General features: G+C 37.5%; 46 protein-coding genes (1 of these 46 running past the window's edge). 23 read left to right on the top strand and 23 right to left on the bottom strand.

Annotated elements, in window-relative coordinates; all coding sequences use genetic code 11:
* From AC07UM_RS11425 to AC07UM_RS11395, 7 genes are all read right to left on the bottom strand, one after another.
* A complete protein-coding gene (locus AC07UM_RS11425; protein WP_494683387.1) occupies positions 1 to 1,125 on the bottom strand; it encodes a TlpA family protein disulfide reductase in 1,125 nt (374 codons plus the stop codon).
* Positions 1,126 to 1,222: 97 nt separating this feature from the next.
* Positions 1,223 to 2,464 (bottom strand): beta-ketoacyl-ACP synthase II, encoded by a 1,242-nt coding sequence (gene fabF / locus AC07UM_RS11420; protein ID WP_494683388.1) that lies wholly within the window; start codon positions 2,462 to 2,464, stop codon positions 1,223 to 1,225.
* Between the two features lie 2 nt (positions 2,465 to 2,466).
* A complete protein-coding gene (locus tag AC07UM_RS11415) occupies positions 2,467 to 2,892 on the bottom strand; it encodes a PaaI family thioesterase (RefSeq protein ID WP_494683389.1) in 426 nt (141 codons plus the stop codon).
* A gap of 11 nt (positions 2,893 to 2,903) precedes the next feature.
* On the bottom strand, positions 2,904 to 4,172 hold the full coding sequence (locus tag AC07UM_RS11410) for an acetyl-CoA C-acetyltransferase (protein ID WP_494683390.1): 1,269 nt from the start codon (positions 4,170 to 4,172) through the stop codon (positions 2,904 to 2,906).
* A 10-nt stretch (positions 4,173 to 4,182) separates the two neighbouring features.
* Complete coding sequence (locus AC07UM_RS11405; protein WP_494683391.1) at positions 4,183 to 4,788, bottom strand: TetR/AcrR family transcriptional regulator; 606 nt, start codon at positions 4,786 to 4,788, stop codon at positions 4,183 to 4,185.
* Between the two features lie 174 nt (positions 4,789 to 4,962).
* A complete protein-coding gene (locus AC07UM_RS11400) occupies positions 4,963 to 5,382 on the bottom strand; it encodes an OsmC family protein (protein WP_103231137.1) in 420 nt (139 codons plus the stop codon).
* Between the two features lie 89 nt (positions 5,383 to 5,471).
* Positions 5,472 to 6,338, bottom strand: a complete 867-nt coding sequence (locus AC07UM_RS11395) for a helix-turn-helix domain-containing protein (RefSeq protein WP_494683392.1) — start codon at positions 6,336 to 6,338, stop codon at positions 5,472 to 5,474.
* 200 nt (positions 6,339 to 6,538) lie between these two features.
* Here AC07UM_RS11395 and AC07UM_RS11390 point away from each other — a divergent pair, with 200 nt between their 5' ends.
* From AC07UM_RS11390 to AC07UM_RS11335, 12 genes are all read left to right on the top strand, one after another.
* Positions 6,539 to 7,417, top strand: coding sequence for an AraC family transcriptional regulator (locus AC07UM_RS11390; RefSeq protein WP_494683393.1), 879 nt, complete (start codon positions 6,539 to 6,541; stop codon positions 7,415 to 7,417).
* 386 nt (positions 7,418 to 7,803) lie between these two features.
* Positions 7,804 to 10,761: a SusC/RagA family TonB-linked outer membrane protein gene (locus AC07UM_RS11385; RefSeq protein ID WP_494683394.1), complete on the top strand. Its 2,958-nt coding sequence runs from the start codon at positions 7,804 to 7,806 to the stop codon at positions 10,759 to 10,761.
* A gap of 10 nt (positions 10,762 to 10,771) precedes the next feature.
* The gene (locus AC07UM_RS11380; RefSeq protein WP_494683395.1) at positions 10,772 to 12,394 is read left to right on the top strand and encodes a SusD/RagB family nutrient-binding outer membrane lipoprotein; all 1,623 of its coding nucleotides are present in this window, start codon (positions 10,772 to 10,774) and stop codon (positions 12,392 to 12,394) included.
* 166 nt (positions 12,395 to 12,560) lie between these two features.
* Positions 12,561 to 13,859: an MFS transporter gene (locus AC07UM_RS11375; protein ID WP_494683396.1), complete on the top strand. Its 1,299-nt coding sequence runs from the start codon at positions 12,561 to 12,563 to the stop codon at positions 13,857 to 13,859.
* A gap of 33 nt (positions 13,860 to 13,892) precedes the next feature.
* On the top strand, positions 13,893 to 14,864 hold the full coding sequence (locus AC07UM_RS11370; RefSeq protein ID WP_047376309.1) for a glycoside hydrolase family 130 protein: 972 nt from the start codon (positions 13,893 to 13,895) through the stop codon (positions 14,862 to 14,864).
* A gap of 130 nt (positions 14,865 to 14,994) precedes the next feature.
* Entirely contained in the window at positions 14,995 to 17,226 is a 2,232-nt protein-coding gene (locus AC07UM_RS11365) for a GH92 family glycosyl hydrolase (RefSeq protein ID WP_494683397.1), read from the top strand.
* A gap of 32 nt (positions 17,227 to 17,258) precedes the next feature.
* Positions 17,259 to 18,686: a glycoside hydrolase family 125 protein gene (locus AC07UM_RS11360; RefSeq protein ID WP_494683398.1), complete on the top strand. Its 1,428-nt coding sequence runs from the start codon at positions 17,259 to 17,261 to the stop codon at positions 18,684 to 18,686.
* 109 nt (positions 18,687 to 18,795) lie between these two features.
* Positions 18,796 to 20,946: an endo-beta-N-acetylglucosaminidase H gene (locus AC07UM_RS11355; RefSeq protein ID WP_494683399.1), complete on the top strand. Its 2,151-nt coding sequence runs from the start codon at positions 18,796 to 18,798 to the stop codon at positions 20,944 to 20,946.
* A gap of 57 nt (positions 20,947 to 21,003) precedes the next feature.
* On the top strand, positions 21,004 to 23,412 hold the full coding sequence (locus AC07UM_RS11350) for an endo-beta-N-acetylglucosaminidase H (RefSeq protein ID WP_494683400.1): 2,409 nt from the start codon (positions 21,004 to 21,006) through the stop codon (positions 23,410 to 23,412).
* Between the two features lie 132 nt (positions 23,413 to 23,544).
* Positions 23,545 to 24,405, top strand: a complete 861-nt coding sequence (locus AC07UM_RS11345) for an ROK family protein (protein WP_494683401.1) — start codon at positions 23,545 to 23,547, stop codon at positions 24,403 to 24,405.
* Between the two features lie 21 nt (positions 24,406 to 24,426).
* Positions 24,427 to 26,709, top strand: a complete 2,283-nt coding sequence (locus AC07UM_RS11340) for a GH92 family glycosyl hydrolase (RefSeq protein WP_494683402.1) — start codon at positions 24,427 to 24,429, stop codon at positions 26,707 to 26,709.
* Positions 26,710 to 26,734: 25 nt separating this feature from the next.
* Positions 26,735 to 27,232: a cupin domain-containing protein gene (locus AC07UM_RS11335; protein ID WP_494683403.1), complete on the top strand. Its 498-nt coding sequence runs from the start codon at positions 26,735 to 26,737 to the stop codon at positions 27,230 to 27,232.
* 78 nt (positions 27,233 to 27,310) lie between these two features.
* Here the strand turns inward: AC07UM_RS11335 and AC07UM_RS11330 are convergent, their stop codons facing one another.
* From AC07UM_RS11330 to AC07UM_RS11285, 10 genes are all read right to left on the bottom strand, one after another.
* Positions 27,311 to 28,666 (bottom strand): sugar porter family MFS transporter, encoded by a 1,356-nt coding sequence (locus tag AC07UM_RS11330; RefSeq protein WP_494683404.1) that lies wholly within the window; start codon positions 28,664 to 28,666, stop codon positions 27,311 to 27,313.
* 5 nt (positions 28,667 to 28,671) lie between these two features.
* Entirely contained in the window at positions 28,672 to 30,426 is a 1,755-nt protein-coding gene (locus tag AC07UM_RS11325) for a class I mannose-6-phosphate isomerase (protein ID WP_494683405.1), read from the bottom strand.
* Between the two features lie 92 nt (positions 30,427 to 30,518).
* Entirely contained in the window at positions 30,519 to 31,457 is a 939-nt protein-coding gene (locus tag AC07UM_RS11320) for an ROK family protein (protein ID WP_494683406.1), read from the bottom strand.
* A 50-nt stretch (positions 31,458 to 31,507) separates the two neighbouring features.
* On the bottom strand, positions 31,508 to 34,834 hold the full coding sequence (locus AC07UM_RS11315) for a glycoside hydrolase family 38 C-terminal domain-containing protein (RefSeq protein ID WP_494683407.1): 3,327 nt from the start codon (positions 34,832 to 34,834) through the stop codon (positions 31,508 to 31,510).
* A gap of 61 nt (positions 34,835 to 34,895) precedes the next feature.
* Positions 34,896 to 35,657 (bottom strand): GntR family transcriptional regulator, encoded by a 762-nt coding sequence (locus tag AC07UM_RS11310; RefSeq protein WP_494683408.1) that lies wholly within the window; start codon positions 35,655 to 35,657, stop codon positions 34,896 to 34,898.
* Positions 35,658 to 35,824: 167 nt separating this feature from the next.
* Entirely contained in the window at positions 35,825 to 38,530 is a 2,706-nt protein-coding gene (locus AC07UM_RS11305; RefSeq protein WP_494683409.1) for a TonB-dependent receptor domain-containing protein, read from the bottom strand.
* Positions 38,531 to 38,598: 68 nt separating this feature from the next.
* The gene (locus tag AC07UM_RS11300; RefSeq protein ID WP_228447821.1) at positions 38,599 to 38,934 is read right to left on the bottom strand and encodes a hypothetical protein; all 336 of its coding nucleotides are present in this window, start codon (positions 38,932 to 38,934) and stop codon (positions 38,599 to 38,601) included.
* 46 nt (positions 38,935 to 38,980) lie between these two features.
* The gene (locus AC07UM_RS11295; protein ID WP_494683410.1) at positions 38,981 to 39,622 is read right to left on the bottom strand and encodes a hypothetical protein; all 642 of its coding nucleotides are present in this window, start codon (positions 39,620 to 39,622) and stop codon (positions 38,981 to 38,983) included.
* Between the two features lie 72 nt (positions 39,623 to 39,694).
* Entirely contained in the window at positions 39,695 to 40,381 is a 687-nt protein-coding gene (locus tag AC07UM_RS11290) for a response regulator transcription factor (RefSeq protein WP_103231104.1), read from the bottom strand.
* Positions 40,382 to 40,556: 175 nt separating this feature from the next.
* On the bottom strand, positions 40,557 to 42,101 hold the full coding sequence (locus AC07UM_RS11285) for a sensor histidine kinase (RefSeq protein ID WP_494683411.1): 1,545 nt from the start codon (positions 42,099 to 42,101) through the stop codon (positions 40,557 to 40,559).
* 201 nt (positions 42,102 to 42,302) lie between these two features.
* On the opposite strand from AC07UM_RS11285, the gene AC07UM_RS11280 reads away from it, so the two are divergent.
* On the top strand, positions 42,303 to 42,797 hold the full coding sequence (locus AC07UM_RS11280) for an SRPBCC family protein (RefSeq protein ID WP_494683412.1): 495 nt from the start codon (positions 42,303 to 42,305) through the stop codon (positions 42,795 to 42,797).
* 78 nt (positions 42,798 to 42,875) lie between these two features.
* Here the strand turns inward: AC07UM_RS11280 and AC07UM_RS11275 are convergent, their stop codons facing one another.
* The 5 genes from AC07UM_RS11275 to AC07UM_RS11255 form a co-directional block, all read right to left on the bottom strand.
* Positions 42,876 to 43,214: a hypothetical protein gene (locus AC07UM_RS11275; RefSeq protein WP_494683413.1), complete on the bottom strand. Its 339-nt coding sequence runs from the start codon at positions 43,212 to 43,214 to the stop codon at positions 42,876 to 42,878.
* Between the two features lie 104 nt (positions 43,215 to 43,318).
* Positions 43,319 to 43,624, bottom strand: coding sequence for a four helix bundle protein (locus AC07UM_RS11270; protein ID WP_494683414.1), 306 nt, complete (start codon positions 43,622 to 43,624; stop codon positions 43,319 to 43,321).
* 12 nt (positions 43,625 to 43,636) lie between these two features.
* Positions 43,637 to 45,682: a S9 family peptidase gene (locus AC07UM_RS11265; protein ID WP_494683415.1), complete on the bottom strand. Its 2,046-nt coding sequence runs from the start codon at positions 45,680 to 45,682 to the stop codon at positions 43,637 to 43,639.
* 171 nt (positions 45,683 to 45,853) lie between these two features.
* Complete coding sequence (locus AC07UM_RS11260) at positions 45,854 to 46,594, bottom strand: uroporphyrinogen-III synthase (protein ID WP_109737905.1); 741 nt, start codon at positions 46,592 to 46,594, stop codon at positions 45,854 to 45,856.
* A 12-nt stretch (positions 46,595 to 46,606) separates the two neighbouring features.
* Entirely contained in the window at positions 46,607 to 47,275 is a 669-nt protein-coding gene (locus tag AC07UM_RS11255) for a DUF4271 domain-containing protein (RefSeq protein WP_494683416.1), read from the bottom strand.
* 241 nt (positions 47,276 to 47,516) lie between these two features.
* Here AC07UM_RS11255 and AC07UM_RS11250 point away from each other — a divergent pair, with 241 nt between their 5' ends.
* The 4 genes from AC07UM_RS11250 to AC07UM_RS11235 all read left to right on the top strand — a co-directional run bounded on the left by AC07UM_RS11250 (position 47,517) and on the right by AC07UM_RS11235 (position 50,915).
* Complete coding sequence (locus tag AC07UM_RS11250; RefSeq protein WP_236852080.1) at positions 47,517 to 48,233, top strand: polyprenol monophosphomannose synthase; 717 nt, start codon at positions 47,517 to 47,519, stop codon at positions 48,231 to 48,233.
* Positions 48,230 to 48,598, top strand: a complete 369-nt coding sequence (locus AC07UM_RS11245) for a DUF4296 domain-containing protein (protein ID WP_494683417.1) — start codon at positions 48,230 to 48,232, stop codon at positions 48,596 to 48,598. The genes AC07UM_RS11250 and AC07UM_RS11245 overlap by 4 nt, the downstream gene beginning before the upstream one ends.
* A 67-nt stretch (positions 48,599 to 48,665) precedes the next feature.
* Positions 48,666 to 49,796, top strand: coding sequence for a tRNA guanosine(34) transglycosylase Tgt (gene tgt, locus AC07UM_RS11240; RefSeq protein ID WP_494683418.1), 1,131 nt, complete (start codon positions 48,666 to 48,668; stop codon positions 49,794 to 49,796).
* A gap of 6 nt (positions 49,797 to 49,802) precedes the next feature.
* Positions 49,803 to 50,915 carry an LptF/LptG family permease gene (locus tag AC07UM_RS11235; protein WP_236852077.1) on the top strand — a complete coding sequence of 371 codons (1,113 nt, stop codon included), beginning with the start codon at positions 49,803 to 49,805 and terminating at the stop codon, positions 50,913 to 50,915.
* A gap of 2 nt (positions 50,916 to 50,917) precedes the next feature.
* On the opposite strand, the gene AC07UM_RS11230 is transcribed toward AC07UM_RS11235, so the two are convergent.
* The gene (locus AC07UM_RS11230) at positions 50,918 to 51,631 is read right to left on the bottom strand and encodes a biotin--[acetyl-CoA-carboxylase] ligase (protein WP_494683419.1); all 714 of its coding nucleotides are present in this window, start codon (positions 51,629 to 51,631) and stop codon (positions 50,918 to 50,920) included.
* 87 nt (positions 51,632 to 51,718) lie between these two features.
* On the opposite strand from AC07UM_RS11230, the gene rsfS reads away from it, so the two are divergent.
* The 6 genes from rsfS to AC07UM_RS11200 all read left to right on the top strand — a co-directional run.
* Entirely contained in the window at positions 51,719 to 52,084 is a 366-nt protein-coding gene (gene rsfS / locus AC07UM_RS11225; protein WP_124532485.1) for a ribosome silencing factor, read from the top strand.
* Between the two features lie 20 nt (positions 52,085 to 52,104).
* On the top strand, positions 52,105 to 54,126 hold the full coding sequence (ftsH, locus tag AC07UM_RS11220; protein WP_494683420.1) for an ATP-dependent zinc metalloprotease FtsH: 2,022 nt from the start codon (positions 52,105 to 52,107) through the stop codon (positions 54,124 to 54,126).
* 136 nt (positions 54,127 to 54,262) lie between these two features.
* Positions 54,263 to 54,844: an LUD domain-containing protein gene (locus AC07UM_RS11215; protein ID WP_236852074.1), complete on the top strand. Its 582-nt coding sequence runs from the start codon at positions 54,263 to 54,265 to the stop codon at positions 54,842 to 54,844.
* 24 nt (positions 54,845 to 54,868) lie between these two features.
* The gene (locus tag AC07UM_RS11210) at positions 54,869 to 55,741 is read left to right on the top strand and encodes a phosphatidate cytidylyltransferase (RefSeq protein ID WP_494683421.1); all 873 of its coding nucleotides are present in this window, start codon (positions 54,869 to 54,871) and stop codon (positions 55,739 to 55,741) included.
* A gap of 4 nt (positions 55,742 to 55,745) precedes the next feature.
* Positions 55,746 to 56,402, top strand: coding sequence for a phosphatidylserine decarboxylase family protein (locus AC07UM_RS11205; RefSeq protein ID WP_494683422.1), 657 nt, complete (start codon positions 55,746 to 55,748; stop codon positions 56,400 to 56,402).
* 439 nt (positions 56,403 to 56,841) lie between these two features.
* On the top strand, positions 56,842 to 57,671 hold the 5' portion of the coding sequence (locus AC07UM_RS11200; RefSeq protein ID WP_494683423.1) for a helix-turn-helix transcriptional regulator. 163 nt of this gene lie beyond the right edge of the window; 830 of the gene's 993 nt are visible here — the first part of the coding sequence; the start codon lies at positions 56,842 to 56,844; the stop codon falls past the right edge of the window.

Below are 57,671 nucleotides of genomic sequence, written 5' to 3'. Positions count from 1 at the left end.
TTATTCTAAATACTTTTTAATAACAGTTCTGGCTTCCTCAATACTATTGCTGATTCGGGCAATTATTTTTCCGTTTTCATCGATGATAAAGTGAAGGGGATAGCTTGTAGCATTCACTTTCTTTTGGAAGTCTTTGTTGGCATCAAAGAAATTCATCCAGTTGGCATTGTTTTTCTTTAAAATATTCTTTGCAATCTCCATTCTATTGGGTTTTTGCTCGTCTGTGATCGTGATGAAATTTACATTTTGATCTTTATATTCATGATACAGCTTCACAATTTCAGGCATACTTTTTATACAGGGAGCGCATGTGGTTGACCAATAGTCAATAAAGGTTAATTTATATTTCTTAAAGTCTTCCGAAGTCAATTTATTCTGCTTGTCAAAATAAATATCAGGTATTTTTTGTCCGATGGATGTAGATTGTTCTGCTTTTAAACGAGCTTCAACACCTTTGTATAATTTGTTTTGTTTAAATTTTGCTGAAAATAAATTTAAGTTTTTCAAATAAGCAGGGTGATAATCCTCAAGAGTATAATCATTCACAATCTCCCATAATGCGACATATGAATTTGGTTTTTTCCTGATATATTCTCCTAAAAATTCCTGTTTCTTGTTCATGTTGATCAAACTGTCACGATGGTGAGGACTTTTTGATTTTATATAAAACTGTTCCAATGATCTTTGTAAAGCCTTATATTCTTTATTGGCCGGTGAATCTATATTAAGTTCTAGATTGTTAATGTGTTGAGGTAAATCAATTTTATATTTTCCTTTTTCTAAGAAAAATATTTTTGTATTATAAATGGGCTCTCCTTTCTTTCCTATATAGCCAAACGCTACAGGTTGAGGATATTCTATAAAACCATTGACAATATTTTTCTTTTGAATTTTAAAATAATAAATTGAATGAGCTATCTTGATCTTTTTACCAAAATCAGAAATATTATCATTCGTTTGTATTTTGAATGTATAAAGATCTCCAAATCCGTTTCTCGTCATTGGAGCACCCAACATGAGGCTGTCACTAATGTATGAATCTGAACTGAGATCAATTTCAAAATTATTCTGAGAATAAATAAAATTTGAAATGAGAATCAATAATGCATAGAGAAGTTTCTTCATAAAATATTTTGTAATGGAACTAACTTACAAAAAGTTTTATACATAAAAAATCCTTGTGCAAAAAACACAAGGATTACAATTTATTTTGATTTCAGGATTAGCTGAACTTCTTGAAAATTAAAGTCGCGTTATGACCTCCAAAACCAAAGGCATTACTTAAAGCATACGTAATATCTTTTTCCTTCGCCTCTCCAAATACAATATTGATATCCTGTGGAATATTCTCATCAATAGAATGAAGATTAATCGTTGGTGGAATAATCCCGTTTTGAATGGCTTTGATAGAAAGAATTGCTTCAACAGCACCTGCTGCTCCTAGTAAATGACCTGTCATGGATTTTGTGGCACTGATGTCAAGGTTTTTACTTCCTTTAAATAATTTATTGATACCATTCAGTTCAACCAGATCTCCAAGTGGAGTAGAGGTAGCATGTGGATTAATATAATCAATATCATCTACGTTAATTCCTGCCTCATTAAGGGCTAATTGCATTGCTTTGATAGCTCCAACGCCATCAGGATGAGGTGCTGTCATGTGATAAGCATCGGCTGTCATTGCAGCGCCTACTAATTCTGCGTAGATTTTTGCTCCTCTTGCTTTAGCATGTTCATATTCTTCCAGAATCAAAGTTCCGGAACCTTCACCCATTACAAAACCGTCTCTTTCTGCATCGTAAGGACGACTGGCTGTAGCAAAATCGTCATTTCTTGTAGACATCGCTTTCATAATGGAAAAGCCACCGATAGAAGCTGGAGAGATTGCTGCTTCAGAACCTCCGCTGACAATCACCTTTGCTTTTCCCAGACGAATATAATTGAATGCATCCATCAATGCCGTATTTCCGGTTGCACATGCAGAAACTGTTGTATAGTTGATACCCTGAAGACCATATTTCATAGAGATCATTCCCGATGCCATGTTCGCAATGAATTTCGGTACAAAGAAAGGATTGAATCTTGGAGTTCCGTCACCGGCTGCAAAATTCATGACCTCACTTTCGAAAGTCCACATTCCACCTTGTCCTGTTCCCCAGATAACACCTACATCAAATGGATCCATATTTTCCAGCTCTAGCCCGGAATCTTTTAATGCCTCCGCGGTGGAGTACATTGCATATTGTGAAAATAAATCACTTCTTTTGATTTCGTTGTGTGTTAAATGGAGTTTTGGATCAAAATTTTTAACCTCACAAGCGAAATGTACTTTAAATTTTTCTGTGTCGAAATGGGTGATTATATTAGCACCACTCACTCCATTGATACTATTTTGCCAAAATTCTTCGACATTATTTCCCAAAGGCGTCAAAGCGCCAAGACCTGTAATGACAACTCTTTTCATACTTAGTTATTGATTTTGAATAAATTAGAGGTTCCTCTTGCGATTAAGCGTGTTTTGTCTGCATTCCATATTTCGCATTGTGCATTTACAAATTGCTTACCTCTTTTAATGATTTTAGTTTCAGCTACAATATTATCATTTTCTTTTGCAGTTGAAAAATAATCAATGACATTATTTATAGTAGTGATGAAAGAATTTTCATTTAAAGAAAACATCGTGGCTCCAATGATATCATCTACAATAGCCGCTGTAACTCCACCGTGAAGATTTCCTATAGGATTCAGCCATTCCGGTCTTACTATATATTGAAATGCCAATTGTCCTTCTTCTACAGAAATAACGATGGGATTGAGCCATTTCATAAAAGGAGATGGTGACTGGTCAAATTCTTTTCCGATGAATTGTTTTAATTGTGCTAATCTATCCATACTTTCAATTTTTATTTTTCTAAAATCATGGTTATTCCCTGTCCACGGGCTGCGCAGATGGATATAAAACCTTTTCCGCTGCCTTTTTCATGAAGTAATTTGGCTAAGGTTGCAATAATTCTTCCCCCTGTTGCAGCAAAAGGATGAGCAGCAGCAAGGCTTCCTCCCCTTACATTCAATTTGCTCCTGTCAATCGTTCCAAGGGCTTTTTCCAATCCGAACTTTTTAGCAAGTTCATCATTTTCCCAGATTTTTATGGTGGCTAAAACCTGTGCTGCAAATGCCTCATGAATTTCATAGTAATCAAATTCTGACAGACTCATGTCTGCTTTTTTCAGCATTCTTTCTGCCGCAAATACCGGAGCAAGAAGTAAATCTTGTTTATTTTCAACATATTCTATTCCTGCCAATTCTGAAAAAGTGATATACGCTAAAATAGGTAAATTATTAGCTTTTGCCCATTCTTCACTGGCCAATAAAACGGCTGAAGCTCCATCTGTAAATGGTGTTGAGTTACCTGCTGTTAAAGTTCCATTTTGTTTATCAAAAGCTGGTTTCAGCTGTGAAAGCTTTTCAATGCTGCTGTCACGTCTTAGATTATTATCTTTATCTAAGCCAAAAGCAGGAGTGATCATATCATCAAAGAATCCTTCATCATACGCTTTTGCCATATTCTGATGACTTTTTAAAGCCAGTTCATCCTGTTCCTGTCTGGGAATATTGTAATATTTTGCGGTAATTTCTGTGTGTTCACCCATTACAAGGCCCGTTTTGGGCTCCTGTCCTTTATAAGGAATGGGCATCCAGTCTTTTAGTTTTGGGCTTAACAGCTGTTTTAATTTTCCAAATGCTGATTTTTCTTTATTGGCCTTTAAAAGGGCTTTTCTTAATCTTGGAGAAGACTCAAACGGAATGTTGCTCATGGCTTCTACCCCGCATGCGATACCACTTTCAATTTGCCCTAAAGCTATTTTATTCCCAATGTAAATAGCGGCTTCAATTCCTGTATCGCAGGCCTGTTGAAGATCACAGGCAGGAGTAGCAGGGTCTAGTGTCGTATTCATCACGGTTTCCCTGATGAGGTTACTTTCGGAAATGTGTTTGATAACTGCTCCGCCGGCCACTTCTCCAAGTCTTTTTCCTTTGAGATGATAACGGTCTATCAGCCCATTCAGAGAAGCAAGTAAAAGATCCTGGTTTCCCTGCTCTGAATAAGCGGTATTCATTCTGGCAAAAGGAATTCTGTTGTATCCTACAATAGCCACTTTTTTTGTTTCCATATTATATAATTTATGATGGAAGAATATTGAGTTCATGATCAATCATGCTGGTGATTTTATCTAAAGCGTGGTTTAGAAAACTTTGGTCACCCATCGTTTTTGAAAGTAGAATTCCGCCTTCAATAAGCATGATGAATAGGGATGCGAATTGCTCAGCATTTACCTTTTTATTAATTTCACCTTTCTTTTGTCCTTCAATAATAGCGGCCGATATCTTTGACATCCATTGTTCAAAAGACTTTTTAACCTGGTTTTTTAAAGCTGGGAAAGAGTCGTCAGCTTCCGTTGCTGCATTCATTATAGGGCAGCCTCCGTTTGAGAACACAAACTTCCAGTTTTTCCGGTAAAAATCTACAAAAGCACGCAGCTTATCCAGGGAAGTAGGGAACTCATCACTAAAAGAGCGACTGAGTGTTTTACCCAATAATCCGGCATTGTATTTATAAACCTCGATAGCGACTTCATCTTTGTTTTCAAAATTTCCATAGATACTGCCTTTCGTCAGTCCTGTTGCCTGAGTAATGTCAGATAATGAAGTAGAAATATAGCCCTTCGTATTAAAAAGAGTGGCTGTTTTCTCAATGATGTGCTGTTTTGTTTTTTCTGCCTTCGACATTTAAATGCTTAATTATATGCAAATATACAAAAATATACCATTCGGTATATTTGTTTGAGGATTTACTTGATGCATCTATTTTGTGGCTTTAAGTTTTGGCTAAAGCCAATCGAATTTTTTTTAAAATAAAAAACGGGCTAAAGCCCGTTCCTATTGATATTGAAATTAAGATTTTTAATTTTCTAAAGTAGCATTCAATGTAATTTCAAAATTGAATGCTGCACTTACAGGACATCCTTCTTCAGCGATTTTGGCAAATTTCTGGAATTCTTCTTCTGATATTCCCGGAACTTTAGCGGTTAAAGTCAGTTCAGATTTTGTAATCTTTCCAATATTAGGATCAAGAGTGATTACAGAAGTTGTTTTTAACTCTTCAGGATTGTATCCGGCTTGTGAAAGTTCTGCGTCCAGTTTCATGGTGAAACATCCAGCGTGAGCTGCTGCCAGTAATTCTTCAGGGTTTGTCCCAACACCATCCGCAAAACGGCTGTTGAAAGAATATTGAGTTTCATTTAAAGTTGTACTTTGAGTAGTTAGGTGCCCTTTTCCTTCTTTGATAGTTCCGTTCCAAACGGCTGTTGCGTTACGTCTCATAATGTTTTGTTTTTTTGTTTTTAATATTGTTTGATTTTGATGATACAAAGATAGAGTGGTAGTTAGTCTGATTCAATAGATAAAAAGACTTAAATATTGTACTTTTTTCCCGAGGAGTAATTTTTTTTAAAATTTGAAGGAGTGCTTCCTGTTTTATTGGTAAAAAGTCTGTTAAAATAAGCCGGATCTTCATACCCCAGATCATAGGAAATTTCTTTCACAGGCTTATCTGTATAGAACAATAATCTTTTAGCTTCTAATAAAATTCTGTTGATGATAAGCTGATTGGGTGAATCGATATTTAGATTTTTAAATTTATGCGTTAAAGTTTTTGGAGCGATATGAAGAAGTTCTGCATAATCTGCAACATTGTGTTTTTCTCTGAAATGAATTTCCAGGTATCTGCTGAAATCTCTGAAAATATCCAGCTCACTACCCGGTATTTTGAGCGTGTCATTGTCTAAATTCTGCTTTTTCCATTTCCGGGTAGCACGTATGATGATCTGTTTTACATACGTTCTGATCATTTCCTCCGCAGACGAATCTTTCCATTCAAGTTCATCCTGAATGTTCAGGAATAATCCTTTTATAAGAGCAGTTTCAGAATCATCAAGCTCCACGAAAGGAATTTCAAATACATTATGAAAGAGAAGCCCGTCACAAGCCACTTCTTTATCATGGATCTGGATGCAATAGAAATCCCTGTTGTAGAAAAGGAGGATAAATTCTTCTTTTCCTTTTTCTATATTCAGATGTTGATTGGTCAAAAAAAACAGAGAAGGTTTCTTTGTTTTATATTCATGAAAATCAACAGTAAGTTCATACCCTGCAGGAATGAAAAATACTTTGATATCTGTTCTGAACCGATTTCCGTTGAAGCTACTCAGAGTTTCTTCCGAAAAAATTTCCAGTCCAAGTCTTTTATAGTGATCTTCAAAAATAAGCGGTTGCGACATATTTTAACTTTAGTTTAAAGATACAAAAAAGCAGGGTTTGAGCCGTATTAAATTATCCGAAACCCCAGTTTCTGATGCCGGCATACAGAATGGTAATAAAATAAATCGTAATTATGTTTTTACATTGATTTTATTTTATCATTTTTACAAATATTTGTACTGCAACCCCATATTATTAACCTTTTTCCAAAACAGCCTGTATGAGCGAACTAGAAAATATTCTTAGAGAAATAACTCCACTATCTCCTGAGGACAGTTTTCTGGTGTTTGACAGGATCAAAGCATCATTTGATTTTCCATACCATTATCATCCGGAAATAGAAATCAATTTTGTGTACAAAGGAAAAGGCTATCGCAGGATGATAGGTGATCACACGGGAGAGATAGGGAATATAGAACTGGTATTGGTAGGTCCCAATCTGCCGCATTGCTGGGCCAATTACAGATGTAAAAACAGGAAAACCCACGAAATTACCATACAGTTCAATCAGGATTTCTTTCACCAGTCACTGATGGAAAAAAACATTCTGAAGCCCATTAATAACCTGATGAAAGATTCCATCAGAGGAATTCTATTCTCAACGGAGACGGCCGAAAAACTAAAAGATTCGTTTCTAAATCTGTCAAAAATGAACAGTTTTGAGTCTTTTATAGAAATTATGAAAATTTTGAATGAACTTGCCGTTGCGGAAAATAAGACCCTTTTGTCATCGTATAGCATAGAGCTTGAATCTTTTGCAGATAATGATAAAATGAAGATCATCCATGATTTTGTCCATAAAAATTTTGAGAATAAAATTACGCTGGATAATGTGGCTTCAATGGTGAATATGAGCAATGTGACATTCAATCGATTTATTAAAAAAAGAACAGGGAAAACATTCATCAATTATCTTAACGAAATACGGATCAGCTATGCTGCACGCTGGCTGATGGAAAAGAATCTTACTGTTTTTGAAATTGCTTTTGAGGCCGGCTTCAATAATATTGCCAACTTCAATAAGGTATTTAAGTCAATCAAAAAGACAACTCCCACAGAATTTAAAGAACAGTTTAAAGGAGTTAAAAAGATAGAATAATACCTTTCTGAAATTCACTTTTTACTCTTTTTTACGATAAATCTTAAGTCGATTTCTAAGTAAAAAAATTCATTTTTTCTGTCAAAATATCTGAATAAATCCCCTTTTTTCAATTGTTTGGAAAGTGTTGTATTTTGTTGATATTTAGTGCTTTAATGGCTTTTAAATTTAAAGACTGAAAAAATAATATCGTTTTATGATAAAATAGTATTATATCAGACTGGTTACAAAATTTAGATTTGTGAATGTGAATTAAATCTTAACAAAACTTTAAATAATTTAATACATAAACGTTAAAATTTTGCTGAAAAAACAATAATTTTTTTTGTATTGAAAAATAAAGTGATGTGATTGATTCTCAATTAAATCTAACGAATCTAAACCTTATGAGAAAAGCAGTTATACCTGTTCTGTTCGTTTTTTCAATTTCTGCGAATGCACAGGAGAAAAAATCGGCCGACACTACGAAGACAAACAGTATTGAGGAGGTCGTAGTCACCTCTTTGGGGATAAAAAGGCAGGCCCGCTCTTTGACGTATTCCAGTCAGCAGATTGGTGGAGATGAGCTTACTGAAGTGAAAACTCCCAATCTATTAAATTCGATCAATGGAAAAGTTTCCAATGTACAGATCAACAGAACCAATGGTGTAGGAAGCTCCGTAAGGGTTATTATGAGAGGGAATAAGTCTGTATCAAACAGCCAGCCCTTGTATGTAGTCGATGGAATTCCTATCATCAATGGAACAGGAAAATCTGCAGATATAAGCCAATATTCCAATATGCCGGATCCGGGAGATGTACTGAGTTCCATCAATCCTGATGATATTGAGAGTATCAACTTCCTTAAGGGAGCGTCGGCATCAGCATTATATGGTTCTGCAGGTGGAAACGGAGCTATTTTGATTACCACAAGAAAAGGGAAAATAGGTAAGAGTTCTATCTCTTATAGCTCGAGCTTAACAGTAGAAAGAGCTTATAGTCTACCCAAACTGCAACATAGTTATTTATCTTATGATCCATCCGATCCTACTCAATCTCCTGGAAATAATATTGAGAGCTGGGGAGCAAAAGGAAGCTCGAAGGACTACCTTAAAGATTTTCTGCAAACCGGAACAACATGGGTAAACAGTCTTTCTTTCCAGTCAGGAAATGAAAAATCAACCAACTATTTTTCCGTTGGAAATACAACCAATAAAGGGGTTATTCCTATGTCTTATTTTGATCAGTATAATGTATCATTCAGAAATTCAAGCAAGTTTCTTGATGATAAACTGACATTGGATGCAAACTTCATTGGTTCCTTACAAGATAGTAAAAACAGACAGACTCCGGGGGCATCTTTCTCTCCTTTAGCAAGTTTATACTGGCTGCCGAGAGGGGTAGATTTCGATCAATATGGACCGGATAACTATTCTTTCATAGATAAAAAAAGACTTTTACCTGCACAAAACTGGTGGGAAGTAAAGCCTGACGGAGGTTTCAAAGGAAACCCGGAAACGCAAAACCCATATTGGATTTTAAACAGAAACGCAGTAACGGTTAAAAATAAAAATGCATACAGCGCTGTTTCATTGTCTTATGAGATTAATCCATGGTTAACTGCACGAGTAAGGGGTAATTATAGCTGGAACAGTTCAGACAGTCAGCGTGATATTTCAGCTTATTCAGCACCAAGTTTATTAGCAGGAGGACAAAATGGAAGAATCCTTAAAAACGTATATGAAAATTCGTCTACTTATGGGGATGTTTTATTAATTGGTAGCCCAAAATTAAGCGAATCGATTTCTTTAGACTTTACCGTTGGAGGAAGTGTGAATACCACAAGTAATAAAGTAACACAGATTGATAATGCTTATTTGTCCAATCCTAATTTGTTTGCAATAAACAACCTTCAATGGAATGTTGACCGAAGCCCGGGAGATGGATATCATAATATCTACTGGAACCTGAAAAAGCAGGTGCGTTCGGTCTTTGCAAGTGCTTCAGTAGGCTATAAGAATATGTTTTATGTAGATATGACCTTTAGAAATGACTGGGATTCTACTTTGGCATTAACAGGAAGAAGCGGGTTTGATTATGAGTCTGTAGGAGCAAATGCAATCTTATCTTCTATTTTTAAACTTCCGGAAGTGATTAATTTCTGGAAAGTAAGAGGTTCTTATGCAACTGTAGGGTTAGGATTGCCAGCCAATATTTCTAATGCAATGGTTGCCTATTATAACGCGTATTCTTATGGAGTAGATGCAGGAACTATTGTATATCCGAAAAGTTCATTTGTAACCAGCCGACCAGACCTTATTCCTCGTCCGGAACTGAATAAAACTTTTGAAGCAGGAACTGAGTTGAGAATGTTTAGCAACAGATTAAATTTTGATCTTACCTATTATAATTCTAATGCCAGCAATCAGCTGTTGGAGACTACTATAGGCTCTAATTTTGGAGGAATTCCATCAGGTTCATACTATATTAATGCGGGTAAAATACGCAATACAGGTTTTGAAGCGTCTTTATCATACAAAGTTTTCGGTACAGAAAAATTTGGCTGGACAACTACAGTAAATGCTTCAGCAAACAAAAATACAATTGTTGAATTATTTCCATCAAGCCTGCCAATATCAGAAAACCAGCTTTTCTCATTAACTGGTGGTGGAGATTTTACAAAACTGAGATTGGGAGGATCTTTTGGAGATCTTTATGGAGTTAAATTCAAAAGAGATGATCAGGGACGTGTTTTGGTAGATGAAAATGGAGTTCCATTAGGTACTACAGGTGATCCTCAATATTTGGGTAATCCAAACCCTAAGTTTATTATAGGCTTTAATAACTCTTTTAATATTGGGAAACTGGGAATATCTTTCCTTATCGATGGTAAATTTGGAGGAAAAGTATTGTCTCTTACCGAAAAAGCAAACGATTTATATGGAGTAAGCCAGGCGACTGCTGATGCAAGGGATGCTGGCGGAGTATCCATTCCAAACGCAGTATATGCTCCGGGGACACCTTTGGCAGGACAGGCTTATAATGGAGTTACTGATGCAAAAGCATATTATAAAAGAACAGGTGGTGCCGGTGGTATCGGGACAGGAATTGATGAGGCTTATTTGTACAGTGCAACAACTGTACGCTTACGTCAGGCATCCATTTCATACAGCTTTGATATCCAATCAAAATATATGAGAAATGCAACGGTAAGCTTAGTGGGAACCAATTTGTTTTTCTTCTATAAAAAAGCACCATTTGATCCGGAGCAAGTATCAGGAAATACACCCGGTGGGGTTGGGGTAGATTCATTCGGATTACCGGTTACCCGATCAATCGGACTATCATTAAAGGCTAACTTCTAATTTTAAGAAAATGAAATTCAATAATATTAAAACACTGGTATTCGGCGCAGTAGTCTTGATGACTGCTTCTGGATGCGGTGATCTAGATCAGTATAATCAGGAAAAGCTAGGGAATCCTGAAAACATGTATGCGGATTACAACGCGGTTGTTAATCCTTTAAAATCCCTGCAAAGAGGTCTTCAGTCAGATTACCAGCTGTATCCCAATCTAAGTGCGGATATGTTCAGTGGGATGTTCAGTACTGCAAGCCAGTTTAATGGTGGCAAGAACAATATGACCTATTTTATGATGGATGGGTGGAATAACAGGATTATCGCAAGACAGCAGGATATTTTCAATTATTCTATCATCATCGATAATGCTGCTAAAAACTTCTATCCGGGAATAGACTTTACAGGAACATTTGCCGTTAAAAAGATCTTAAAGATAATCACAGCAGCAAGAGTATCAGACAATCACGGTCCGGTAGTATACAGTAAATATGAAACCCCCAATGCAAACGGGGTAACCGATTTTGATTCTCAGCAACAAGCCTATCAAAACTTTATCAATGACCTTACTGTGGCTATTACGGATTTGCAAAAAGTGCAGAGTATGCCTGCTACCGGAAATGAAGGTGATAAAGCAGCATTGAAAAGAGCTGACTTGGTGTACGGCGGAAATATGGCACAATGGGCAAAATTGGCTAATTCACTAAAGTTGAGATTAGCCATGAGAATGAGCTATGCTGATCCTGTAAAATCAAAACAATATGCAGAAGAAGCATTAGCTTCATCTGCAGGATTGATTACTGATAATGCAGATAATGCTTTAATCAGCGTAGGGCAGTCAGAATTAAGCTTTATCATTTATTCATGGGGAGACTGTTTAATTGGAGCACCTTTGATGGCTTATATGAACGGATATAACGACCCGAGACTTCCGGCATATGCTATTCCGGCATCTGATCCAGGTCTTCAGGGGAAATATATAGGAATACGTCAGGGAATTGATTTGTTAAATGGTAAAACAACGTACGGAGGATTCTCACAGCCGCAGGCAAAATCTGCAACCGGAGATTATTTCTCTGGTACTGATGGTAAAATGAAATTATTCACCGCGGCAGAAACCTGGTTCCTGAAAGCGGAAGCTGCTTTGAGAGGGTACGCAGGAGCAGGAGATATTCAAGCCAACTATACTACCGGAGTTCAACAGTCTTTCGGGGAATGGGGGAAAAGTGCTAATGTCACTGCTTATCTTGCTGATACTACTTCTACAGAAGCTCCTTATGTGGATCCGAAAAATGCAGATAATAACGTCGCTTTAGGAAATCCTGAGCTTAGTACCATTACTATTGCATGGAATAATGGAGATACCAACGAAAGAAAATTAGAAAGAATTATTACCCAAAAATGGCTTTCCCTGTATCCAAACGGACCGGAAGCATGGGCTGAGCAGAGAAGAACAGGATATCCTATTCTTTTCAAAGTAAGAAAAAATGATAGTGGCGGGGCAATCAGTACAGAAGGAATGATCAGAAGAATTCCTTTTACTGTTGATACCAAAACTTCATTGTACAATTATCAGCAAGCTTCCCAAATGCTTAACGGACCGGATACCGGAGGCACTAAGCTATGGTGGGATAAGAAATAAAAAATATTCAGAATCACTCATTAATAAAGAGGCATCTCAAAATCAGATTTTTATTTGATCTGTTCATTAAGGCAGGAGAGTAAAATCTCCAAAAAATTTATAGTTTCGTTTTTAGCCTGGATGAACTTTTGAGATGCTCTCTTTTATTTAGAATTTTATTTTCAATATGGGAAAAAACAACTCCGGAACCCGTCGGATTCAGCCAATTCTCTGGATTTCCACACTATACTTTGCAATGGGTGTTCCCTTTGTAACCATTAATGCGGTTTCAGGAATTATGTATAAAGATATGGGAGTTTCGGATTCGAAGATCACATTCTGGACAGCGCTTATCCTATTCTCCTGGACATTAAAGCCTCTTTGGAGTCCTTTTTTAGAAATCTATAAAACAAAAAAATTCTTTGTCGTTTTTACCCAGTTTGCCATTGGAATTCTGTTTGCTCTGATTGCACTAAGTCTGCCATTGAATGACTTTTTCAAATACAGTATCGCTCTTTTTGCAGTCGTTGCATTTTGTGGTGCAACGCATGACGTAGTAGCAGACGGAACCTATATTGGTTTTCTTACCAATAAAGAACAGGCGCAATATATTGGCTGGCAGGGTGCTTTTTACAACCTGGCCAAGATTATCAGCAGTGGAGCATTGGTTTATTTTGCGGGATTTTTAGAAAAAACAAAAGGCGTTACTCATGCCTGGATGATCATTATGGTGATCTATGCATTATTATTTTTTGTGCTGGGCATTTATCATTATCTGATTCTGCCTAAAGAAAACAAAGAAGAACATAAAGGTGAGAAAACTGCTGGAAATGTTCGTAAGGAATTGTTAGAAGTGATTACCTCTTTCTTTACCAAAAAGAAGATTTTATGGTGTATCCTCTTCATTATTCTGTACCGTTTTGCAGAAGGATTTGCAATCAAAATAGCTCCATTATTTTTTAAAGCTCCAAGGACATTAGGAGGATTAGGACTATCCACTTCAGATATCGGACTTATTTACGGAACATACGGTTCTGCAGCATTTATTTTAGGATCCGTACTGGCAGGGTATTTTATCTCAGCCCGTGGATTGAAAAAATCTTTGATATGGCTGTGCTGTGCATTCAATATTCCGTTTGTGGTTTATGCATTGTTGGCTCACTATCAGCCAGCTGACCTTTTACCGGTAGGAATTGCCGTGGTAGTAGAATATTTCGGCTATGGATTTGGCTTTGTAGGATTAATGTTATACATGATGCAGCAGATTGCTCCCGGAAAACACAAAACGGCCCATTACGCATTTGCCACAGGCATTATGAACCTTGGAGTGATGATTCCCGGAATGTTCAGTGGAATGATCAGTGACTGGATTGGATATAAAATGTTCTTTATCTGGGTCCTGGTTGCTACAATTCCTGCATTTTTGGTGACTTTATTCGTCCCTTTCCCTTATTTAGAAAATCAAAAAGAACAACAAATCAGTTAGTAATAATTTAAAATAAAAAGTAAAAAATACTTTATGACAGCTCAATCAGTAATGATCCCTTGGCAGGATCGCCCGGAAGGTTGCAATGATATCATGTGGAGGTTTTCCGAAAACCCGATCATTAACAGATACGCGATACCAACATCCAACAGTATATTCAACAGTGCGGTGATTCCTTTTGAAGATGGCTTCGCTGGAGTATTCCGTTGTGATAACAAGGCAGTACAGATGAATATTTTTGCTGGTTTCAGTAAAGATGGAATCAATTGGGATATTAATCATGATCCTATTGAAATGCAGGCAGGAAATACCGATATGATTGAATCCGATTACAAATATGACCCACGTGTTACTTTTATAGAAGACCGCTATTGGATCACTTGGTGCAACGGATATAACGGACCTACCATCGGAATTGGGTATACATTTGATTTTAAAGAATTTTTTCAGTGTGAAAATGCTTTTCTTCCCTTCAATAGAAACGGAGTTCTTTTCCCTGAAAAAATCAATGGTAAATATGCTATGTTGAGCCGTCCTAGTGATAACGGGCATACGCCCTTCGGTGATATTTATATCAGCTACAGCCCTGATATGAAGTACTGGGGAGAACACCGTTGCGTGATGAAAGTAACTCCTTTTGAAGACAGTGCATGGCAGTGTACAAAGATCGGAGGCGGGCCGGTTCCTATTAAAACAGAAGAAGGATGGCTGCTTTTCTATCATGGAGTGATCAATACCTGCAGAGGATTCAGATATTCAATGGGAGCAGCTTTGCTTGATCTTGAAGATCCTACCAAAGTATTGTACAGAACGAAGCCTTATCTGTTGGCTCCGGCTGAATTGTATGAACTGACAGGTGATGTGCCGAATGTGGTCTTCCCTTGTGCAGCATTGACGGAAGGAGATAAAGTAACAGTATATTACGGTGCAGCTGATACCGTGGTTGCTATTGCTTTTGGATATATCTCAGAAATCATTGATTTTATGAAAAAGAATTCAATTTAATACAGTAATATAAAGTTTAGGAAAATAGGTTAACCATCTTAATTTTTTCCCGTTTTCTGGGAATTTTATAATGGTTTTCCTATTTTTAAACCAACTTTTAAACAAAAAAATCTCCGATACCTCTCTTATCATGAAAAAAGAACTGCTTATCTGCTTTTTTACCACTCTGATTTCTGTAGCCAATGCACAGCAAAATAAAAATGATGTCTTATCCTGGGTAGATCCCTTCATAGGCACAGGAGGACATGGGCATACGTTTCCGGGGGCAACCACTCCATTCGGGATGATACAGCTAAGTCCGGATCAGAATACGAAAAGCGGTGATTGGGACTGGTGTTCCGGATATCACTACAGCAGTAAGACGATCATGGGATTCAGTCATAACCATTTGAGCGGAACAGGATGGGCAGACCTTGGAGATATTCTGGTAATGCCTACCGTAGGACAGGTGAAGATGGTTCCAGGAACTGAAGAGAATCCTGAAACTGGTTACCGTTCAAAATTTACGCATGATAAGGAAATAGCATCTCCGGGATACTATTCCGTAATGCTGGACAGTTATGGAATTAAAGCAGAACTTACTGCTTCCCCAAGAGTAGGATTTCATAAATATACTTTTCCAAAGAGTAGTGAAGCCAATATCATTATTGATCCTACCAATAAAATCTTCGGAAACATCTACCATACTTTAGTAAGTGTGGAAGGCAATAATAAAATCAAAGGGTACTGTTACAGCAATGGCTGGGGAGGTAAACGATTTGCTTACTTCGTGATGGAGTTTTCCAAACCGTTTAAGTCTTACGGCGTTTATGCTGACGGAAAAATCAAAAATGATGAAAAAATTGCCCTTGCCAAAGATGCTAAAGCATTCGTAAGATTTTCAACTGAGGATCAGGAAAGCATTGAAGTAAAAGTATCATTATCTCCGGTGAGTACAGAAAACGCACAGGAAAACTTCGATACAGAAGCAACAAATGTTGACTTTGCAAAAGCGAAAGAAACTGCTCAAAAGACCTGGAGAGATCTGATCGGAAGATTCCAGGTAACAGGAGGAACCGACAGCCAGAGAAAAATTTTCTATACCGGAGTTTACCATACCTTCATTGCACCCAACCTATACATGGACGTGAATGGAGACTATGTTGCTGCTCAGGAAAACATGAATACCAAATGGTTCACCAACTACAGCACGTATTCTTACTGGGACGGATTCAGAGCAACACATCCGCTATTAACCATTATGGATCAGAAACATACAAAAGAATTTGCCAACTCTTTGATCAGCAGATATACAGATCGTAAAGACCACATGCCGATCTGGGAATTGTGCGGATATGATAATTTCTGTATGCTGGGTTATCATAGTGCATCGGTAATCTGGGATGCCATTTCAAAAGGAGTTCCCGGTATTGATGGAGAAAAAGCATTTGCTGCAATGAAAGATGCTTCTTTAACAGATAAAATGAGCAGCAGTGATGGTGGCGGAGGTCTGAATGATTATATTAAACTAGGTTATACCCCATCAGAAAACGGAGCTTCCGTTTCTGCAACACTGGAATATTCATACGATGACTGGTGTATTCAGCAGCTTGCTGAAAAATTAGGGAAGAAAGAAGAATCAGAAGTGTATAAAAAACGTTCTATGAACTTCCTGAATACCTTCAATAAAGAAAATAATCACTTCTGGCCAAGACAGAAAGACGGGAAATTCTTAGCAGATTTTACCCTTAACGACTGGAAAAAACTACAGCCACATTGGGTTTCAGGAAATATCTGGGCGTATGATTTCTTTGTGCCACATCAGATTGACGAAATGATGAATCTGTACGGTGGTAAAAAAGGATTTGAAGAAAAACTGGATAAAACTTTTACAGAAGCGCTTCATATGGAAGGAGAACAGCACGTAGATATCTCAGGATTCATCGGATCTTTAGGATTCGGGGATGAACCAGGACATCATGTTCCATACCTGTACAACTATGCGGGAAGTCCTTACAAGACTCAGAAAATGGTAAAATATATCCGCGACAATATGTACGCTGCTAAGCCAGATGGAATTGTTAACAATGAAGACTGCGGTCAAATGTCAGCATGGTATATCTTCTCATCATTAGGATTCTATCCTGTGACACCGGGGAAACCAGTTTATGCCATCGGAGCTCCACAATTCCCGAAAGCTTCTTTAAAGCTTGAAAATGGAAAGACTTTTACCGTGATCGCTGACAAGATATCCGACAAGAATATCTATGTACAGAAAATGTTCCTTAACGGAAAAGAATACAAAAGCTGGGAGTTGAATCATAGCGATATCATGAACGGTGGTGAATTGAGATTCGTCATGGGTAGCAAACCGGTAAAATAAGACTCATAAAAATAAACGAAACAAAAGTATCAATGGAAAGGAGAAATTTTATTAAAACAAGTGCACTGGCAGGAGCCGGATTGCTGTTTACTCAGAATGTTTTTGCTAAAAATTTAGTACTGGACGATTTTCCTGTTGTCCGTGTTCCTAAAGATAAAAGACATTTTACCAGCGAATCCGTAGAAAGTGCTATTGCAGCGTTTAAAAAGAAAGTAAAAAACAAAGAACTAAGCTGGCTCTTTGAAAACTGCTTCCCAAATACATTAGATACTACTGTTTACTATACAGAAACCGGCGGAACACCGGATACCTATGTGATCACTGGGGATATTGATGCGATGTGGCTTCGTGACAGTTCCGCACAGGTTTTTCCTTATCTGCAGTTCTCGAAAAAAGATGAAAAACTGCATAAGCTGATCTCAGGAGTTATTCATAAACAGACCACTTTCATCCTTAAAGATCCTTATGCCAATGCTTTCTACAACGATGATCAGAAGATCAGTAAATGGAAAGAATACGACCATACCGATATGAAACCGGGCACCCATGAAAGAAAATGGGAAATTGATTCTCTTTGCTATCCTATCCGTCTGGCATACCATTTCTGGAAAACAACAGGAGATACAAAACCTTTCGATGCCAACTGGCTGAAGGGAATTAAACTTACGCTGCAGACTTTCACAGAACAGCAGAGAAAACATGATCTGGGACCTTACAAATTCGAGCGTACAACAGCTTGGGCTACAGATGGAGTTCCTATGGGAGGATATGGCTATCCGACAAAACCTGTAGGATTGATCAGCTCTATGTTCCGTCCAAGTGATGATGCTACCATCTATGGATTCCTGATCCCTTCCAACTTATTTGCCGTGGTAAGCTTACGTCAGGCTGCGGAAATGGTTGCTCAGATTAAAAATGAAAAAACATTGGCTCAACAACTGAACAGCCTTGCTGATGAGGTAGAGACAGCCATTAAAAAATACGGAATTTACAATCATCCTGAATTCGGAAAAATATATGCTTTTGAAGTAAATGGCTTCGGAAGTTATAACCTGATGGATGATGCAAACTGTCCTAGTTTACTGGGATTACCTTATCTGGATGCGGTGAAAGCAGATGATCCTGTTTACTTGAATACAAGAAAATTTGTGTGGTCAGAAAATAATCCGTTCTTCTTCAAAGGTAAGCTGGCAGAAGGGATAGGTGGTCCACATATCGGACTAGACATGATCTGGCCAATGAGTATCATTATGAAGGCACTCACTACAAAAGACAAAAGTGAGATCAAATGGAGCATAGATACCTTACAGAAAACGCACGGCGGGACAGGCTTTATGCATGAATCCTTCCATAAAGACGACTCCAAAAAGTTCACCAGAGAATGGTTTGCATGGGCCAATACCTTATTTGGAGAATTGTTATGGAAAACCTTTAACGAAAACCCAGAGCTACTGACATAGCACACCCTTTTATATAGCTTTTTCATCATTGATTCCTTCCCAAAAAAGAAGGTGTCAGGGGATTGCTATATAAAAATCACACACCAAAACACCTTAAAAAAATTATACAATGAAAAAAAAATCCATCTTTACCGCGCTGATGGCAGTGATGCTTCAGTCAGGTTCTCTGATTAACGCACAACAGCTTAGTCCTACAGGAATATGCTATGTGGAAGTGAATAACAACAACCTCCTGAACGCAGGAGCGTATAAACTGCAGACATCGAACAGCTATCTGTTTAATGTGGTGAATATTTTTGCGGCCAATATTAATTATGATACTAGCCGTGGAAGAGCTTATCTGTATTCCAATAACAACGTAACCAAGGTTCTTACCAATGCAGATACTTACATAAAGCCACTTCAGCAAAAAGGAATGAAAGTAGTACTGACTATTTTGGGAAATCACCAGGGAGCAGGAATTTGTAATTTTCCTACTCGTGAAGCTGCAAAAGACTTTGCATTACAGTTGGCCAATACAGTGAATACCTATGGTCTTGATGGAATTGATTTTGATGATGAATATTCAGAATATGGAAAGAACGGAACAGGGCAGCCTAATGACAGCTCTTTTGTTATGCTTGTTCAGGAGCTGAAGGCATTGTTGCCCGATAAAATTATTTCATTCTATTATTATGGCGATGCCGCTTCAAGGCTTTCCTGGAATGGATTAAGAGTGGGAGATTATGTAAACTACAGCTGGAACGCGATGTATGGAACATTCTCCGCTCCGAATGTACCCCCACTTACCAAAGCACAAATCTCTCCGGCAGCCGTATGGATGGGAAATACTTCCAATTCTACAACAACCAGTCTGGCAACTCAGACCAAAAATGGAGGATACGGCGTATTTATGTGGTATGATCTCCACGGAACGAATGAAACAGCACAACTTTCAGCAGGAACTCAAACATTATATGGACAGCCAACGGTTTTGAGTGGAACTCTACAATCGTGGACACAAGGTACCAATTGTGATGCTCCTATCGGATTATATACAAGCAATCTTACAGGAACAAGTGCAAAGCTGAACTGGTCAGCCGTAGGAACCAATACCTATGATATTGATTATAAATCAGCTTCTTCAACCACATGGACCAACGCGGTATCAGCAACCAGCTCCACTTCAGTAACGGTTTCCGGCTTAACAGCCAATACCGAATATGACTGGAGAATCAGAACCAACTGCAGCGTGAAAAGTGCCTATATGTTTGCCCCAAGATTTAAAAGTACTTCAGGAACAACCCCTACAGGGTCTTACGCATTATCTCTGGATGGAACCAGTGAATCAGGAGCTGCCGGAAACCTTACACTGAGCGGATCTGCATTATCTTTTGAAGGCTGGATCAAACCTTCATCATTCAAATCGGCGTCTCCGTATATTTCTTCTATCATGGGAACAGAAGTAAGCGATAGCAATTCTGCATTCTTACGATTAGGAGATGCTGGCCTGGCTAATAATAAACTCCAGTTTGTTGTAAGTATTAATAATGTACAGCAAAAACTGGCTTCTGCAACTGCCTTGAATGCCAACACATGGTATCATGTAGCAGCTACCTATGATGGAGCCAATATGAAATTGTATATCAACGGAGTTCTGGATGCCACTAAAGCGCAGACTGGAAGTGTGAATTCAACAGGAGCATTCAATGTAGGATATTTATATAATACTTCCAGAAACTTCAATGGGAAAATAGATGAGGTAAGAGTTTGGAAACGTGCTTTGAGCCAGGCGGAAATCAGTCAGAATATGTGTAATGTATCCGTTCCGGCTACTTCACTGGCTGCCTACTGGAAATTTAACGAAGGCAGCGGTTCTACGGTTCAGGATACTTCCGGAAACGGAGCAACTTTGACATTAACAGGTGTTGATGCTTCCAATTGGGGAACAGATCTACCATGTACAACAGGAAGTTCTCTCTTGGCAAGAATTGTGGGTCAAAAGGCGATCAATACGGGAGAGACCAACATTAAAAATCAAATAAAATTATATCCTAATCCGGTAAGCAAATCTTCATCATTGACAGTTTCTGTTCCGGATGAATACAGCAAAGGGAAATTGATGGTTTATGATTTTAACGGAAGAATCGTAGACACAAAATCACTGAACCCAGGAGAGAATCAATATGAATTAAGCAGAATTTCAGCAGGAAACTACATCGTTCAGTTTGAATCTCATGATGGAAGCCTAAAACAATCCGAAAAACTAATTGTAAAATAATAACCCCTGTCATTGGGCTTCGGCCCAATGATTTTTCTACTACAAAATTGATATACTATGAGAAAAAAATCCTTTTTTATTCCCTTAATGGCTCTGATGCTTCAATCAGCTCCAACACTCAAAGCACAGCAGCTTGATCCTTTGGGAGTCTGCTATGTGGAAGTGAACAATAACAATATGCTGAATGCAGGTTCCTATACTTTGCAGAATACCAACCGACAGCTTTTTGATGTAGCCATTATTTTTGCAGCGAATATCAACTATGATGTTTCCAAAAACCGTGCTTATATTTCAAATAATAACAACGTTACCAAAGTCCTGAATGATGTCAATACCTATGTAAAACCTTTACAGCAAAAAGGAATTAAAGTATTGCTGGATCTTTTAGGAAATCACCAGGGAGCCGGAATTTCTAATTTTCCAAACCGTGAAGCAGCAAAAGACTTTGCTCTACAGGTGGCTCATACCGTTTATACCTATGGTTTGGATGGAGTGGATCTGGATGATGAATATGCAGGATATGGAAATAACGGAACCGGGCAGCCTAATAACAGTTCTTTTGTAATGTTATTACAGGAATTGAAAGCAGCAATGCCCGATAAACTGATTACGTTCTATTATTATGGCCCAGCTACGACAAGACAAACTTATAATGGAGATTTAGCAGGAAATTATATCAATTACACCTGGAATGCGATGTATAGTACGTACAATGCTCCTGTTGTTCCTCCTCTTGATAAATCCAAAATTTCTGCAGCTGCAACCTGGGTACAAAACTCGAATCCAAGCTCTACATCTGCCACTACACTGGCAAGCTTAGCAACCAGTACAAAGAATGACCAATATGGCGTTTTCATGTGGTACGACCTGCCGGGAACTAATGTTGCCAGCTATCTGAGTACAGGTTCCAATATTCTTTACAACGAAAATACACTCTTAAGCGGACCATTATATTCATGGTCTCAGGGACAAAGCTGTGATCCACCATTGGGACTGGACATTTCCAATGTAACGGGAACTTCAGCGAAACTAAACTGGACGTCGAATGCTTCCCAGTCTTATAATATTGATTACAAACCTGCGAATTCAACAGTATGGACGAACGCAGCCAATAATTATTCAGGAAATAATATTGTGATCAACAATCTTACTCTGAATACAGATTATGATTGGAGAATACAATCTAACTGTTCTCCTACATTAACAAGTACTTATATTTTTGCACCAAGGTTTAACTCCGGAAGTGGCTGCACTACGCCATCAGGATTAACTTCCGGAAGTTTCCTTGGTAATACGGCTCAGTTATCATGGGATGCAGGAAATGCAACTTCATATACGCTGCAATATAAAACAACAGCAGCAACAACTTGGTCTGAAATTCCGAATATTACAACCAACTCTTATTCATTACAAAACCTTACGCCTAATACAGGCTATGTGTGGAAAGTACAGGCTACATGTGCGGGAGGAACTACAAGTACCTATTCGGGAGAAGGGGCATTCAACAGCGGTTTTACTCCTGTTACAAGTCCTGGAGCAAGATCTCTTTCTTTCAATGGAAGTACCCACTATCTTAATGCAGGGCAATTTAATTTAAGCGGAAATGCGATGACATTCGAAGGATGGGTAAAAGTAAATGCTTTCAAAACTGGCTTCCCTTATATTTCCTCAGTAATGGGTGTTGAAGTAGGAGATAATAACTCAGCAATACTTAGATTCGGGGACGGAAACCTGGCGAACAACAAACTTCAGTTTATTCTGAGCTTCGGTTCATCACAGGTGAAGCTTAACACGAATACAGCATTCAATACCAATACATGGTATCATATTGCAGCGACTTATGATGGGGCAGCAATGAAAATTTATGTCAATGGAACCCTTGATGCAAGCTTTGCAGTGACGGGTAATTTTACTGCAAACGGTATTCTTTATCTGGGTAGAAATTATGACAATTCCCGTACAATCAATGGTTTCCTAGATGAATTCAGAGTTTGGAAAAAAGCATTGACACCACAGGAAATATTGAGCAATAGCTGTAATGTTCCTGCCAACTCTACGGGCCTTGAAGCCAACTGGAAAATGGATGAAGGAAGTGGCTTAGGAGCATTAGACGCTACGGCAAACACTCATTTTGCAACCTTGGTCAATATGACAGATGCCAACTGGAGAACAGATGTTGCTTGTGCGTCATCTCTTGCCGTAAAAGATGTTGAAGCCGTAAAAGAGAGCAGTTCTGTTTACCCGAATCCTGTGAAACGAGGAAATGATATTCATTTTGCCATCAGCGACAACTCTGCCAGTGAAGTGGCGTTGTATGATGCATCAGGAAAACTATTCAAAAAACAGAACATTAATCAAAATAATAACGCAGTCAATACACAGGATTTAATCAGTGGTACTTATATTTACAAGATTACATCCACAAATAGTAAAGTAATATCGACGGGTAAAATTATTGTTAAGTAAAATTCAGATAATAAGATCGTTATCAGAATTAATAATATAAAGTCTGAGATACAAAGCAGACAGACAGGATATGTACTCCTGTTTGTCTGTTTTTTCAGTCACAGGGATGTCTTGAATTTAAAATAAAAAATAATGCAGAATATAGTAGGAATCGATATTGGAGGGTCACACATCACGCTGGCTCAGGTAGATCCTGAAAAACGTGAAATCATTTCTTCAACCTATGTAAGAGAACATGTAGATGCTTTTGAAAATAAAGAGGTTATTTTCGCTGCATGGGTATCAGCCATTGATAAAGTGGCTCATGATCTGGTAAAAGAAGATCTTTTAATCGGTATCGCAATGCCGGGACCTTTCGATTATGAAAAAGGAATATCATTAATGCAGCAGGGAAAGTTCATTGATATCTATCAGGTGAATATCAAAGAAGAACTGGCAAAAAGATTGTCTGTTTCTCAGGAGCAGATTCATTTTGTAAATGATGCGGCTGCCTTTATGGAAGGAGAAGTATTCGGAGGATGTGCTCAGGGATTCGACAGTGCTTTTGGAGTGACTCTCGGTACAGGATTGGGAACGACTTTCTTCAACGGAGAATTTGCTGCCGATGAAGACTTATGGGATTCTCCTTTTAAAGATTCTATCAGTGAAGATTATCTGGCAACACGCTGGTTTGTAAACCGCTACAAAGATTTGACTGGAGAAGAAATTTCAGGGACCAAAGATTTGTTGGATAAGCCAGCTGAAATACAAACCAGAATATTTGATGAATATGCAGATTCTTTCTCAGAATTTATTGTGAAATATGTAAATCATTACAAACCGGAAGTTTTAGTTATAGGAGGTAATATTGCGAAAGCGTATCATCACTTTGAGCAAAGATTTATTCAGAATTTAACAAAGAATAATATTAACTTGCAGGTTAAAATTTCTGCCATATTTGAAGATGCAGCCATTCTTGGAGCTGCCAGCTATGCATTAAAAAAGCGTATATAAATTAACAAACGAAACGATACAATGAAGTTTATATTTTCTACTTGCTTACTGCTATTACAGGCCTGGGCCTTTGGTCAGAACATATCTCCCGTAGATTATGTGAATCCTTTGATGGGAACGCAGTCAAAACCTTCCTTATCCAATGGAAATACCTATCCGGCAGTCGGACTTCCATGGGGAATGAATATCTGGACCCCACAGACCGGTAAGATGGGTGACGGATGGGCGTATAGTTATGATGCAGATAAAATAAAAGGATTTAAACAGACGCATCAGCCTTCTCCATGGATGAATGATTATGGCGCATTTGCCATCATGCCGGGAGTAGGGAAAGTAAAATTTAAAGAAGACGACAGAGCGAGCTGGTTCAGCCATAAAGCTGAGGTTACCACTCCTTATTTCTACAGTGTATATCTTGCGGACATCAATGTAACCACAGAATTTACCCCTACGGAAAGAGCCTCTTATTTTAAATTTGATTTTCCAAAAACAGACAGCGCTTACATCGTTGTGGATGCATTGAACAAAGGTTCTTACATCAAGATTTTACCTAAAGAAAGAAAAATCCTGGGCTATACCACAAAATATTCTACCGGGAAATATGATAATTTTAAAAACTACTTCGTCGTTCTGTTTGATAAAGATTTTGAATTGACAAAAACCTGGAAAGATGATAAACTGGTTAATGACCAATTAGAAATTACCAGCGATCATACAGGAGCTGTCGTAGGATTTAAGCTTAAAAATAAAGAGACGGTGTATGCAAAAGTGGCTTCATCATTCATCAGCTTTGAACAGGCAGAACTGAATTTGAAAAGAGAAATCGGAACCAAAAATTTTGAACAGGTAAAAACCGATGCTAAAAATATCTGGAATAAAACTTTAGGAAAAATAGACGTAAAAGGAGGAACTGATCAACAGATGAGAACTTTTTATTCCTCTTTGTACAGGACTTTATTCTTCCCACAAAAGTTATATGAAGTAGATGCTCAAAACAAAATAAAACACTGGAGTCCTTACAACGGGAAAATTGTTGACGGAAGAATGTTTGCAGGAACCGGTTTTTGGGATACTTTCCGTGCTTTATATCCTTTTCTGAATCTTGTTTATCCAAGTATTAATGTAGAAATGCAGGAAGGATTGGCGAATGCTTACAAAGAAGGAGGCTTCTTACCGGAGTGGAGCAGCCCAGGATATTCTGATATTATGATTGGAAACAATTCTGCCTCTGTAGTAGCAGATGCTTACATCAAGGGCCTTCGCGGATATGATACGGAAGCGCTTTGGCAGGCAGTAAAACACGGAGCGAATAACGAAGGTCCTATAGAAGCGGTAGGCCGTGCAGGCGTAGAATATTACAATAGATTAGGCTATGTTCCTTACGATGTAAAAATCAATGAAAATGCAGCAAGAACATTGGAGTATGCATATGATGACTTTTCAATTTATCAGTTAGGGAAAGCATTGGGAAAACCCGCTTCAGAGATTGATATTTATAAGAAAAGAGCCTATAATTACAAAAATGTATTCGATAAGGAAACAGGCTTAATGCGTGGTAAAAATAAAGACGGTAACTTCCAGAAACCTTTCAATCCTTTCAAATGGGGTGATGCATTTACAGAAGGAAACAGCTGGCATTATACATGGTCTGTTTTCCAGGACATCGACGGTTTGTCAGAATTGATGGGAGGGAAAAAGAAATTTGAAGCCAAATTAGATGAAGTGTTCTCATTACCTCCGGTTTTTGATGACAGTTATTATGGAGGTGTCATCCACGAGATCAGAGAAATGCAGATCATGAATATGGGACAGTATGCCCACGGAAACCAGCCTATTCAGCACATGATCTATCTGTATAACTATGCAGGGTCACCTTATAAAACTCAATATTGGGCAAGACAAGTGATGAATAAATTGTATCACGCTACTCCTGACGGATATTGCGGTGATGAAGATAACGGACAGACTTCTGCATGGTATATTTTCTCAGCCCTTGGATTTTATCCGGTAACGCCGGCAACAGATCAGTATGTATTAGGTGCACCTTTATTTAAAGAAGCTACCATTCACCTTGAAAATGGTAAGAAAATTGAAATAAAAGCTCCGGAAAACAATGCCGAAAATCTATATGTAAAATCATTGAACGTAAACCAACAGCCTTACTCCAAAAACTGGTTGAGCCATAAAGAACTGATGAAAGGAACTGTTTTAGACTTTAAAATGGATAACAAACCTAATAAAGAAAGAGGTTCACAGGAAAAAGATTTTCCATATTCAATGTCAAAAGAAGAATCAAATAAATAATTTTTAATTTAGAAATAGAAGCTGTATGAGTACAGAAAAAAAAGAAATATTCGACAGAGTAGAAAGCATGCTGCAGACACAGGGTTTTAACATCGCAGCAAAAGATGATAAAAGACCATGGGGAGGTTTCTTTGTGATTGATGAAACGCAGGCACAGGATTTTGCTAACCAATATTTTGATGGGATTGATGTAGACAACCTGAGAATAGGAGGGAAGCTAAGCCCGAAAATTCTTATCGTAGCTCCGGAAGCAAGATTAAGCTGGCAGTATCACCACAGAAGAGCCGAAATCTGGCAGGTAGTGGAAGGAACTGTTGGCATCAAAAGAAGCAATACTGATGAAGAAGGAGAGTTAGGAGAATATGGACCGAAAGATCAGGTGAAACTTCAGCAGGGAGAAAGACACAGATTGATAGGTCTTACAGGCTGGGGAATCGTAGCTGAAATCTGGCAGCATACCGATGCATCCAATCCTTCAGACGAAGATGATATCGTAAGAGTACAGGATGACTTTGGAAGATAACCCAAAATAAGTAAATAATACAAATCCCATTTTAGTGTCTGCTAAAATGGGATTTTTTATGGATTAGAAAATGAGAAATTATTTCTTGTTTTCCCAGGTTCCTTCTATTTCTTCCAGTGTTTTTCCTTTGGTCTCCGGAATCATTTTCCAGATAAAGAGGAAAGCAAGTACAGCGATCATCATATAAATCCAGAATGTAAAGGCATTTCCAACAGATCCTATAAGAACAGGAAAGGTTTGAGATACCAGAAATACGGCAAGCCAAAGAAAAAAAGTAGCCACAGACATCGCCGTAGCACGGGCTTTTGTAGGGAAAATTTCCGCGATCACAACAAATGTTAAGGGGCCTAATGACATAGCAAAGCAGGCGATATAACCAAGGATTGCGATAAGCACCAGATACCCCTGTTGCCCGGTATAGAAAGCCCAACCTACAATCAACAAGCAGATGGCCATACCGGAAATTCCCAGAAGAAGAAGCCTTTTCCGGCCCCAGAGATCTACATATTTTATAGCAACAAAAGTGAAGATGAGGTTAATAACCCCTACCAGAATAGTTTGCATAAATGCAGAATCTGACCCTACACCTGTTGATTTGAAAATTTCCGGAGCATAATACATGATTGCATTGATTCCCGTGATCTGTGAAAATACAGCAAGAAAAACACCAATGATAAGAGCCCGTTGTAATGTAGGCTCCTTTATATCAGAAAAAGAGAAAGGAGTTTCGTCTGTTAGGGATTCATTGATAGCTTCCAGTTCCTGCTGAGCCGCTGCTGATCCATTTATTAGGGTAAGAATACTCAATGCTTCAGTATTTCTTTTCTGTTTTGCAAGCCAGCGGGGGCTTTCAGGTACGGTGAACAATAGCAGAATAAAAATTATTGACGGAATAACTCCCGATCCAAACATCCAGCGCCATCCTGTAGAAATATTCCAGCTTTCATTATGGATGCCGGCGATATAAGCATTCACAAAATAGATAACAAGAATACCGGTTACAATTCCCAGCTGAAAGATAGATATCAAACGACCGCGAATTGCTGCAGGCGCCATTTCTGAAATATACATCGGAGAAAGCATAGATGCGATTCCGATTCCCATCCCGCCAATAATCCGGAAGAGGACAAAAATCCAAAGATTGGGAGCGAATCCTGTTCCTATAGAAGAAATGGTGAATAACAGAGCTGAGAGCATTAATACTTTTTTTCTTCCAACCTGGTCACTGAGCTTGCCTGAATACATAGCTCCGATGATACATCCCAATAAAGCACAGGAAGCCACCCAGCCGGTCATGATATCAGAAAGCTGGTAATAGATTTTCATAAAACCGATAGCTCCCGAAATGACAGCCGTATCATAACCGAATAGTAAGCCACCTACAGAAGCTACGAGAGTCGATTTATAAATAATATTGGATGAGGTGTTTGACATACCTTTTATTTTAAAACTTTACTTGCAATCATTTCTGTACGGATACTGGCTTTGATCGTTACGCATTCCTTACCTGCACTTTCACCATGCGGGGTAATGGTATAAGCTCCCACATGGGCAGGCACAATAAAGGTTTCAGCATAATGAACAATATAGGGTTCAAAGCTCTTATCCGGACTTTCAATAATCACTTCACGGCCTTCCACAAGATTGAGTACATTCACAACATCTTGCGTATGATGATGAACTTTTTGAGAAAACCAATGCCTTCTGGTTTCAATAAATGACCAGGCATCCAGCCCGGTGCGTTCTTCGCGCCAGCCTTCTCCTTCAGCAACAGGTTCTGTAAGATTGAGGATATGCTGTTGACTCCATGAAGCAGTACGGTCCCATTGTATTACATTTTTTCCATGCCCGAGGGATATTGGGCGGGGTTTACCATCTAGTCCCATTCTTCCCCAATCCCAGAGTTTAAAAGTAAAAATATAAGGTGTAGCACTTATTTCGAGTACTACAGAATTTGCCCCGGAGCAATGTACAGTTCCGGCAGGAATAGATACGTGATCATGTTTATGGACGGGCCATTTTTGTACATACTGCTCTGCATCAAAAGGATGATGATTATTTTGTGCTTCGGAAAGAGCTTTCATCATTTGATCAGGATCTGTATTTTCTTTAAGACCAAGATAAACAAAAGCATCGTCTCCGGTATCTAGCATATAATAGCTTTCGTCCTGAGTATAAGACATGCCGAACTTTTCTCTGATGTATTCTTTTAATGGATGTACCTGCAGGCTTAAATTTCCACCTTCCATGGTATCCAGAAAATCAAAACGGATAGGAAACTCATCCCCGAATCCTTCATAGACCTCTTTTCCAAGTAAAGCATCCGGCTGAAAAAACACAAGATTGATAGATGGAATTTCCACAACCTGATCTCCAAATTCTAACAGCAAACTGTTTTCTTCAGGTACACAGTCAAAACCCCAGGCAAAATTGGGAGTATTTCTGTCCAGATCGCAGACTTCTTTGAGCCATTGACCACCCCACGGTCCCGGGTCAAAGAAAGGCACTACCCTGAATGGCTGTTGTACAGTCTGCTGCAGAGCATCAAACAAAGCATCAGTACTTATCATTTTAGGCTGATGGGGGATGGTGGTATCCCAAACAAAATGACAGGTATTAAGGATTCTTTTTTTATAACGGTCACACACGCGCCAGTCTACAAAATAAGCATGTTTGTATTGATAGGAAAAAGGATCTGCATAATTTGTTCTGCCCAGATTACAGGCGGTATTGTTTCGGAAACGCATCTGTATTTCCCATCGCGGCATATCTGCATAGAGGGAAAGGTCAGGCTTTGAGGCAAGTAAAGTTGCTCCCGGACCTATAACCACTGTACAGTCTTTGACGGTATTAATCTTTTGTTGAAGTTCCAGTACTTTTGAAGAATCAAAATAATCTTCCAGTTCCAATGGAGTAATATAGCCAAATACAGGGTCATCTGTAACGTATTCCTGTACCATTGCAGCAACGTCATCTTCAGGTTTCATCGCTTCTGAAGTATCAATGATCATTCCTGGGTTTAAAAGTTCCTGTACAACTCCTATGATTTCTTTGATGAAAACACCGGGGTAGCATTCAATGGCAACTGTTGTGAGTTTATTTTTTTTAATTTCTCTGAAAATATTTTCCCAGCCTGTTATGCAGTGATGGTTGGGTATTCTAATGACAGGAAACTTATTGAAATTTGATTTCATCCGTTTATTTTTTTATGGTCGAATGGGGTAGGCTTATTATCGTCGTTCTTCACTTCAGGAAAATTGAGCTGCCTTACTTCATTCTTTTTTTATTAATGATTGATAAGATGTGCGATGCCGAGCAAAGCTGCAGTACCGGGGAATACTCCTTCTTCGATAGGTAGTTCTCCCCATGGAGTCCAGGCGTGAGTTTCTACATATTGCTTGATATAGGGGATAATTTGTGAACTGCTGGCCATAATGCCGCCCGTCAATACAAGAACTTCCGGGTCATAGGCATGAATAAGATTAATGGCAGCTGCTGACCATACCTCTAAACTTTGATCACGAAGATATAAAGCAGTGATATCCCCTTCTTCAGCGAGTCTGAAAACGAGTTCATAATCAATGACAGGGTAGGCAGACAGTTTACTTCCGGTAAAACTTTTGTGCGATTCTGCCATGCCCGGAAGGTTCCAGGTAGACGCTTCAGTTTCTACACAACCTTTGTTTCCACAATTGCAGGAAGTTCCTTTATAGTTGATAACAGAATGTCCTCCCAATATGCCGGCTGTGAAATGTCTGCCTCTAAGCAATTGTCCTTCTATAGCGGCAGCGCTTCCGACTCCGGTTCCCAATGTCATCAAAACAATATTATCATAATGTTGGACATTACCGTATTTCCATTCTCCCAACAATGCGGAACGGGCGTCATTTTCTATTGTGAAAGGCAGATTGAAGGTCTGGAGACACCATTCTTCAAGATCGATATCAGGAGCATCTCCAAATTTTTTATCAATGGAAAGAATTCTTTTTTGAATAGGGTCTACAATACCCGGAGAAGCGATTCCTAACCCGGCGATATCAGTGGTAGAAAGCCGCTGCTGATTGAGCATATTTTCTACCGTTTCCTTTATGAAGGGCAATCTCTGTCTGAGACCTTTGCCGGAATTCGCATCAATAGATACAGAAGATAGGATAGTACCCTCTTTTATGATTCCTATTTTAATTCTGGTTCCACCCATATCTATGGCAAGTACTGGTTTTGACATTTGCTTTAAGTAGTTTTAAAATAATATAACCTCTTCCGTAGTCCCAAAAATTAAGGAACTATTCTGATTTCCATCACATCCATTCCGGATAAACGAATCTCTTCGGTAGGAGACCATATATTTCCGGTTTTAGTCTCAATAATTTTTGAGGGCTTGATCTGATCCCATAAAAAGGAAGTTGCCTGTTCATTCTCAGAAGGATTGTAAAGCCTGATCAGGAAACTCTTGTCTTCCTGTGGGGTTACGCTTGTCACCACAATATGGTCATTATGGATACGGAAAAGGCTTTTTCCAGCAGATGATTTTTCTTTCACAGGAATTGCGATAAGAGGCTGGGTAAAAGCTGCAGCATATTTTTCATTTTCCACTGCATTAAAACCAGAATGAGGGCGGAGCGTATAATGATAATGTACAGGCCCTTCCTGATCTGCTTTATAATTGGTGTGCCAGTAGTTGTTCATTGCATAACTGAACCAGTGAGTTGTTCCGGGAGTTCCCTGGTCTTTCCATTTTTTGTGGCTGTTGTCAATAGTCATTCTTTCATCGATCATTTCTGCTGCCTCAATCAATGGAGTTTCCAGCATCATCCACTGCATTCCTTTTTGCCCGGAAGATGCATCTACCCAGCGGCGGCTGTATCCATAATCCATGTTGGAACCGGGAAGCTGATCTGTAAGGTATTTCATCGTTCCATACCCTGCATCTATGGTGATGTTTTTAAAGTCAGCATTGAAAGGAAAACCAAAATGCACAGATTCTTTTGTGCGGACAGGTTTTTTATCTACAATATTCTCCAGCGCAACTTCATCACTTCCGGCTGTCAGTGTAATGATTCTTTCCAATTTTTTAGCTCCCGGAGCTTCTGATGTAATGGAAACTTTGGCGATCAGTGGACCGTTTTCCAATACTTTTACCATTACATCAGCATTTGAGACCGCTTCTTTAGGATCAGACCCCGGGACATACCAATAACTGTTCAATCCCTGATTATTAAAACTTCCCGCATAATTCGTTGAACTGTTGTCTGTAAAACGGGTAATACTTCCTGTTTTGCGATCCCATGCGAGTGTTACTTTTCCATTGGAAATTCCGGTGTCTGTAATCGTAAAGGGATGAGAATCTATTGTTTTATGTTTGGTAATAGTGTAAACACTGGATCCTAATGCAGGAACATCTTTGGCAAAGAATACCATTGTTCCGTTCTGTAGTTTCTGAAGAGGTATTTTATTTCCGGCAATATCCTGAATGGCATTTCCCAGAGTCGTTTCCGGAATTGTAACCACTCCGCTTCTTGCCCATGATGAGGTATTGAAGACAGCGATTGTTTTGGAGGAGAGATCTGTTAATGGCTGCAACAGTTCATTTTCCAATTTTTCCGAAAGAGAATTTCCGTCAAGTGAAAACTGTCTTTTCACTTTCCATTGGTCTGCCACGAATGGAAGATCGGGAGCTGTAATACTATTGAATGCCCCCCATGTATGTTCATGAAATAGAATCACATTTCTCCAGGCTTCATAAAATCGCTGACTGTTATATTGAGAAGGTTTCAGCATAGCGTAAAGTGTAGTAAGCTGCTGCAATTTCAGACTGCTGTTCCTGTTGATTCCTTCTTCTCTGGCTGTAGACATGGCACCGTCTTCCCAATAAGGGCTGATATCACCTTTTACTACAGGAATCTGATCACCATATTTTTTTTCAAATACTTCAAACATTTTTTCATTCGTGCTCAGAATGATCTTAGGCGAAGTATATTTTTTATTCCATTCATCTACAAACCTTGATATTGAAGGATCTATAGGCCCGTTGTCTGCTACGATGTTATAACGCCATTGTACCATATCATATGGATAATTTGCTTTGGTAAGATCATCCAGATATTCTGCAATTTTTTTCTGACCGGTTTCGAATACCGCTCCGGGATGTACGCCGTGCCATGAAGAATATCCTCTTCCTGCTGTCCAGAATAATATTTTCTCTTTTCCGGAAGGAGACTGCCACCATACAGGTTTATCGCCCCAGTTTTTTACAAAATTCCCAACACGATCCCCCAGATATGGATTGGTTTTTCCTAAATAATTAGGTCCGCTGGAAAAATATTTTACTCCGGATGATGTTAAGGCCGGGACTAATGCCCAGGCAAATCCAGGTACGTCTGACATCATTGCACTGTTGATTTTCAACCCATATTCTTTTTCGAGTTTCTGTGCATATTCTGTGTAATGGTAAAGTTCTTCCGGCTGGCTCAGACCCGTTAAGATATTGCCATACATGGCAGAAAGTCCGATTCCCCCTTCTTTTACTGCTTTTACAAACGATTTTTTGTCGTCTGCAGTAGCATTTTTCATGAAGTTTTCAACGTCCCAGAGCGCTTCCACATTCCATTTGAAACGGGCTTCTTCCGGGAGGTTTTTCGTTTCTTCAACCATTTTGATAGCGTCATAGATATTTTGAGTATGGATCTTTTCTACTTCAGCCTGAAGATGAGAATACCCCACATCAGTATGGGAATGATGGATAAAATAAAGGGTGCGTAGAACTACTTTTCCAGCCTCAATATTTTTTCGGAAAAGTTCTTTTTTTCCTGAAGTAACCAGCAGTTGTACCACACCTCCTTCCGGAGACAAAGTAACAGGGATATCAAAAGTTTTGATTCCATCCGGCATAGTAAAAGAATGATGGTCTTTGCCGTCTATTGTGGCTGTTATTTTCTGATCCGGCCCAAAATGTAGAGTAGTAAGAGTGATCAGGCGCTTTCCATCTTTCAGGATAAAAGGAGTAGAAGCTGCGTCTATTTTTTCTTCAAAAGTAAATTTATAAGTCATAAACCAGTCCCGGCTGCCCTGGGCCTGTCCTATCAGTTTTAAGCGGACAGGTTTACCCGGAGTTATTTTACTGACCGGAACCCGTAAATAGGCAATTCCATAAGAGTCTTTCAGACCGTCCGTTTTAGTTTGATGAAATACAAATGCAGTACTGTCTGCCGCTTTGGAAATCCAATCTGGACGTTGGTTAGCAGGATAGGTGCTGAGGGTTAATGCCTTCTGATCATCAATATACAGATCAAAATTACGAATTCCTCCACTGGTACCTGATGAATGTGAAACCAACCAGTTGAAATATACATAAGGACCGGTATTTCTTTGTGGTACAGGGGCTGTTTCCCATTCTATAACCTTCGCTCCATCTGTGGTGCGGGTAAGTAATGCACGGGTGGCATGATCCGGAAATGCGGAGAAATAATCAATGTTTTCACCGGCTATTTCACGGCTATATCCGTTAATAGGCTGTACATTACCAAAATAAGGTGCTGTTTTCTGACCATATGCAATATTGCTTATCAGGAAAGATACCAGCAAAAGAAAATACCTGTTATACATAAGCTTAGTTTTTATAATTATATGTTAGAATGTTTGAACATATTAAATTTTAAAAAAGGGATTAATTTCCCGGAGATTTATTAATATCTATTGTATAAGTAAATTTATCAGAACGGTAGTATCCTACATTATATTCTACAGGTTTTCCGTTGATATCATATACAAAGCGCTCCCGTTTCAATACAGGAAAAGAGGCAGAGACTTTCAGTTTTTTCCCTATTACAGCTCCAGCCTGGCAAGCACTTATATTTTCCCTGGAACGATGTACGGTTACCCCGTGATGCTCCTGCAGCATACTGTATAATGGCATATTGAAGTCATCACCTTTGTCCAGACCTATTCTTGGGTGAAAATAGCTTTCAAAATAAACGATCGGGTCTCCCGAGCTTTCCCCTTTTAACTTGGATAGCTTGAATATTTTTTTATCCGGTGTGCAATGAAAGAAATTACAGATCTCCTCATTAGGCTGTACCATAGTTGTTTTTAATAACTGATTGATGACGTGGATTCCCTTTTCCTGCATCTCTCTGGTAAAACTGTACCAGTGATCCAGACCGGTTACCAGGCTTTTCTTTTCAGCAACACGGGTTCCGATCCCTTTTTTGCGAAGGATCAAACCTTCATTCTCAAGCTTGTTAGTCGCCTGACGAATGGTGTTCCTGGAAACTCCCCACAGATTGGCAAGATCAACTTCTTTAGGTAATAAAGCCCCTTTTTTATAAACCTCCATTTGGATTAGTTTACGGAAAAGCTCCTCTACCTGTACATGCAGAGGGAGTTTGCTGTTATGATCAATTGTAAAATCCTGATTAGGTATGTTCATACATATAAGAAAGTGTAAATATAGTATTTTTTTGATTTGATGATGATTTTTTTTAATAAAAATGAAAAAACAGTATCAATCTGATACTGTTTTCTACTATTTAAAATCTGATGTGAACTTTATTGGTTGCATAAGCCTATAAGGCTTTGTTTCTTCTATTCAGGGATTTAAAACGTCACATCCAGTCCCACATAGAAGTTAGCCTTCATAATGGGTGCATAGACCATTCCTCCATCAAAATAATTTCCGAAAGGATTTTTAAAATCAACAATCGCATTTTTCTGATAATAAGAAGTCAGGTTTTCTCCTCCTACATAAGCTCTGATTTTTTTATTGAAATTTCTTGAGATCTGAGCATTAAGAACCGCGTAAGATTCAGAATACGTTGGTAACTGAAACTCTGCCGGATTAGTTGATGTATCGGGAAGTCTTTGCTTTCCAACCCAGTTTAAAGTCGTATCAAAGCTCCAGAATCCTCCATTGTTATTCTTGTTGGTTGAATAGGCTAAATTCACAAATCCTCTGTGCTTAGCCATAAAAGGAACTTCTCTTCTTCCTCCGATATAATCAGCCTGTACATCATAATACTTATAAGCTAGCCTTACATCAAAATTTTTGAAAGGAGTAAAATCCCACTGCGTTTGGAATGAATTAGCAAAGGATTTTCCTTCCAGGTTATAGAATGTCAACTGTTGAGGAGATTTATCTAAATCTACCAATACCTGATCCTGGAAATCTGTTCTGAAGAAGTCGGCAATAATGCTGGATTTTCTTCCGAATAACTTAAATTCCTGTTGTAAGCTTGCCCCATAATTCCATGCAATTTCAGGTCTTAATCCATAAATATTTCCTCCGTTGGATACAATATTAATTGCTCTGTTCGATGCAAAATACTGCTGGCTTTCCGCAAATACATTCGCTGTTCTGAATCCTCTTCCCGCAGAAAGTCTTAAAATAGTCTGGGGCGTAAAATCATACTTGAAATTTAGTCTTGGTGTAAACTGAGTGCCTGCCAGATTATGAAAATCTACTCTCGTTCCTGCTACCAATGTATATTTTAAGCCTGTTAAAGTATATTCGGCAAAGATTCCCGGGACAATTTCATTTCTTCTCAGGTCGTTCGTTAAATATGTTTCTTTATAACCATCATATAAGAAACTTGCACCAGCTTTATACTTATGATTGGTATTTCCAATGATGCTTTCAAAAATTAAATTGGAATAATACGTGTGCTGCTGTCCTGCATAATTTCTCAATCCAAAGAAGCTGTCCTGTTGGTGATATACATACTGGTTCATCCAGCCAATACTCTGGTAAGGCTTTCCTTTAAAAACATACCCTGTTTTATTCCAAACCTGGAATCTTGAAATATCAATTCCTACCCCATAAAAAGGCTGCTTGTCCTGACCAAGTTTTTTATCAAAACTAACCTGTCCTGCAGTTCTTTCATCTCTGATAAAATTAATTCCGAAATGAGATCCGAAGCCTGACTTTTCAAGATCATTATAATTCAGCAAATAAGCTGCATTGATCTGTGTTCCTTTCGGTCTGTCCAGAAAACCGTCATCATTCATATCCGTGTTTCCGAATGTTCCGTTTCCGTGAAGAAGGAAAGTTTGTGACCATTTATCGTTAATAGGAGAAACATTGGTAATATTTATCTCTGCTCTTCCATTGAAGTCAGAAAAAAGATTCAATGACGTTTCAGGAGTCTTTGCATTCTTCAAAAGTTCGGTATTGATCTGTCCTGTGATACTTTCATAACCGTTCGTTACAGTACTTCCTCCTTTAGTAAGCTGAATGCTTTCAATCCATCTTCCCGGAATAAAATTTAAACCATAGGCAGAAGCCAATCCTCTGATTTCAGGTAATTGTTCTTTTGTTAGGCTGGTATATTTTTGATCCAGACCAAGCATTTTCAGCTGTTTTGTTCCTGTAACGGCATTGCTGAAAGAAACGTCAACGGTGGCATTGGTTTCGAAACTTTCAGACAGGTTACAACAAGCGGCCTTTAATAGCTCTTTTTTATCAATATTAAAAACAAGTCCGGCTTCTTTTTTACTCAAAGCTGTTGCTGCCTTAGAACCTGTTACGACAACACCGTCAATATTTTTTTCATGTTGAGAATGATCCTCTTTAGCGGGTGAAATTTCATGGTCTTTATGATCTTCATGTTTCGCTCCTTCTTCATAATGTACTTTGGGATTAGCCTCACCAAAAGTAAAGTCTCTGTCATACAGACAACACCCCGGAAGCCCATTGTATACAGAATCTGAAGCCTTATATTTTTCATTATCATGACCCGCATCAGCAATTGCTTTTAAAATCTTATCCGATGAGGTTTTTGACGGGTCAAAATTTAAGGTAACTATTTGTTTCTCTGCATTCCATTCTGCAGTGTTGGCACCAGCATCTTTTGATGCTTTTTCAATTCTGGCTTTACATGAAGCACAGTTTCCTCTTACGTAGAATTCATTTTCTTTTTTAGCGGAAACATTAGCATCTGCATGGTGCTCATGATGAGGTTCTGCTTGTGAAAGCTGTGCATCTCTGTCGTAATGGCAACATCCCGGAAGTCCTTCATAGGTGCTGTCAGAAGCTTTGAATTTTTCGTTATCATGACCTGCTTCAGCTACTTTTTTTAGAATGTCATCGGTAGATACATCGTCCGTTTCTAAAGTTAATGTCTGAAGATCAACAGAGTATACTGCTGTTTTTGCACCTGCTTTTTTAGCTGCACTTTCAATTCTTGTTTTGCACATTTCGCAGTTCCCTTTTACCTTGAACTGGTTTTTTGAAAGTGTTTGAGCAGATATAAATTGTGTAAATAGGAATAATGCACCAAGTATAAACCTGGAAATATGTAATTTCATTTTGTTTAAAGTTTAAATTAATTAAAAAACAATCCATTAAGTAGTATAATGAACGCGCGATATTTTAATTAACCTATTTTGGGCGGCTGCCAGATTTCCTTTAAACTATCTGAAAGATAAGGATCTGAATATTGAAACTGAGGATTCTTATTCGCTTTGTAATAAGACAGTTCCAGACGTAAGTTTTTTGAGAAAGGAGTTTCAATAAAGGTATAGCAGGCAACACATGATGAACAGCAGTCGTCATTGCATGATTTTGTTTTGTCATCTTTGCTTCCTTCTTTTGAAGAATGATTTTTGCAACAGTCACTTTTTTTTGAAGATTCTGCTTTACAGCATGTTTCCTGCATCCCTTGCGCATAGAAGTTATCCTTGGGAATTAAAAAAACTCCCAAGCAAAACACGATTGCAAGTATGTGAAACAGCTTCATTTCTGCAAAAATACAAAATTTATGGCAAAGGATCACCAACTTTTAGAGAACAGCTGTGCCATGGTGCTCCATGTGCTGGGTTTAATTTCGGTTTTTCACCCATAGCAAGGTTCTGTGCAGCAGGTGCAGGAGCTGGGGTTGTCTGTATTACATTCTGAGCTGGCTGAGCGGCTGGAGCCGGTTTACTGCTTAATGGCTGTCCTACCGCAATATCACATCGGTGTCCCGGCTGCCCGTGTGGAGGGTTCATTCCTGGAGCTGTCTTTACTTGTTTTCCGGAGTTGTCAATTGTGACTTTTCCTGGTGACATTGCATTAGGATCAATCTGGATGACTTTATTTCCGCCTGTGTTTATATTTTGTGGCGCAGGAGTGGCTGCAGGAGCACTATTTAAGGGTTGTCCCACCTGAATATCGCATCGGTGTCCGGGTTGTCCGTGTGGAGGATTCATGCCGGGTGCAGTAGCCATTGGAGATGGAGCGGGGGTAGATTGAATACCTGCCTGGTCCATCAGAGCTGTTTTTGAGGTGGTATTAAGGGCTACGCTGGGCTGTCCAGCGTTGGCTTCTTCTTTTAAATAAGTTGCTCTTTCATCCTTTTTACAGGATGTAGCTAATAGTGATACGGTGATCAAACCTATAAATGTATTCTTCATATCCATGGGTATGAAACAAAATTAGCAAAACATTTTCAAATGTTTTGCTAATTTTATATTTATAATTCGATTTTCGGATTAATTTTTTACCAAAAGTCTGAATCCTTCTCCGTGAACGTTGATAATTTCCAATCCTTCGTCATCTTTTAATAATTTACGAAGCTTTGCAATATACACGTCCATACTTCTTGCTGTAAAGTAATTTTCTTTTTTCCAGATCTTTCTTAAAGCAAGATCTCTAGGCATGAAATCATTTCTATGAATACAAAGAAGCTTCAATAATTCATTTTCTTTAGGAGAAAGCTTGTATTCTTTATCACCCACTTTCAATTGTCTCAACATAGAGTCAAAGAAAATATTGCTGATCTTGAACTGCTCCTGCTCCTCATTTTCCAATGTAGAACTTCTCTGAAGAATAGCCTTTATTTTGTATAAAAGAAGCTCAGTATCAAAAGGCTTGGTGATATAATCATCAGCGCCCAACTGATAGCCCTTCAAAATATCTTCTCTCATATTTCTTGCGGTAAGGAATATGATTGGGGTATTTTTATCAATCTTTTTTACATCTTCAGCCAATGAAAATCCGTCTTTTTTTGGCATCATTACGTCGAATATGCAGATGTCGAATTCATTTTCTGTGAATTCTTTAAGTCCCTGCTCTCCATCAATGGCAAGTGTTACTTCAAAATTATTGATTGTCAAATAATCTTTAAGCACCGCCCCGAAACTCTGATCGTCCTCTACTAATAATATTCTGTTGCTCATAACTTTTAATAATTAATAATTAACAATTAAGAATGAACTTTCTCACTCTATCTTCTATATTTTGATATTTGGTTTAATTTCTCATAATTGATGATTGATGAATGATAAATGATAATTGATTTTGAAATCGGCCTTTTATCATTTATGGTTTATCATCGATCATTGATATTCTTTTCTAGCTCATCGGTAGTTTTATCGTGAACGTACTCCCTTTTCCTTTATGAGATTCTACGATAATCTCGCCTTTGTGCAGTTCTACAATTTTCTTTACGTAGGAAAGCCCTAATCCCTGTCCTTTTACATTGTGAATATTTCCGGTTTCCTCTCTGAAGAATTTTTCGAAAATTTTGGTTTTATTCTGAGTATCCATTCCCATTCCTTTATCGGAAATCTGAATGACATACCAATGACCTTCATTTTTGGTTTCCACATGTATTTCCGGTGCTTCTGGAGAATACTTATTGGCATTATCCAGCAGGTTGACCAGCATATTTGAGATATGGAATTCGTCTATTTTAAAAATATAATGAGTCGCATTGAATTTCTGTGTAAGGGTTCCGTTTCTTTGCTGTACAATCAGATTGAAAGATTCCGTTGTTTTTTTAATCAGTTCTCTTACATTGGCTTCTTTTAAAAACAATTCGACTTCATTTCTTTCAAGCTTAGACATATTCAGAATGTTTTCCACCTGCTTTTTCATCCTTAAGTTCTCCTGCTTGATCAGCTCCGAATAATACTTTACCTTATCCGGGTTGGTGGCAATCTTATCATTAGCTAAAGAATCTGTGGCTACAGAAATGGTGGCTAATGGTGTTTTAAATTCGTGGGACATATTGTTGATGAAGTCTGTTTTTACTTCAGCAAGCTTTTTCTGCCTCATCATATAATTGATGGAAATAATATAAATCCCAAGAATAGTAAGAAGAGAAAGGAATGTTCCTAGCAGCATCGGCCAGTTGTTCATCGCCAGAGAATATTCTTTTTTAGGGAAAACCAATGCGAGACTGTATAGCGTATTTTTTTTATCAGCAAAAAGAGGAAAACTATAGATATTGCTGTCCTTTTTCTCCTTGTATGCCTTATTTACAATGCTTGTCAGTTTATTGCTGCGGTCTAAGACTCCATATCCGAACTTGGCAGTGATGCCTCTTATTTTAAGTTCTTTAGCAATGACGGAATCAAGTGTTTTGGGATCTACTCTTTTGGTGATGGGAAGGTTGTTTCCATATACTTTCACAAACTCTTTCATGGAGTAGTCTCCAGTTTCAATCTCCTGATTGATGTCTGTGGTAAGAAGTTCACGATTGGTAGTGTCTCTTTTTATTTTGTAGGCCGCTTCGTCTGTATATAAAGTAGTCAGCTTGATAGAATCTCCTTTTTGGGAAATCGGAAGCTGAGTATTTTCAATAATATTTTTGGAATAAATAATTTGTCTCTGAGTACCAGAGTCTGCTACCTGCTGAATTGTAGTTAAAGACGGCTGCTTGCTGTTGGCAAGAATATTTTTCCTGAAATCTTTATAATCCTGATTCAGGTATTTGTCAGCTTCAATCTCTTCAATATTTTTTGAAGTACTTTCCAAAACTGCATATACTTTATTCGAAAAATCCTGTTCCAGTACGCCGTAATAGCCTTTCAACCAATAAAATTGGAGCGTTACAAAGACAATCAGTGAGATTGTCATAAACACTGAAATTATTGGGATGAATTTGTTATTCATTATTTAATTATATATGTTTTCGGAAGATGAATGTTAAAATTAATTGTTTTAAGACTACATAAACAAAAAACGAGCCAAAAAATTGTTTTATTTTTCTTAAAAGAGTGTTTTTTAACAATTATTTATGAATTATCTTTTACTTGTCATATGAAAAGTCCCACTCAGTAAATAAAATGCTAACTTTATTAAAAATAATTATTTATGGAATCTAATATCATTTTCAACAAAGATTTTGAAGAGCTCAGTATTTATGTCATGAAGATTTACAAAGCTGATCCTTCAACGGTATGGAATTATTTTACCAAAGCTGAATTATTGGATCAATGGTGGGGCCCAAAACCCTGGAAATGTGAAACGATACATCAGGATTTCAGAGAAGGAGGAGTCTGGATGTATACCATGATAGGTCCAAACGGAGAAAAAGGTCCCATGTATTCTCAATCTGAGTACGGAGAAATTAGAGAACACAGAAGTCTTGACTGGATGAGTGCTTTCTGCGATGAAAAAGGAAATATCAATGAAGATTTTCCAAGGTCAAAATGGCTGATCGGCTTTACGGGAGTGGAAGAGGGGACCAAAGTGACCATTAATATCCATTATCATTCTCAGGAAGTTATGAAAAAGATATTGGATATGGGATTTGAAGGTGGTTTTAGTATGGGTTTGAATCAGCTTGAGGAAATCTTACAATCATAAGATGATGAAGCTAAGAATAGTAAATGTAAATCCAGTAGTGTAAAATATAAAAGCTTGGACAATATCCAAGCTTTATTTTTATATCAGTTCTTCTTCCTGAAAATACTGAATAATTGCCTTTTTCATAAGCAATGACTGCTCATTGGGCTTCAATTCCGGAAGTCCTTCCAGTTTATCAAACTGAGGCCATCCGTCTTCATAATGTGTGAATTTATAATATCCAAAAGGCTCAAGTAACCTGCAGACTGCAATGTGAATCAGGTTCACTTTGTCTTCTTTTGTATATTTCTGCTGGCCGCTTCCCAGTTCTTGTAACCCAATCAGAAATAAAAGGGTTTCAATGGGAGGGTTCTTTTCAGTCTGGAAGTTGTCTTCGAAAAACTGTTCTATTTTTTTCCAATATTCGGACTCGTTCATATAATTGATAAATGATGATTAATAATTGATATTTTTAACGCTTTAATTCTTCACCTAATTTCCTTTTATAGGCAGAGGTTACTTTCAAAATTTCACTGGCTTCGTTAATAAGAATATCTAAATTTTCTTTTTTTTAGTATATGGAGTTCATCTATTAATTCCAGCCAGAATAAAGTTTCATCAGCTTCTTCTACAACAATGCATATTTTGGAATATTTTTCTTTGGTAGATCTGGCTCTGCACATTGCTCTATAGTTGCTTGCTGTGGATGAAACAGATCTGAAAACTTGTTTCCTTATATTTGATATTTTATCAGAATATGAAATATCAGACAATTCATTAATGATTGCAATGGTTAAAGATTTTGTCTTTTGTGCAAACATCTGATTGTAATTGTTGTCTGTATTCATATCATTTATCATTTATGAATTATCATTTATCTTTAAAAGAAATGCATACTCTAAAGCATCTTCTTTCAATGATTCAAATCTTCCGCTGGCACCCCCATGCCCGGAGCTCATGTCAGTTTTAAAAACTAAGATATTATCGTTTGTTTTTAGTTCTCTCAGTTTTGCAGTCCATTTTGCAGGCTCCCAATACTGTACCTGAGAATCGTGGAATCCCGTCGTGATCAGCATATGTGGATAATCTTTTGCCTCTACATTATCATAAGGAGAGTAGTCTTTCATATAATGATAATATTCTTTATCATTTGGATTTCCCCATTCGTCATATTCTCCTGTTGTCAAAGGAATAGTGTCATCCAGCATTGTACTCACAACATCCACGAAAGGAACCTGTGCTACAATTCCGTTGAATAACTGAGGCTCATAATTAACTACAGCTCCTACCAATAATCCTCCGGCACTTCCTCCCATCGCATATAAATGCTTTGATGAAGTGTAATTTTCTTTGATTAAATATTTCCCTGCATCTATAAAGTCGAAGAACGTATTTTTCTTGAACAACATTTTTCCATCCTCATACCATTCTCTTCCCAAATATTCTCCACCACGGATGTGAGCGATAGCGTAAATAAATCCTCTGTCCAGAATAGATAACCTTACATTTGAAAAACTAGCATCTACAGTATGTCCATAACTTCCATATCCATAGAGAAGAAGTGGAGTGTCAGCAGATTTTTTGGTGTCTTTGTGATAGACTAATGAGATTGGGATTTTTGTTTCCCCATCTCTGGAGTCGGCCCATATTCTTTCTGAAATATAATTTTCAGGAAAAAATTGTCCACCCAGTACTTCCTGTTGTTTTAGAAGTTTGGTGGTCTTTTCCTTCATGTTGTACTCGTAAGTGGAGCTAGGCTGTGTAAGAGAGGTATAGCCGTAACGTAAAATCTCAGTATCAAATTCCAGGTTGATTCCTATATACGAAGTATAAGTAGGGTCAGAGAAAGGTAAATAATAAGATTCCTGAGTTTTTTCATCAATGATTTTGATCTGAAGCAGTCCTCTTTCCCTTTCCTCTAGTACCAGATAATCTTTGAAAATTTCAAAACCTTCCAATAAAACTTCTGCACGGTGCGGGATAACATCTACCCAGTTTTCCATACCACAGTTGTTGATCTTGGTTTTTACGATCTTGAAATTGATCGCATCATCAGCATTGGTGATAATGTAGAATTCATCTTCGTAATGCTCTACAGAATATTCAAGGTCGTCTATTCTTGGCTGGATCACTTTCCATTCTGCAAATACATTGTCAGAAGGAATAAAGTGATGCTCATCAGAAATCGTACTTGAACTTGCAATAAAAATATATTGCATTGATTTTGTTTTGAATACATTGACGTCAAAAGTATCGTCCTTTTCATGAAAGATTAAAACATCTTCCGAAGAATCTGTTCCCAGCTGATGTCTGTATACCTGAAACGCGCGAAGACTTTTGTCTTTTCTGATATAAAAAACGTGTTGATTATCATTGGCCCAAACCGCTTTTCCTGTTGTATTAGGAATTGTATCCTGAAGTATTTCCCCTGTCTTTAAATTTTTAAAGTTGAGTGTATAAATTCTTCTTCCTACATTGTCTGAAGAAAAAGAGGCCAATTCATTATTAGGACTTACGGCTAGACTTCCTACTTCAAAGAAATCTTGACCGTCTGCTAAAATATTCACGTCAAGTACAATTTCCTCTTCGTTGTCTAGGCTTTTGTGTTTTCTGCAGAAAATAGGATATTCTTTCCCTTCTTCATAGCGTACAATATACCAATAACCATTAAAGAAATAGGGAAGAGACTCATCATCCTTTTTATAACGGGCTTTCATCTCTTCGAAAAGCTCTTCCTGAAGAGTTTCCGTATCTTTCATGATGAATTCTTCGTAGGCATTTTCTTCTTCAATATACTTGATGACTTCGGGGTTTTCCCTTTCGTTCAGCCAAAAGTAATTATCAACTCTTTTATCGCCGTGTATTTCTAATATTTTCTCTATTTTTTTTGCCTGTGGAGCTTTCATCCGTATATTTTAATTTTTTATTGAGTAGGATCTGTCTTTATACTTTTTTTCTGAAAGTAAGTGATTTACACAGAGATCTCATTCAATGTTAATTTTCGTTCAAATTTAGGTAAAAAAAAACCATCTTTCCTTTATTGAAAAGACGGTTGATAGTATTTTTTATAGTAAAGACTATTTGTGAAGCGCTTTAATATACTTTTCAAGGGCCATGGTCATGGAAGGAGTTTCCTTCGTAGGCGCCATTAAATCTACTTTTAATCCTGCTTCTTCTGCAGCTGCCAAAGTCGTGTTTCCAAAAACACCGATCTTTGTCTCTTCTTGCTTGAAGTCAGGGAAGTTTTGTTGTAGCGATTTGATTCCTTGCGGGCTGAAGAAGATCAACATGTCATAATCTTTGGCATTGATATCAGTAAGGTCGCTGCATACAGTACGGTACATAATTGCTCTTGTCCAGTCTACATTAGATGCATCCATGGTTTTTACAGTATCCGAACTTAGAACATCTGAAGATGGCAACAGATATTTTTCAGTTGGGAATTTTTTGAAAAGAGGAAGCAGGTCTGAGAAGTTTTTCTCCCCAAAGCTGATTTTTCTTTTTCTGTATACAATATGTTTTTGAAGGTAGTTGGCAATTGCTTCCGACTGGCAGATATATCTCATTGTATCTGGAACGGCAAAACGCAGTTCTTCTGCTAGTCTGAAGTAATGGTCAATCGCATTTTTACTGGTAAAAATAATACCGGTATACTGCGTCAGATCTATTTTCTGTGTTCTGAGCTCTTTATTGTCAACCCCTTCGACGTGGATAAAAGGACGGAAATCAATCTTTATTTTTTCCTTCTTCGCTATATCCAAGTATGGAGAAGACTCACTAGGCGCTGGTTGAGAAACCAATATAGACTTTATTCTCATCATTGACATTTATTAAAAAAATAACAACTTCCAAAGCAATAATAATGGTGTGATTTGGAGGGTGCAAATATACAAAAATTTATAATACCATTTCTCGGGAAGAATCTTGTTCTTGTGAAATAAGTAGAAAAAAACTTTGAAAATGAATACAAAGGAAAAGAAGCATAAATAATAAAAAAACATTTTATTTCTGTCTATGGGGAAGTAATAGTGGGCTACACAAAGAATTATTAGTAAAAAAGAAAGAATGAAATAAAATTTTGTGGAGGTAAAATAAAAAATAGTCCATTTTTTTCCATCCCCTATACTTTGATAAAATAAAAACCCTAATGTTGATTTTATTAAATAAAAAAACAGTACAGCCAGCAAAGTATACCCGAATTTATTAAGCTGATACCCGAAAAGCTGGAGATCGGCAATATACTTCGGAACAATAGGAATATACTGTGAAATTAATATAGACAGCGTAAGCGTAGTCACACATGAAGTGATAATCCAGCTGGGAAGGTTGTTGCTGGCATCAAAATATTTCTGAAGCAGAAAATCTTTGAGACTGGCATCCCTTTCTATGATGTTCATCATAAAAACATATAAAAATATACAGCCCACGAGGATAAAAATTACCCAGTCATTATTCTCAGGTATTCTTACATGATTGATGAAGTGTTGTGATGATGGCAAAATTTAAGTTTTTTTATTTATTATTTAACTTCAGATAACACAACCCGGCACAGATTTTCCTATCACCTGATCTATGAATTTGCAGCTAAAATACCTACTCTTATTGATTTTACGTATTGTTCAGATCTGTTGAATACAAGTTTCTGGTCCATCCGCTTAATCCGCGATAAGTATTTTTGCAAAATTATAGATTATTTTGTATAAAATAAAAAGGTTAAATAAACTATCTTTGCAAACTGAAATGAAAAAGCTCGTCATTATCCCAACATATAACGAAAAGGAAAATATTAAAAATATTATTTCCGCGGTTTTTGCAATGGACGACGACTTTCATGTCTTGGTAGTAGATGATACTTCTCCGGATGGAACAGCAGAGATTGTAAAAGAATTGCAGAAGAAACATCCACACTATCTGCACCTGTCCATAAGACATGTGAAAGATGGACTGGGAAAGGCATATATCCATGGATTTAAGTGGGCACTCGAAAATAAATACGATTATATTTTTGAGATGGATGCCGACTTTTCCCATAATCCAACTGATCTCCCCAAATTGTTTGAAGCCTGTATCAATGCTGACATGGCCATCGGTTCCCGTTACTCAAAAGGAGTCAATGTTGTCAACTGGCCTATGGGAAGGGTATTGCTGTCCTATTTTGCATCAAAATATGTAAGATTTGTTCTAGGTCTTCCTATTCACGATACTACCGCAGGATTTGTCTGCTTTTCAAGAAAAGTATTGGAAGAAATAGGACTGGATAATGTGAAATTGAAAGGCTATGGATTTCAGATAGAAATGAAATTCAGAACTTTTAAAAAAGGGTTCAGAATTGTAGAAGTTCCTATTATATTTACCAATAGGATTTTAGGAGAAAGCAAAATGAACGGTGGAATTATCCATGAAGCAGTTTTTGGAGTATTAAACCTAAAATGGAAATCAATTATCAATAGACTATGAAAAAGCTGATCTTTATTTTCGTTTTGATAAGTCTGTTTTCGTGCGGCGATTATATTGATAAGCCTAAAAATCTGATCGATAAAAACGTGATGGCGGAAATTATTGCAGATCTTGCGATCAACGATCAGGCTATCTATGTGTATCCTGAAAAAAATATGGAAGCAGGGACAAGAGCTGTTCTGAAATCACATAAAGTAAAACCTGATGATTTCGTTGGAAGTTTCAAATACTATGTAATTAAAGAAGAAATGGACGGGATCGCCAACGATGCACAGGAAATATTGGTGAAAAAAGATCCTAAAGCAGATAAATATATAAAGGATAAACTGAAACAGAATGGCGTTGCAATACCTTTAGTAAGGTAAAAACGATATGAAGCTGTTATCAGAATAGAAATCACTGATAAAAGCAGTGAATTAAAAAAGTAGAGAGATGAAATTTTTTAATATAGAAAAAACCTCTGAAGGAAAAGCAAGAGCAGGGGAAATTACCACAGATCATGGGAAGATTCAAACCCCTATTTTTATGCCTGTGGGAACTGTAGCAAGTGTGAAAACAGTTCATCAGAGAGAATTAAAAGAAGACATTAAAGCTCAGATTATTCTGGGAAATACTTATCACCTTTACCTTCGTCCGGGAATGGAGACGATGCAGGCTGCAGGTGGTTTACATAAATTCATGAACTGGGATCTTCCTATTCTTACCGATTCAGGAGGGTTTCAGGTATTTTCACTAGCCAGCAGCAGAAAAATGACGGAAGAAGGTGCGAGATTCAAATCTCATATTGACGGAAGTTATCACATGTTCTCTCCAGAAAGATCAATGGAGATTCAAAGACAGATCGGAGCGGATATTTTCATGGCTTTTGACGAGTGTACTCCTTATCCTTGTGAATATAACCAGGCAAAATCATCTATGGAGCTTACCCACCGTTGGCTGAAAAGATGTATTGAATGGACAAATGATAATCCTGAATTATACGGGTACAAGCAAAGACTTTTCCCAATTGTTCAGGGATCAACCTATTCTGACCTTAGAAAAATTTCTGCAGAAGTAATTTCTGAAGCAGGAGCAGAAGGAAATGCTATTGGAGGACTTTCCGTTGGAGAGCCTGAAGAAGAAATGTACAGAATCACTGATGAAGTTACTGATATCCTTCCGAAAGATAAGCCAAGATATCTGATGGGAGTGGGAACACCATGGAATATCCTTGAAACGATCGGACTGGGAATTGATATGATGGATTGCGTAATGCCAACAAGAAATGCAAGAAATGCAATGCTTTTCACATGGCAGGGAGTGATGAATCTTAAAAATGAAAAATGGAAGCGCGACTTTTCGCCTTTGGATGAATTTGGGACCAGTTTTGTAGACCGTGAATATTCAAAAGCGTATCTTCGTCACCTGTTTGTATCTAAAGAATATCTGGCAAAACAGATTGCTTCGATTCATAATCTTGCATTCTATCTTGATTTAGTAAAAGTAGCCAGAGAACATATCATTGCAGGAGATTTCTACGAATGGAAAAAATCTGTAGTGCCGGTTCTTAGACAAAGACTATAATAGACTATGCTTAAAATTGTAGACAGATATATCATTAAAAAATACCTTGGAACTTTCAGTTTCATGTTGGTGCTATTGTCTATAGTCGTATTGGTAATCGATGTTCAGCAGAAGATCCCAAGGATAGAAAATGCCAAAGCCATAGATCCGAAGCTGGATCTGATGTATTTTCTTGTTCATTTTTATCCTTTCTGGATTATTAATCTTGTGGTGACCTTCCTTTCCATTCTGGTATTTATTTCTGTAATTTATTTTACCTCCAGGATGGCAAATAACACAGAAATTGTTGCTATTATCAGTAGTGGAGCTAGTTTTCACAGATTTTCCAAACCCTATCTGTTTACATCCATTTTTATTGGTTTGATTGCTCTTGTGGTATATCATATGGTGCTGCCATGGGCCAATATTAAGAAAAATGAATTGGAAGCATATACCTATAACGCTGCCAACAAAGAAAAGATCTTAGGAACAGCACCAGCCTCTTCACAGCTGAGTAAAACAGAATATATCTTTGTCGATTCCTGGAATAAACGAGAAAAAAGAGGGTCAAGCTTTGTCTATCAGAAATTTGATAAAGACAGAAAAATGGTTTATGAGCTGAAAGCAAGTGAAGTATATTGGGATAAGCTCAAAAAACAGTTTGTCTTAAATAACTATTTAGAAAAAACCATCAATAAAGACAATACCGAAAAGCTAAATAACGGAATAGAATTAAGGAAAAATTACGGGCATTCACCCGAAGAGCTTTTCCCGAATGAGCTTTTGGGACAAAATAAAACCACACCTGAACTTCTGAAATTTATTGAAAGAGAAAAGGCAAGAGGAAACAGCAACCTGAACTCTTATCTGAACGAGCTTCACCAAAGAACATCAATGCCTGCTTCCATCATTATTCTGACATTTCTGGCACTTTCCCTGTCATCACAAAAGAAAAGAGGAGGATTGGGAGTCAATCTTGCGATAGGGATCTCATTGGCCTTTATTTTCGTCTTTTCATTTGAAGCCCTGAAAGTGGTTTCGGAAAATAAAAGTTTGTCTCCAGCGGTGGCAATGTGGCTGCCTAATATGGTGTTCTTGCCGCTTACCCTATATCTTTATATCAAAAGAGCCAATCAATAAAATCAGTAGAGTAATTTTACTTCTTTGTGATAAAAGGAATGCATCCCGTCTTCCAGTTCTATCCAAAGCTTCCCTTGCTCATCTACATTTCGAATGATGCCATTTTGTCGTGCTTTTTCAATTTCAAATACAGAGATCAGATCCTTTCTGAAAAGATTTTCATTGAATCCATTCAGAATTTCCTTGTCGGAAGGAATGTTTTTTAGTTTTTCAGACAAAAACTCATGAAGATTTAATGCAACATCTTCAAGGTCGAATAAGATGCCTGTCTGTGTGAAAAGTGAGCCAGCATTGGATATTTCATCAAAATTTTCCTGAAGAATATTGATTCCGGCTCCTATGATGAAATAATTATTTTGATTAATCTTTTTCTTTTCTATTAAAATTCCAACGATTTTTTTACCTTTAAGGATAATATCATTCGGCCACTTAATTTTTACCTCTGAGTCAGACAATTTGGCAAGGAAATCCCGGACAACCATTGCGGTATAATAATTGAGCATAAAATCAGAGCATAAGATGTCCTGAGTATTCACTGCCAGCGTATAAGCCAGGTTTTTTCCGGCAGTCGGAGTCCAGACATTACCATACTGACCACGGCCTTTAGTTTGATTAAAAGTATGCAATCCTAAAAAATTTGAATTTTCATAAAGTAAAAACTTTGATATTTCGTCATTAGTAGAAGAACATTCTTTCAGGTAGAAGAGTTGACTCATTTAAGAAAACTTTAAGACATTAAGAGGGTAAAAGTAAGGTTAAAGTAAAGAAAAAACAATAAATTTGCAGATTATAGTATTTTTTTAATGAATAAGACAGCAGAAAAACAAGCATTAATAGATAAAATCGTTGAAGCTATCCAGGATGTAAAAGGAGAAGACATTATGATCTTCGATCTTTCAAACATCGAAAACTCCGTAGCAGAAACGTTCGTGATATGTAGTGGAAACTCGAATACACAGGTAGCTGCACTCGCAGGAAGTGTTGAGAAAAAAGTAAGAAACGAACTGCAAGACAGACCTTGGCACGTAGAAGGTACTGAAAATGCAATGTGGGTATTGGTAGATTACGTCTCAGTGGTGGTTCATATATTTCAAAAAGAAGTACGTGAGTACTATGATATAGAAGAGCTTTGGGGTGACGCAGTCATTACCAAAATTGAAAATGAATAATAAAAATTTAAAAAGTCTAAATGAATAATAAAGGGTTCAACTGGTTCTTTCCAATTGCAATCATAGCTCTTTTGCTATTTTTTGGCTCCAATTTCCTTGGAGGTGATAGTGCAAAATCTATTGATGAAGATGGTTTCTTTAGAGAAATGCAGGCGGGGAAAGTCCAGAATGTAATTATATACAAAGACATAGAGAAAGCTGATGTTTTCCTAACAAAAGAAGCAAAATCGGCAATGGTTTCCAAAACCGGGAAAGAAAATAACCCTCTTTCTGCCTTTGAAATGGCTCCTAAAGCAGATTTTTCTGTGAAATATGGAGACCTTCAACTTTTCCTTCAGAAATTTGAACAGATTAAAGTCACAAATCCTGCGATTAAAACAAGCAAAGACTACGGAACGGGCAAAAGCGCGTTGATGGACATCTTAGTGCCTGCGTTAGTTTGGATTACGATTTTGGGATTATTCTACTTCCTGCTTTTCAGAAAGATGGGCGGAGGAGGAGGTCCTGGCGGACAAATCTTTTCTATCGGAAAATCTAAGGCTAAGCTTTTTGACGAAAAAGAAAGAATTCAGGTAACATTCAAAGATGTTGCCGGGTTGGAAGGCGCTAAAGAAGAAGTTCAGGAGGTTGTAGATTTCTTGAAAAACTCTGAAAAGTACACCAAACTGGGAGGTAAAATTCCTAAAGGAGTTCTTTTAGTAGGCCCTCCGGGAACAGGTAAGACGTTGTTGGCAAAAGCTGTTGCAGGTGAAGCCAAAGTTCCGTTCTTCTCCCTTTCAGGTTCTGATTTCGTTGAAATGTTTGTTGGGGTTGGAGCTTCAAGAGTAAGAGACCTTTTTGCTCAGGCTAAAGCAAAATCTCCGGCGATCATCTTTATCGATGAGATTGATGCGATCGGACGTGCAAGAGGAAAAAATAATTTCTCTGGTGGGAACGATGAAAGAGAAAATACCCTGAACCAGCTTCTTACTGAGATGGATGGTTTTGGAACAGACGTCAATGTAATTGTAATGGCTGCTACCAACAGAGCAGATATTCTTGATAAAGCATTAATGAGAGCAGGGCGTTTCGACCGTTCAATCTATGTAGATCTTCCGGAATTGCATGAAAGAAGAGATATCTTTGATGTTCATTTGAAGAAAATCAAGCTTGATGATAATGTAGATAGAGATTTCTTGGCAAAACAAACTCCTGGATTCAGTGGGGCAGATATTGCTAATGTTTGTAATGAAGCAGCTTTGATTGCAGCCAGATATAACCATAATTCTGTTACAAAACAAGATTTCCTGGATGCGGTAGACAGAATCATTGGAGGTCTTGAAAAGAAAAATATGGCTATCAAACCATCTGAAAAGAAAAGAGTGGCTTATCATGAGGCAGGCCATGCGACAATCTCTTGGTTGGTAGAACATGCATCACCACTTTTAAAGGTAACTATTGTTCCAAGAGGACGTTCTCTAGGGGCAGCATGGTATCTTCCAGAAGAAAGACAGCTTACAACGACTGAGCAGATGCTTGACGAGATGTGTGCAACATTAGGTGGTAGAGCAGCAGAGCAAGTGATTTTCAACAATATTTCTACAGGAGCACTTTCTGATCTTGAAACAGTAACGAAGAGAGCTCAGGCAATGGTTACAATCTACGGATTGAGCCCGAATATTGGGAATATTTCTTACTATGACAGTTCAGGACAGTCTGAATACTCTTTCGGAAAACCTTATTCTGAAGAAACTGCTACAAAAATTGATGTAGAGATCAAATCGATTATCGAAAATCAGTATGAAAGAGCGGTAAGAATTCTTGAAGAAAATAAAGATAAGCTTGATGCTTTAGCGAATAAATTGCTAGAAAAAGAAGTGATCTTCCGTGAAGACCTGGAAGACATATTCGGAAAGAGAGCTTGGGATCCTGAATTGACAGAGAAACCTGTTACCAATACGATTCCTGAAAAAGATCAGCCGGTAGTAGTGGAAACACCTCAGATTAAAGAAAAAGAAGAAGAAAGCGAAATACAGGCTCCAGAAAGTCCGACACAGCTTTAAGACTCTTAAAAAAAAATAGAATTAAAAACCTGACAACTTCAAAATTGTCAGGTTTTTTCATATTTAAAGAGATATTTAGGACACTATTGTAATTTATTTTCTATTTTTGTATAAAGTTGACTAAAAATAGATTAAGTTGAATTTATTCAAGAGGATTGTAAGCAAACTTACCAACCAGCCTGAAGAAGAGGATAAACAGAGCCTGGAGAAGCTAGGGGATTCGCTGAAAAATGCGGATCTTGACTATAAGTTTGCGCAATTATTTACGCATTCGGGGGGATTTTTTAATTATTGTGCAGATGAAGCGGAGGCTCTACAAACTTTAAATCAAATTATCAAAATAGAAGGTGCTCACAACCTTTTCTGCTGGGACAAAGAACTTCAGAACTTTTTAAACGTTGTGAAGACTTCTTATACTCCAGAACTGCAGCAATCTAATGATGCTGCATTCATCACCTGTGAATATCTGATTGCCTATGATGGCAGAATCATGCTTTCACACAATAATATCCTTCATTATCATTCTTCAAGGCTGCCGGATAAGATTATTATCATGGCCAATGTTTCTCAGATTGTCAACAATCTGAATGATGCCATGGGGAAAATAAAAAGAAACGGAAATATCAAGAACCTTACTTCTATCAGCGGAAGCCAGTCAAAAATGGATAGTTCTTCCAATTCCAATACAAAACTGTTTTTATTGCTGCTTGAAGATTAAGCAACCACTTCTAAATTTTAAATTTTGGATAAAAATCTCATTCAAAGAACCCTATCAGGTATCGTCTATATAGCCGTCATTATTCTTTGCTCAACACCGCTGGGAGCTGAACTGCTGAACAGCATTGCACCCGGGCTTATCAAACAACAGTATCTTTATTATGGATTAATAAGTTTGTTGCTGGTGGTGGGAACCTGGGAATGTGTCAAGATCATGAAGTTTGGGAACGGCTATGAAAAATGGGTGGTATTTCCATTGGTCATTTTTATATTCTATATTTTTTCCAAAAGATATTTTAATCATGATTTCTTTTTTGATTTCAGACTTAGCGAAATATTAGCCCTTGCCCTTATTGGAATTGCTGTGGTTACTTTATTCAAATATCCCAACGAATTATACTTCGATAGCGGAAAACTGATTTTTACCGTTATCTACGTGGCTCTTCCGTTCAGTTTTGCCCTTGGGTTACCAAAGTTTTCCAGCTATAATGAAAATTTTTCATTAGAGGTTCTTTTTCTGTTTATCCTGATTTGGAGCAGCGATACCTTTGCTTATTTGGTAGGAAAGTTCTTCGGCAAACATAAAATGGCCCCTAAAATCTCTCCTAAAAAAACATGGGAAGGGTATGCAGGCGGTGTTGTCTTAACGCTGGTTTTATCGTATTTCATTGAACATTATCAGCCAGAGTTAAGAGGAAATTGGATGATTGTAGGATTTTTGGTTGCTGCCTTTGCTCCATTAGGAGATTTGGTAGAAAGCCAATTGAAAAGAAATTTCGGTGTGAAAGACAGTGGAAACATCATTCCAGGACATGGAGGTGTTTTAGATAGGCTGGATAGTTTTATTATCTGCGTTCCTGTCGTATATTTGTACTTTATTTTAGAAAAATTTATTTAGTCTCATGAAATTACATAGAGAATCAAAAGGAACAATTACCGTAGCCACCCTGCTTTTTATCATTCTGGGGATTTTGGCTATTTATTTCCTTAAAATGTGGTCCCTGTTGATCATTATACCTTTGTTGGTTATTTACAGTTTAGTTTTCTGGTTTTTCAGAGTTCCGGATCGTAATGTTTTGGATCACCGAGAAAACGTGATAGCTCCGGTGGACGGAAAAGTAGTAATGATCAAAGAAGTGGAAGAAGATGAGTTTATAAAAGGGAAAGCAATTCAGGTTTCTATTTTTATGTCTCCATTGAATGTACACATCTGTAGATATCCTGTTTCAGGTGAAGTGATTTACAAAAAGTATCACCCTGGAAAATATCTTGTAGCATGGCATGAAAAGTCTTCTACGGAAAACGAAAGAACTACTATGGCGGTACAAACGCTAACCAACCATAAGGTAGTTTTCAGACAGATTGCCGGATACGTGGCCAGAAGGATTGTTTTCTACTGTAATGAAGGCGATAAAGCAAAAGCGGGACATGAGTTCGGATTTATCAAGTTCGGTTCCAGAATGGACGTATTCCTTCCTCTGGATACAGAAATTATCTGTAAGATCGGAGATATTACAAAAGGAGGTTTGGATGTTATTGCCAGATTGAAAGAAAATTAAAATACCTATTTGACATAAAGATAAAAAGAGAGCCTTAGAGCTCTCTTTTTTATTGGGCTAATTTAAAGGTTATTTCATCATTTGAGTTTAACTACGCACGAGTAATATTGCGTATTAGAGGAGTATGGCTTTTTTGTTTGGATCAATATTTTTGTAATCTTAAAAACACAGTTAATCAATCTTTTTAAGTGAGATATGAGAAATGCGTATTAATTTTTATCATAAATGATTTTTCTTTTGATAATTTTAATATTGAATTTTAGTAAATTGTAATTAGAAAAACATCTAAAATCACATTCTTTTTAACGGAAAAAATACAGAAAGACATTTTGTTTTGCGAGTTTTTATCTTGCTTATAAGGCTGTTAATATTGGGAAATTATACTTTTCAGATATACAAATGCCAACTTGGGCTTTGACAAAACATAAAAAACAACACAATGATTTATAAGTTTTTCTTTAAGATGATCAACGATGAAGTGGAGAAAATGGATGATGATTTTGAACGCAGTTATGTGAGTCTTATCAATCGATATCTACTGTTACTCTTCCTCATATTTTTATTTTATTCTATTTTCATTATTATCTTTTTCGGAGATATGTTGGTTTCAACATTTCTTACCGTGATCACATTTTTCTGGTTGCTTTTAATGGCTATAAAGGGAAAAACACAGCGATTCAGAAAAGTTTTAAAGAGTAGTATTATTTCTGTATTTGTCCTGCTTACTTTTATAGTCAGTTTTTTTAATATTTATACCTACAAAAATGCAGGAGTAGAGTATTTTTATTTTTGTCTTTTGTTTGCAGTTCCGTTCTTTTTAAATTATAAAAAAAATTCCTTTTCTATCTTTTTCATTACTTTCATGATCAGTATTAATTTTATCGTATGTCTGTACTTTGATTTTGATTTCCTGCCTAAAAGCAGATTTATAGAAAAAGAGGATTTTAAAACAATACGGTTATTAAATATTTTATTTTCTATTGCTTCTTTTCTCATGGATATTGTTTTTATTACTCAGAAAGATCAGTTGATTCATGGACTCATTACAGATACAAAAGTGAAAGACTCTACCATTAAGGACCTGGTGAAAACAAATACAGAACTGATGAAACACCAGATGCTGATCAATCACCTTTCAGAAGAAAATGTTCAGGAGATTTTAAGTTTGGCAGAAACCAATTCTCCTATGTTTTTTGAAAAATTTCAGGTATTTTTCCCTTTTTTTATCCCGGCTATTTTGAAAATAAACCCTAATCTTATTCATTCTGA

This window comes from Chryseobacterium sp. GW821-FHT04C04, assembly GCF_059420365.1.
This window is presented reverse-complemented; position numbering and strand designations above follow the sequence as displayed.

Excerpts from the sequence above, each read along its gene's own strand:
- AC07UM_RS11425 (WP_494683387.1), bottom strand. The coding sequence starts at position 1,125 with ATGAAGAAACTTCTCTATGCATTATTGATTCTCATTTCAAATTTTATT.
- fabF (WP_494683388.1), bottom strand. The coding sequence starts at position 2,464 with ATGAAAAGAGTTGTCATTACAGGTCTTGGCGCTTTGACGCCTTTGGGA.
- AC07UM_RS11415 (WP_494683389.1), bottom strand. The coding sequence starts at position 2,892 with ATGGATAGATTAGCACAATTAAAACAATTCATCGGAAAAGAATTTGAC.
- AC07UM_RS11410 (WP_494683390.1), bottom strand. The coding sequence starts at position 4,172 with ATGGAAACAAAAAAAGTGGCTATTGTAGGATACAACAGAATTCCTTTT.
- AC07UM_RS11405 (WP_494683391.1), bottom strand. The coding sequence starts at position 4,788 with ATGTCGAAGGCAGAAAAAACAAAACAGCACATCATTGAGAAAACAGCC.
- AC07UM_RS11400 (WP_103231137.1), bottom strand. The coding sequence starts at position 5,382 with ATGAGACGTAACGCAACAGCCGTTTGGAACGGAACTATCAAAGAAGGA.
- AC07UM_RS11395 (WP_494683392.1), bottom strand. The coding sequence starts at position 6,338 with ATGTCGCAACCGCTTATTTTTGAAGATCACTATAAAAGACTTGGACTG.
- AC07UM_RS11390 (WP_494683393.1), top strand. The coding sequence starts at position 6,539 with ATGAGCGAACTAGAAAATATTCTTAGAGAAATAACTCCACTATCTCCT.
- AC07UM_RS11385 (WP_494683394.1), top strand. The coding sequence starts at position 7,804 with ATGAGAAAAGCAGTTATACCTGTTCTGTTCGTTTTTTCAATTTCTGCG.
- AC07UM_RS11380 (WP_494683395.1), top strand. The coding sequence starts at position 10,772 with ATGAAATTCAATAATATTAAAACACTGGTATTCGGCGCAGTAGTCTTG.
- AC07UM_RS11375 (WP_494683396.1), top strand. The coding sequence starts at position 12,561 with ATGGGAAAAAACAACTCCGGAACCCGTCGGATTCAGCCAATTCTCTGG.
- AC07UM_RS11370 (WP_047376309.1), top strand. The coding sequence starts at position 13,893 with ATGACAGCTCAATCAGTAATGATCCCTTGGCAGGATCGCCCGGAAGGT.
- AC07UM_RS11365 (WP_494683397.1), top strand. The coding sequence starts at position 14,995 with ATGAAAAAAGAACTGCTTATCTGCTTTTTTACCACTCTGATTTCTGTA.
- AC07UM_RS11360 (WP_494683398.1), top strand. The coding sequence starts at position 17,259 with ATGGAAAGGAGAAATTTTATTAAAACAAGTGCACTGGCAGGAGCCGGA.
- AC07UM_RS11355 (WP_494683399.1), top strand. The coding sequence starts at position 18,796 with ATGAAAAAAAAATCCATCTTTACCGCGCTGATGGCAGTGATGCTTCAG.
- AC07UM_RS11350 (WP_494683400.1), top strand. The coding sequence starts at position 21,004 with ATGAGAAAAAAATCCTTTTTTATTCCCTTAATGGCTCTGATGCTTCAA.
- AC07UM_RS11345 (WP_494683401.1), top strand. The coding sequence starts at position 23,545 with ATGCAGAATATAGTAGGAATCGATATTGGAGGGTCACACATCACGCTG.
- AC07UM_RS11340 (WP_494683402.1), top strand. The coding sequence starts at position 24,427 with ATGAAGTTTATATTTTCTACTTGCTTACTGCTATTACAGGCCTGGGCC.
- AC07UM_RS11335 (WP_494683403.1), top strand. The coding sequence starts at position 26,735 with ATGAGTACAGAAAAAAAAGAAATATTCGACAGAGTAGAAAGCATGCTG.
- AC07UM_RS11330 (WP_494683404.1), bottom strand. The coding sequence starts at position 28,666 with ATGTCAAACACCTCATCCAATATTATTTATAAATCGACTCTCGTAGCT.
- AC07UM_RS11325 (WP_494683405.1), bottom strand. The coding sequence starts at position 30,426 with ATGAAATCAAATTTCAATAAGTTTCCTGTCATTAGAATACCCAACCAT.
- AC07UM_RS11320 (WP_494683406.1), bottom strand. The coding sequence starts at position 31,457 with ATGTCAAAACCAGTACTTGCCATAGATATGGGTGGAACCAGAATTAAA.
- AC07UM_RS11315 (WP_494683407.1), bottom strand. The coding sequence starts at position 34,834 with ATGTATAACAGGTATTTTCTTTTGCTGGTATCTTTCCTGATAAGCAAT.
- AC07UM_RS11310 (WP_494683408.1), bottom strand. The coding sequence starts at position 35,657 with ATGAACATACCTAATCAGGATTTTACAATTGATCATAACAGCAAACTC.
- AC07UM_RS11305 (WP_494683409.1), bottom strand. The coding sequence starts at position 38,530 with ATGAAATTACATATTTCCAGGTTTATACTTGGTGCATTATTCCTATTT.
- AC07UM_RS11295 (WP_494683410.1), bottom strand. The coding sequence starts at position 39,622 with ATGGATATGAAGAATACATTTATAGGTTTGATCACCGTATCACTATTA.
- AC07UM_RS11290 (WP_103231104.1), bottom strand. The coding sequence starts at position 40,381 with ATGAGCAACAGAATATTATTAGTAGAGGACGATCAGAGTTTCGGGGCG.
- AC07UM_RS11285 (WP_494683411.1), bottom strand. The coding sequence starts at position 42,101 with ATGAATAACAAATTCATCCCAATAATTTCAGTGTTTATGACAATCTCA.
- AC07UM_RS11280 (WP_494683412.1), top strand. The coding sequence starts at position 42,303 with ATGGAATCTAATATCATTTTCAACAAAGATTTTGAAGAGCTCAGTATT.
- AC07UM_RS11275 (WP_494683413.1), bottom strand. The coding sequence starts at position 43,214 with ATGAACGAGTCCGAATATTGGAAAAAAATAGAACAGTTTTTCGAAGAC.
- AC07UM_RS11270 (WP_494683414.1), bottom strand. The coding sequence starts at position 43,624 with ATGAATACAGACAACAATTACAATCAGATGTTTGCACAAAAGACAAAA.
- AC07UM_RS11265 (WP_494683415.1), bottom strand. The coding sequence starts at position 45,682 with ATGAAAGCTCCACAGGCAAAAAAAATAGAGAAAATATTAGAAATACAC.
- AC07UM_RS11260 (WP_109737905.1), bottom strand. The coding sequence starts at position 46,594 with ATGAGAATAAAGTCTATATTGGTTTCTCAACCAGCGCCTAGTGAGTCT.
- AC07UM_RS11250 (WP_236852080.1), top strand. The coding sequence starts at position 47,517 with ATGAAAAAGCTCGTCATTATCCCAACATATAACGAAAAGGAAAATATT.
- AC07UM_RS11245 (WP_494683417.1), top strand. The coding sequence starts at position 48,230 with ATGAAAAAGCTGATCTTTATTTTCGTTTTGATAAGTCTGTTTTCGTGC.
- tgt (WP_494683418.1), top strand. The coding sequence starts at position 48,666 with ATGAAATTTTTTAATATAGAAAAAACCTCTGAAGGAAAAGCAAGAGCA.
- AC07UM_RS11235 (WP_236852077.1), top strand. The coding sequence starts at position 49,803 with ATGCTTAAAATTGTAGACAGATATATCATTAAAAAATACCTTGGAACT.
- AC07UM_RS11230 (WP_494683419.1), bottom strand. The coding sequence starts at position 51,631 with ATGAGTCAACTCTTCTACCTGAAAGAATGTTCTTCTACTAATGACGAA.
- rsfS (WP_124532485.1), top strand. The coding sequence starts at position 51,719 with ATGAATAAGACAGCAGAAAAACAAGCATTAATAGATAAAATCGTTGAA.
- ftsH (WP_494683420.1), top strand. The coding sequence starts at position 52,105 with ATGAATAATAAAGGGTTCAACTGGTTCTTTCCAATTGCAATCATAGCT.
- AC07UM_RS11205 (WP_494683422.1), top strand. The coding sequence starts at position 55,746 with ATGAAATTACATAGAGAATCAAAAGGAACAATTACCGTAGCCACCCTG.